This window comes from Pseudomonadota bacterium (genome assembly GCA_022361155.1).
Taxonomy (GTDB): Bacteria; Myxococcota_A; Polyangia; order Polyangiales; family JAKSBK01; genus JAKSBK01.
Genome location: JAKSBK010000297.1, coordinates 1 through 57,671, shown reverse-complemented (window position 1 = coordinate 57,671; position 57,671 = coordinate 1). Strand labels below are relative to the sequence as shown.

Sequence of the window (57,671 nt, the reverse complement as noted above, 5' to 3'; positions counted from 1 at the left end):
CGCCGGCGACGCGTCCTACTGGCAGGGTCGGATTCGCTTCGCTCAGCAGCGCTACGAAGAGGCCATTGTTCATCTCAGCGAGCTGGAGCGCCGTTTCAATCGGCACAGAAGGCTGGCCGACGCGCTCTACACGATGGCGCTCTGCCACGAGCGCCTCGGCCACACGCTTCGCTACAGGCGGCTCATCCATGATCTTCGCAGGAGGTTTCCTGGCAGCGACGCCGCCCGCCGTGCAGCCGCCAAGGAGCTCTCGTGAGAAGCGCAGCCCTACTTGGCGCGCTTTTTTCGGCTTTTGTGGTCCCCACGACCGTGCGAGCCCAGGATGCTCCGCATGCCTCAACCCGCGGGGCCTCGCCCGCAGCCCATGACACTCGTGCTTACATGGTGCGCGAGGGGGACACACTTTCCGATGTTTCCGAGCGGGTCCTGGGTGATTCACGCAAATGGCCGGAGCTCTGGGCCAACAACCCCGAAATCACCAACCCACACTGGATTTTCCCCGGCTCTGCCGTTCGCATGTCGCACGACGAGCCACCGCAAGCGAGCAAGTCGCCCGCGCACACCGGTAGGCGCATCGTCGTTCCGCGAGCTTCCCTTCGTCCCAACACCTTGCTGCTGCGCGAACAGGGCTACCTCGATCAGGCGGCCCTGCAAGCCGCCGGACGCATCGTGGGATCCGTCGAGGAGAGGATGCTCCTCGCGGAAGGCGATGAGGTGTACCTGGGTTTCCCCGGCGGTCGCAAGGTCAGGCCTGGCCAAAGCTACACGTTGTTCCGAAAGCTACCTCGCGACGAAACGCACATTCATCCGGACGCGTCGGGTGTGCTGGTGCGCATCCTGGGAGCCGCCACGGTGCAGACGTTCGATCCCAAGCGTGGAATCGCGCGCGCGTTGATCTTCGAGTCGCTGGATCCCATCGAGCGAGGTGTGGGCGCGGCAGTGATGAAACGACGCTTCGCACTGGTGGACCCCCAGCCAAACCAAGGCAGCGTTGACGCCAAGATCGTGGCTACGCTACGAGACCGCCAGCTGATTGCCCACGACAATCTGGTGTTCGTGGACGTGGGCTCGCGCCAGGGTGTGCAAGAAGGCAATCGCTTCTTCGTTGTGAAGCGAGGCGACGCCTGGCGTGCCAGCCTCTACACGAGCGCCCGGCATATGGGGGCCACGGTGAGGCCTCCAAACATCGACGCAGCAAGTCTGCCCTACGAAACCGTGGCCGAGCTTCGCGTGGTACATGCACGTCCCAACACCCTGGCGGCGGTCGTGATCCGTTCGGCCGGGGATGTAAGGGTGGGGGACCGAGCCGTGATGCGAAAAGGCTTCTAAGGGGCCGTCCAAGAATAACCGGTCGAGACCGGCCGCGCAGGGTGGATGCGATCGCCAGCGCGCCCGGAGGAAAAACCGCAGGAATAGCAGCGCTATTTCGAGGATTTTTTGGAGGACGAAAGCCGCGAGCGCGCCGCCCTGCACGGCCGCAGCCGATCGAGTTGTTCTTGGACGGGCCCCGAGGAGGCTCACCGGCCCCTGGTCGCCTTTTCCAGGGTCTCGTGACCGCCGTATTCCAGGACGCCTTGACTGCTGTGAAAGCCCGCACCCGACATGTAGGCGAAACGCGCCTTGACTCTGATCTTGTTGCCGACGCCGAAGTCCGTGGGGATCGGCAGCAGCCCGGAGCCCTTGGGGATCCGCTGTTTCCTGCCCCGCCTCTCGAGTCTGATGGCATCCGCGATGGCTTCGTGGTTTTCGGCGTAGCCTCCAAGCAATACGAGCTTGGTGCGGTCCTGTTCGTCGCGCACGTCGCCCAGCCACAGGTGCGGTGCGTTCGCCGGTGGGCACTGCTTCTTTCGCCTCTTGGCTCTCGGGCACGGAGGCGGCTCGTAGATCTTCACGACGTATCCGGTCAGGGAAACGTCCGAATCAAGGACACTTCGCATCTTCTTGCGCAGGCCGTACACGCTGTACGACTCATCCTCGTAGCGGACCGGGTGCGGTGGAGGAGGCAGCGTGGGCACGCTTGGCAGATCCGGCTTGACCGGCGGCAGCTCCTGCACCTCGACTCGCGCTTCCGCCGTCATCGCCTTGATTTGCTGGCAACCACACACGAGCGCGCCCGCCAGCACGACCGTGACGATCCGCATGCTGCGCTTCAGCGTGGCGTGCCCTGCGCTCCCCTCGATTGCGGGATTCAGAACATCTGTGCGGTGAGCGTCGTGGCGCGCTTTGTTTATCATCCGAATCACCTGAGTCCCGCTCACGCTCCAACTACGCCAATCGATCACAATCTCCTGCAGGCGGTAGTAGAACGCCAGCCCTCGACGCCAATCGATCACAATCCCTGGCAAGCGGTACTAGCACGCCCGGGACGGCGTACTCAATACACTCAGGGGGCTAGATCCTCGCACGGTCGAGCATGCTTGTGGGCTTGGATGCGGGCCGCGTGCAGCTCCGGCGCGGCTACGTTCGTGTCGGTTGAGAGCAGGATCCGCTCGCTTTCCGGACCTCCCAGCGTTGCGATCGCATGCAGGGCAGCAGCAGCCAACTCCACGTCTCGCCCCCATGCTCGCGGCACCGCACCCCGACGCACGACCTGCGCCAGCGGCACTACGGCTTCAGGTACGCACAGTTCCCTCGCGAAGGCGATCGCCTCGGCAACCACCGTCGGCCACTCGTTCACGTCCAGCAGGCGGGCACGCACGCTCGGCCATGCCTCGCGATCGCGGCGTTGCCGGAGCGAACGAACCGCAGCCTCGCGCACTGAAGCTACCCGATCGCCGATTCCTCTGCGAAGGACCGGGGCAGCCTGGGGATGCAGAGCAAGCTCGTTCAACACGGCGGCACGCACGAGCGGCCAGGGGTCACTCGCAGCAAGCGTCCCAAGATCGGGGTTCAGCGAGGCCTGTTCTGCCAGCAGGCCAACCGCGGCAACCCGCACCCTGGGATAGTCGTCCCGCAGTGCCGCCCCGGCAAGCGCCCGTGCCTGGGTGGCGCCCCGGCTTGCGAGCGCTCGCAGGGAGGCCGCACGCAGCATCCAGTGCTGGTCCTCGCTGGCTGTGCGAACAAGCCAGTCGTCCAGCACGGGCTCGGAAGTCAACGCCGAGGCCGCTTGGATCAGGCGCCAGCGCTCCTCGAAGCTTGTCGTTCGAGTAAACGCCCGTTCGATCGCCTCGTGAGCCAGGCCCGTGACGTCGCCGGGGGCAAGCGCCTGTGCGACCACAGCCAGCCCACGGACCGGCGGGTTGTCGTCTAGCCAGTGCGCGAGCGCATTGCGAGCCTGCGCATGGCCGCGTCGCACAGCCGTTCTCAAGGCCTCGCGCAGTGTCGGCCGCTGTGAACCACGATCGGACTCGATCGCTGTTAGCAGGGCGGGTAAGGCGCTTGCTGCTGACCGGCGAGCCAGCGCCAGCGCCGCCCGATCACCCGTGGCATCGGGTCGCATGGCGAGTACCGAAAGCTCTGCCTGGCACACGGAGCCGTGTCTCTCCAGGACGTCCAGGGCAGAAGCGGACAGAGCTCCCGGCTGTTTTTGGACGAGTTCGAGAAGCAACCGTCGCGCTTTTTCGTGCTCGCGGTTGCTCTCGAGCACGCGTACAGCGCGGCGTCGTGCTTCCGGTCCTAGCTGCGGCCAGGCCTCGTCGATCGCGTGGATCGCGGGCGGCCCCAGCGGCGCCAGCCAGTGGACCGCCTCGTTGGCCCTGCCGGGAGCGCCGCCAAGATCAGCGACGAGACGTCCTATGCCCCCTTCGTCGTCTGCGGCCGTGTAGGCCTCGACTTCCGCCAGCACGTTGATGCGACCTCGCCCCACCGAGCCCCGGCCTACGACGATCGAAAGGCAGTCGGTGTGCAGGGGGTGGGGCAGAGCCATCCAGTAGCGCTGTCCAGGCGCGGCAGCCGCCGGCAGCTCGAACGCGTAAGTCACGCTGTCGGCTACAAGCCAGCCCGACCTTACCGGTGCCACGCGGGCATTCTCATTGCGCAAGAGCGGCGCAGGTACGAAGCCGACGCCTCGAATAGCCCAGTGGCCGGATGCCCAGGTAGCTGTCGCGAACTCACCCAGCGGGTCCCCTTGAGGTAGCGCCCAGTAGGTCGAAGGATCGGAGTCCCCAAGCTCCAACGGTGGAGTCGAAACGATACCCTCCGGATCGCCCTGGCGGCCAGAGACGGCAACGTAACGGAGCGCCTGTACGATAGGCTTCGCACGCGGATTCGAGGATGCTACCCCCACGAGGGGATCCGTGGTTGATACTGGGGTCCAGGGCGAGATCGGTCGCAAGCGTTGGGTCTTGGGATCCAGGGCGCGCGGATTCAGCAGGCTCGCACGCTGGCCACATACCCGCACGCCCTCGTGGATCGTGGCCGTGACGACCTGCACAAAACCCCCGTCCGCCTCGATTTGGAGTCGAGCGGCCTGGCGCTCTCCAGGATCGCCGTGCAGGTCCAAACGTCCCGACCAGATCAGCTTCGGGCTACGGGCCCTACGTCCAAGCAGCGCGGCGTAGCGGCCATGGAGCCCTCGTGCCCGGACCAATGCAACCGCGCTCCCGCGATCCAGCCGCAGCAGCTCGATTGACGCTTGTGTGATTCCTGCGCCCGCAAAAACCAGCTTCGAGCCGCCATCCCGCACTACGCCCGCCTGGGCATCCATGTCGATGACTATCCTCACCGGGGCTGGCGGCCGCCCAATTGACACCGTCTTCGTGAGGGGCAGGGGGTCTGCCATCGCCCGGGGTGAGGCCAGGAGCAGCAGGAACAGCAGCATGGACGAACTGCATGCACCACTCCCGCCCAGGCCAACCGCGAACGCTCGCACCTTGTTGACTCCCTTCAGCGAGGACGACAAACGAGACCCGAGGTGTCTTCCATCCTCGGGGCGCTCAGCTCGATTCTGGAGACGCTCCCCGGAGCCTGCAAGTGCCTGGCGGGGTTGGATCAGGACCCGCTAAGTCCCCGAACATAGCTGCCGTTAGAGCAAGGAATAGCCCGAGCGCCAGGACCGCAGCGCCCGACCTCCCGATGCGGCAAAGCCACATCATGTACGACACACCGCCAAGACGCCAGCGCACCTTCTCGGTCATGTCGCAGATTGTCGCACCGATTGGGACGGCAGCTAGGCTCATCGGCCGGTTGCTTTTCCGGGCTGATCGAGCACCGGAGGTATGGCTGTGATGCCTCGCATCAAGGCAAAGCCGTCGGGGAGTTCACGGCGCGGCACAGATTCCGTTGGTACAGATCCTGCTTCGCCCCAACAAGGACCTCGCGGAGAATCTAGCGCGGACTCTTCGCCATTGTCGGTCGAACCAGGAGGTAGGCAGTCAGCGCAAGAGCGGGGGCACTCGGGCGACGAAGCAACGGATCGCATGAAGGGCACGGCTGATGCTGGGCCAAAGCGGAGAAAGGACGCCATGACCAAGCGAGGCAGCAAGACTGGACGAAGAGCACGAGGCAGCCAGGCGCTGGCCACCGAGGAATTGGTCGCTCCGTTCGAGTTGACACAGGACGATGAGCACGAGCCGAGCCGGGCCGAGCTGGCCGATGCCCAGGAGGAAACCGACAAGGCGCTGAAAGCCATGGAGCGAGAGACTGGCGGCGACAGCACGCTATCCAAGTACTTTCGTGAGATGGCCTCGCATCGCGTGCTATCTCCGAAGGAAGAGGTCGATGCGGCCAAGGAGGTCGTGCGGTTCGAGCAAGCATACTGGGAGACGCTCTTTTCGTATTTGCCGGCATTCGAGACCGTCGCCTCCGTCTTGGAGCGTTGTGTGGAGCGCTTTCCACAGGAGCTGACTGCCCTGCGCAAGGTTGCGCGCAGCATCGACCACGTGCGTCCGGGCAAGAGCGAGCAGACGAAGTGGGACGGTCTCAGCAGGGCAGCCGCCAAGAGTCTGCGCGAGCTCGACGCAGACCGCTTGTTCGTCAACGAAGCGGACCGGGCAGTCCATCGCCTGGCGGGCATGTATCGTACGGAGCGCGACATCGAAGGCGGTGGCATTCGGATCACACCTGCCTTCCAGCGCTATCTGGCCGCCGTGGAACGCGCGAATCGGGATCAACAACGATCCAAGAATCGCTTTGTGTCGGCGAATTTGCGCCTCGTGGTCTCCATAGCCCGGCGCTACAACCGCGGGCGACTACCGCTGATCGACCTGATTCAGGAAGGCAACATCGGGCTGATGAAGGCCGTAGAGCGCTTCGATCACCGGCGCGGCTATCGCTTCAGTACCTACGCGTCTTGGTGGATCCGGCATGCCATCAGTCGAGCGCTCGCCGACAAGGGTAGGGCTGTGCGCATTCCGGTCCACATGCTGGACACCTACAATCGCGTGGCGCGAGCAACCCAAGCCATCACCACGCGTACCGGCGAGGAGCCTTCCACCCAGGAATTGGAGAAAGAGACCGGAATCGCCGCCGAAAAACTCGAAAAAATCCGCGGTCACTGGGCCGAGACCCCGTTTTCCCTGGACCGGCCGGTAAACGATGAGGACGGCCGGAGATTCGTTGACTTCCTTGAAGAGGACGATGTCCCCACGCCCTACGAAACCCTGCTCAGCCAGAACTGGGCTGATGAAGTACGGCGTTTGCTGTGCGCGCTCACGCCCATGGAGGCGCGCATCTTGCGGTGGCGTTTCGGTCTCGACGACGAGGACGAGCTCACGCTCAAAGAGATTGGGGACAAGTACAACCTGTCGCGCGAGCGGATTCGGCAGCTGCAGGAGCAGGCACTGTCGAAGATCCGGCGCCAGATCCGAGAGTAGTCCTCGCTACCTCGCCACAGGAGAGTCACGGCCGCTGGATACCGGGCGGCCCTCTTCCTGCGTTCGCGCTGCTGCATTTGCGCTGGGGTCGAGCTCGGAGGCCATGGCAGCGACCAGGCGGTCGGCAAGATCGCGAGCCTGCTGGCGGCGCCCGTTGACCCCGTTGGCGAGGAAGCTGAAAGCGATGGTGCGACTCGGGCTGGATCCCAAGACGTAGCCTGACAGGGCGATCACGTCGTTTAGGGTACCGGTCTTGGCGCGCACGATCGCGTCGGCCGGCAGCCCTTGGAGGCGCCGCGCCAGGGTGCCGTCCTTTCCCCCCACTGCCAGGTGAGCGAGGTACTCTGCTCGCAGAGCAGGCGAGCCATAAACGTACAGAAGCAGCCTGACGAGATCGCGGGCAGCAAGCTTGTTTCCCCGAAAAAGCCCGGACCCGTTCACGATCGTGGCCCTACCTTTCGGAACGCCGATCTGCTCGAGAAAGGCCACCAGCACCGAGGCTCCGTCCTGCGAGCGGCCGGGAAGGCGCTTGCGCTCTGCTCCCAGCAGCTTCAGGAGCATCTCGGCGGTGAAGTTGTCGCTTTGCTTGCCCATCGCCCACAGAATCTGTCCCAAGGGCGGTGACAGCCGCGTGGCCAGCAGCGGCAGATCGGTTGGAAGGGGCCGCAAAACGATGCGCTGCGGCACCCGGACGCGCTGCGCACGCAGCGACTGGATCAAGGCATGGCCGGCGTACCGCAGCGGGTGCGCGACGCGCCGCCTGAAGGAGGCATTCGACAAACGAAGGGGAACGCGCCCCCGCACCAGCAGAGATAGCTTGTCTGCCTTGGGCTGTTGGATCGCGATGACCGAAAGGCTGCCCGTGCTCCCCGTGGTAAGCTCGTTGCGCAGCTCGAAATAGTCTGCGATTTTTAGCTTCACCTGCGCAGGATCTCCCGCACTGCGACCCGGGCTGACGCGCAGCGCATACGAGTTGCGCTCCACCGATACTGCAGCTATGGGAGCCCGGAAGGCGGCCGCCTCGTCCGGTTGCTGCTCGAATGCAGGCGGAAGCGTGATGGAATCAAAATAGCTACCGTCTACCCGAACCTCATCCACCGTACGGACACCGCTCCCCACTATCTGGCCTGCCAAGTGCGCGATGTCGGCTACACGGAGGGTAGGGTCCCCGTAGCTTTTGAGGTACAGGCCTCCCACAACGGCATCATTCTTGTTACGTCCGTACAGGCCGGTACGAATTCGGAAGCTCGGGCCGAGCTCCTCCAGGACAGCTGCTGCGGTTACGAGCTTCATGTTGGAGGCGGGGTTGAGGGGGAGCTCAGCCCGGTGCTCGAAAAGCATGCGTCCATTGGAAACGGAAGCGACCGCTACACCCACCTGCCCCCCGAGCTTCGCCTCGCGCAACAAGACGGCGAGCCGTGTCGCCAGCGACTCCCCCCGCGGACCGGTGCGAGCTTGCGCGAGCGCCTGGCACGGCCACGACCCCACGTTCCCGCACACCGCCAGCGCGCAGCCGAACACGCTCGCTCGGATCGCGCAAGACCTCGCTCGCGTGCCAGTGAGCCCGCCTCGCCTTCTTTGGTTCACCGCGCGAAGATGCTACCAGCATTGCGAAAGAATAACTCATGCGTTTCGCCGGTTCCGACCACCGCTGGCTGTGTTGCTTCTCCCCGATATACCCCCAGTATTCCTCGTCGTTGCGGCTTGCCGGCGGCGTCCGGTCCTCGCCCAAACGCGTTAGTTGTTGTTTCGCGGGCCCTTACGGCGCGGCTGGTTCCCTGGGGATGGCGCTCGCCATGCTCTGGGTGTCGTTGGCCTGCGGCTGCAGCCGTTCCGCCCGGCGCCCCGATGACGCGCTGGTGGTCGTCCTGCCCCGAGACGCCCAGCAGCTTGACCCGCGCCTAACCGGCGATACCTACGGCGTGAGACTGTCCCGGCTCATCTTCGCGTCTCTCGTTACGATCGATCCTCGCACGCTCGACGTCGTGCCGGACCTGGCGCAAGAGGTCCAGGTCGTCAGCCCGACCTGCTACCGCGTGGAGCTCAAGGGGGACGCGCGTTTCTCGGACGGCTCTCGACTGACCAGCGAGGACGTCCTGGCCACCTATCGCAGTCTGGTGGCGGAAGACATCGGGAGCCGCTACGCGCGCACGTTCCAGCGCATCGCACGCATGCAGGCTCCCGACGAACACACGGTGGTATTCCACCTCAGCGAACCCCACGCCACGTTTCTTACCGATCTGGAGATGCCAATCCTGCGAGCCGAGGACGAACATCGTCTGGTGGGCGTCGGCGATCGACCCGCGCCGGTAGGCGCTGGTCCATACCGACTGCGCCCGCGCGTCGGCGGCAGCTTGGTGCTCGAGGCGAACCCGAACTGGCATCACGGTACGCCGCGCTACCCCCTTGTGCGCATGGTGGTGGTTCGAGACGACAACACGCGGGCTCTGCGCCTGCTAGCGGGAGCCGCGGATCTGGTGGTAGATGCGATGCCGCCGCTGCTGCTGCCCCTATTCGAGCAAACACGGGAGTACCAGGTGCGTAGCGTTCCGGGGGTGGGCACGACGTATCTGGGGCTCAACCTGGACGCCCCGGCGCTCGCCGATCCTCGGGTTCGCCGCGCCATTGCGCACGCTGTGGACCGTGCCAAGCTCGTTGCCACCAAGCTCGGCGGTCGGGCGAGACTGGCGCACAGCTGGATCGCGCCAGGTCTATGGGCCCACTCGGAGAACGTGGCGTTTCATGAGTTCGATCCCGAGCGCTCTCGCAAGCTGCTGGACGCGGCGGGCTTCCTGAGGCGCCGGGGGCAACCCCGCATGCGGCTCACCCTCCGGGTTGGTGCCGACCGTTTTCGAGTCTCGTTGGCCCGGGCGATTTCCGCGATGCTGGCAGAGGTTGGCCTCGACGTGGACGTAAGGCCAACCGAAACCGCGACGCTGCTCGCAGACCTGAACCGTGGCCGGTTTCAGATGACGCTGTTGCAGGTACCCGAAGTGATCGAGCCGCACGTGCTCAGTTGGTTCTTCACTTCACAACGCGTGCCCGACCCCGGGCGGAGGGAAGGCGCCAACCGCTGGCGCTTTCGCAACGCCGAGTTCGACGCCGCCATCGAGCGCGGGCGCAGCACTCCTGTTCGGGAGGCGCGCTACGCGGCTTACCAGGAAGCTCAACGAATTCTGGCCGAGAAGCTGCCGGTGATCCCTTTATGGCATGACTCGGTGGTCGCGGTCGCCGGCCCTCGGGCAAGCGACTTTGAGGTTGCGCGCAACGCTCGCTTTGACACGCTGGCGCGCTAGCAGGTGCCGTTGATGACAGCGATCACAGACAACCCTCGCGGGTGCTTCGGCTTGGTGGCTTCGCGGTTCAACGAGTTCATCGTCTCACGGCTGCTGCTAGGGGCTCGGGCTGCGTTCGATTCGGCCGGCGTACCGGACTCACTTCTGATCGTGAGCCGCGTGCCGGGCGCCTTCGAGATTCCGCTGGCCTGCAGGTTGCTGATCCAGCGGAACTCCGTCGATGCCGTCGTTGCCCTCGGCTGCGTGATTCGCGGCGAGACGCCTCACTTCGATTACGTGGCGAGCGCGGCAGCGTCCGGATGCGCCCGCGTGGCGTTGGATACCGGCAAGCCCGTCATCTTCGGGTTACTTGCGACCGATACCGTCGAGCAGGCCATGCAGCGTGCTGGCCCCGGACCCGCAAACAAGGGTCACCAAGCGGCTATCGCAGCCATGGAGATGGTACAGGAGATCCGGCGAATCCTCGCTGGCCCTCGACCAGGGCGTACCGGCGCTTGAGCCCGCTGCGGCCTCGAGTGGCGGACAACAGCGGTATCGGCCACACTGCGGGGCGGAGTAAGGACGGACCCTAAGGCCGCCCGCTGGTCATTGAAAGATGGGACTTCGGCGCAAGGCCCGTGAGGCCGCCCTTCAGATGCTGTACGAGATGGAGCTCTCGGGCATGTCCTGTGAGCGGGCCATCGCGGCCTACTGGTCCAACCTGGAGACGTCGCGCACGCCCGTGGCCTTTGCGAACGAGCTCGTGCGCGGGTGGGCGCGGAATGCAGGGCGGGTCGACCGTGCGATAGCCGCGGTGAGCGAGCACTGGCGGCTTGAACGAATGGACTGCGTTGACCGCAATATCTTGCGACTGGCGACCTATGAGCTGATGATGTTGGCAGACGTGCCGGCCAGGGTGACCCTCAACGAGGCGATAGAGCTGGCGAAACGTTTCGGTCATGAGGGCAGCGCCGCGTTCGTTAACGGAGTCCTGGACCGCGTCGCCGCAGAACAGGGAAAGGGCTAGCCTAGCTTCTAGCCGGCGATGGAGATACGCTTCGCAGCACCGAACCTGAGGCAGCTCGACACCCTCCGGTGCGAGGCGCTGGCTGGCGCGTTCTTCGAGGACGAGCGCCCCTTGCGGGGAGCGTTGGGCTACATCGACTGGCGCATGTGCGGCATGCTTTCACGCCTGCTGGTCCAGGAGAAAATCACTGGCCGCAAGCACGAGACGGTATTGATCCCGGTGCGCCCCCGCCTGAAGCTCGACAAGCTGTTCTTGTTTGGCGCCGGAAAGCAGGAAGACTTCGACGAACATGCGCTCGAATCGGTGGTCCGTCTCATGTTCGAGACGCTTGCTCGCACACGCGTACGGTCATCGGCGTACGTGCTGCCCGGACGCAGCTTGGAGCTGCTCGAGCCGGTGGCGGCAGTCGAGGTGTTCCTGCGTCTCAGCGCCGCGTACAGCGATCACGACGAGGTGACTCTGGTCGAGACCTTGGAGGGCCAGAAAGCCATGGCAGCTGTCGTGGAACGAGAACGACGGCGGGCTCGCGCGCGATCACTAGGCTGACCGGAGACCCCGCAGCGACGGCCTTGCAGGACGCACGCGCCGCTCGCCAGCCCTTGGTTGGCATGCTACCTGCGTATTGGTGGTGAGATTGGCAGTCACTTCGGGCAGTCACGTTGGGGTGCGAGCGGGCAGGGTGCGAGCGGGCAGGGTGCGAGCGGGCAGGGTGCGAGCGGGGAGACAGCTGAGGCATGACTGAAAGTCGACGTATCAAGCGTTCGACCCGCGCAATCGGTTCGTGCCTTGTCCTGTTCGCGTTCGGGGTCGTTGCTGACCTGGGGACCAAGCAGTGGGCTCTCGAGACGCTTTCGGCTGAGCGTCACGGGCCCACACCACCGGTGTGTGAACCGGACGCCCAGGGGCTCGTGTACATGCAGCACGTACGCTCGCGGGTCGTCGTCCTGATCGATGACTATCTCGAGCTACGCTACGCCGAGAACTGCGGAGCGGCCTTCGGCTTCTTGGACAACGCGCCGGGACCCCTGCGGGGTGTGCTTTTTGTCAGCACGGCGCTGCTGGCGATCGGCGCACTTTCGTGGATGTTCCTGACGGGCAGCGGCGGTCCCCTTTTCGCCGTAAGTGCTCCACTGGTGATATCCGGCGCGGTGGGCAACTTGGTCGACCGGCTCAGATTTGGGTACGTGATCGATTTCATTCGCTTTCACGTTTACGACAGCTTCGAGTGGCCCACCTTCAACGTGGCCGACGCCGCCATCACCGTCGGTGTCGCCCTGCTTTTTCTGGATGGCCTCCGCCAGGGGCAGGCCAAGGAGCAGCCTAGCCCGCTTCCGACAGGACCCTGAGCCGGAAGGCGAATGCCTGTTCATTGATGTGGGCCTCGTGGCGCTCGCCTTGGGCAGCGTCCGACCAGCCGATGCGGAGGTCGTCGCACAACGTTTCGCCGCAAATGTACTCGCGGTGCTCCTCGATCGCGTGCGCGAGCTCTTCGCTTGCTTCGCAGGCAAGTGCGATGCGCGCCTCATAGGCTAGTTTGCGCGTCTTGCGAGCGCGTTGTACGCGGTTCACCACCTCGCGCGCCAGGCCCTCCCGCCGCAGCTCATCGGTTAGCTTGGTGTCGAGCACTACAACAAGCGGGCCGCTGGCCGCCGCGGCAAAGCCCGCCTTCGCCGCCAGGCGCACCTCGATCTCGTCGGCGCACAACCGCAGTGGACCGTTCGACAGTTCGATTTCGACCTCCCCAGCGACTTGAAGCTTGGAATAGAGCGAAGCCGCATCCGCGGCTGCCAGCACCGTCTTGCATTCGGGCATGCGGTTTCCCAACCGGGGCCCGAGCTTGCGGAAGTCCGGCAGGATCTGAAACTCGACATAGCGGGTGGGCTCCCGGGTGAAGGCGAGCTCGTGAACGTTCAGCTCCTCCCGGATCGCATCCGAAAACTGGGAGATCGCGCTGCGGGAACGCGGCGTCGCACCGATCACGAAAGCGTGCCCAAGAGGCTGGCGGACTCTGAGCCGGTACTGGGCTCGTACCCGCTGCCCCAGGGTCACGACGAGACGGGCCTGCCGCACGTCCTCGCGCAAGGTTTCGTTCCTGCGCTCAGCGAGCGGCTCGGGGAAATCGGTCAGATGGACCGATTCGGGCACGTTCGCGAATCGCCTGCGCACGAGGTTCTGGTACAGGTCTTCGCCCAAGAACGGCGTGAACGGAGCCAGCACCTTGGCCAGCGTGACCAGTACTTCGTACAGCGTTGCGAACGCGGCGTGCTTATCGTCGCCATCGCCCGCCGCCCAAAAACGCGAGCGGCTACGCCGCACGTACCAGTTTGACAGCGCGTCGACGAAACCCACGAGACGGCGGGCGGCGATATGCGTCCGGTAGGCGTCGAGCTCGGCGCGCACCGAGCCGATCGCGGCATCGAGCTCCGCCATGATCCAGCGGTCGAGCACGGGTCGATCGCCAAGGCCCGGCCCAACCTTGCTCGGGTCCCAGCCATCGATGTTCGCGTAGGTGACGAAGAAACTGTACACGTTCCACAGCTTGAGGAGAAACTCCCGCAGCGCCTCCGATGCTGCTCCCTCGTAGAAACGCATGTTCTGGCCCGGAACGCAGTTGATGCAGAGAGCCCAGCGGACCGCGTCCGCGCCCTGGCGCTCGATCATGGCGAGCGGGTCGGCATAGTTGCGCCTCGACTTCGAGAGCTTGTGACCTTTCTCGTCGCTTATCAGGCCCAGCACCACGCAGTTGCGGTAGGGGTGAGGGTAGGGCCGCTCGGGAAACAGCAGGGTGCTGATGGCCAGCAGCGAATAGAACCAGCCGCGCGTTTGGTCGATCGCTTCGGTGATGAAGTCCGCTGGGAGCTGCGCGGCAAAAACCTCACGGTTGTGGGCCGGGTATCCCCACTGCGCGAAGGGCATGCAGCCCGAATCGAACCAGCAGTCGACTACCTCTGGGACTCGCCGGTAGACGCCGGGCTCGCCAGCCTTGGTCCAGGTAATGGCGTCGATCCATGGTTTGTGCACGAGCAGGTGCTCGCTGAGGTTGGGGTCGTCAGCGAGGGCGCGCTCGAACACGTCCAGGCCGTCCGGGTTCTTGCTCAAGACATCATCCCACGAGGCGACCGCCTCCATGGCCCCGGTTTCGTCATTGACCCAGATGGGCAAGGGAGTTCCCCAAAAGCGCTCGCGGGAGAGCGCCCAGTCCACGTTGCTGCTCAAAAAGGATCCGAAGCGACCGTCGCGAATGTGATCGGGCTCCCAATGGATGCCCTGGTTGTTTTCGATGATCCGATCGATCTCGCGGGTGGTACGGATGAACCAAGAGCTGCGGGCGTATTGGATCAGGGGGTCATCCATGGAACGCCAGCAAAAGGGATAGTCGTGCCGGTAACGCTCCTCCGAGAAGAGCAGACCGCGGCCGCGCAGGTTGCGGACGATTTCCCGATCGGCCTCCTTGCAGAAACGGCCGGCAAAGTCGCCTGCCTCGGGCAAGAAATTGCCGTCCGGACCGATGAGCTGCAGGAAACCCAAGCCCTCGGAGCGGCAAACCCTGAAGTCATCCTCGCCAAAGGCAGGAGCGATGTGCACCATGCCGCTTCCCGTGTCCATGCTGACGAAGTCGTCCGCCACGACCACGTGAGCCGGGCCGCCCTGTGGCTCCTTGAACGAGAAGACCGGCTCGTACTTGCAGCCTGCAAGATCACGTCCGGGACGCTCCGCCAAGACCCGGTACTGCAGGTTGGCGAGCAGCTTGCCGAGCAGCGCCCGAGCCAGGATGACCTTCTCGCCCGATTCGAGCTGCGCGGTGACGTAGGGCTCGCTCGGATGCACCGCCAGCGCGACGTTGGACGGCAACGTCCACGGAGTCGTTGTCCAGGCAAGAAGGGAAGTGTTGTCCTGCCCCCGCAAACGAAAACGCACCACGATGGATGGATCCTCTACGCTCTTGTAGCCCAACCCGACCTCGTGCGAGGACAACGCGGTGCCGCCCTGCGGCCACCACCACAACACCTTGCGGTCCTGGTACAGCAGTCCCTTATCGAAGAGCGTCTTCAGCGCCCACCACACGCTCTCGACGTACTTGCGGTGAAAGGTGACATAGGCGTTATCGAGGTCGATCCAGAAGCCGATCTGGCGAGTCATCTGCCGCCATTCCTCGATGTACTTGAAGACAGACTCGATGCAGCGGCGGGTAAAGGCTTCGACTCCATAGTTTTCGATCGCAAAACGTCCATGGATACCGAGGTCCTTCTCGACCTCTACCTCCACGGGCAGCCCGTGGGTGTCCCAACCCGCGCGCCGGCTCACGTAGTGGCCACACATCGCTCGGTAGCGCAGAGTCACGTCCTTCATCACCCGCGTCAGCACGTGACCTGGATGCGGCTTGCCGTTGGCTGTGGGAGGGCCCTCGTAGAACACGAAGGTCTTGCCGCCGCTGCGCGCCTCGACGCTCTTCCGAAAGATCTGCTCTTGCTCCCAGAACGCGAGCCATTGCTTGTCCCGCGAAGGGAACGAGACTTCGGGTGTGACGGGGTCAAACATGGCGTGGGTCTAGCACGGAATTTTTGGAGCGCTCAAACCACGCGATCGTTTGATGGAAGATGCCTGGAGGACCCCGCTGGCCGAGGCTGAGCCGGCTCGGGAAGGAAACATGGCCACCGCTTTGCACCCAGCACACCCGAAGCGCCTCGGAGGCGCGTACGAGACTCGGCGCGACGCTGTCCCGGCTCACCATGGGATCGCGCCGGACGCTGACAAGCAGGGCTGGCACCCGCAGCCGGGATAGCCGGCCGCCCACACTGACCTGCCGGTAGTAGCGCTCCGCGCTGCCAAAGCCGTAGCGACGCGCCACGGTGAGGTCGTCCCAGGCTCTGATTCCCGTCACGCGGCGAACTCGCTCGGGCTCCACCGGAAGCGAGCGCTGCTGGGCGACCCGGCTGTACATGGCCTTCAGCTCGGCCAGGATCACTCGTCTGTAGAGCACGCAACCGAGCGCATCAAACGCGTCGGCAGCTGCGGAAAGGTCGAGCGGCGCGCAGACAGCAGCCGCGGCCTTGAGCCTCGGCGGACGGTCAAGGGCCAGCTGCAGCACGACATGGCCCCCAAGGGAAAAGCCAAGCACGAACAGCTCCGAGAACTCGGCGAGCTCGGGGCTGCGCAAGGTCGCGGCGAGGTCCGAGCTGAGTCCCGCGTGGTAGAAGTCCTGCCCCAAGCCATCCGCGCCACGCAGATTGAGTCGCAGCGAAGACATGCCGGCGGCCGTGGCGGCCTGGGCCGCCCGCAAGCAGTAGGGGCTTTGGGCGCTGCCCGCAAGGCCATGTACAATGACGACCAGCGAGGTGCTCGCCGGAACGCGCTGCAACCAGCCGCTGAGGCGAACGCTTCCGAAGCGCTCGTCGGCTAGGGTTAGAGTCCACGGCCGGCTACCGGATGATGCGAACGGAGGCCGTATCCGGTCACGTACGAAGCCCCCAATTGTCCAAGCGTGTCCCCGCATGGACCAACTTAGCTAGTACACAGGCAAGGACGGGTCGATCTCCTTTGCCCACGCGACTATTCCACCCTCCAGGTTGTAGACTCGGGTCAAGCCGGCGCCAAACAGCACTTCGCAAGCCGATGCGGATCGGCCACCGAGCTTGCAGTGGACCAGTATGTCGCGGTCAACAGGCAGCTCATCGACGATATCGCCGACTGTTTCGTGCTGATGCAGCCGATCGACGAAATCCAGGCTGGAGATTTGGGCTTCGTGCGGTTTGCGCACGTCCAAGACGAACGGCTTCCACCCTGCGTCAAGCTTTTGCTTGGCTGCGGCTGCGCTGATGCTCTGGAAGGCGGCACGCTTCTGGGGTGCGTTTTCCTCGCCCAACGGCGAGCCGCAGAACTGCTCGTAGTCGATCAACTCGGTGATCGGCTTCGCCGCAGGATCCTTGCGCAGTCTCAGCTCGCGGAAGCGCATGTTGAGCGCGTCGTAGATAAGCAAGCGGCCTGCTAGCGAGGTCCCCTTGTCGAGCAAGATCTTGATGGTTTCGGTCGCCTGAATGCAGCCGATTACACCAGGAAGAATGCCCAAGACGCCACCTTCGGCGCACGAGGGGACCATACCCGGAGGGGGGGGTTCGGGGTACAGGTCGCGGTATTGCGGCCCACCCCGGTAGTTGAACACCGAGGCTTGACCCTCGAACTTGAAGATCGACCCGTATACGTTCGGCTTGCCCAGAAGCACGCACGCGTCGTTGACCAGGTAGCGTGTGGCGAAGTTGTCGGTGCCATCCACGACCACGTCGTACGGCTCGAGGATGCGCAGGGCGTTGTCGCTGCTCAGCATCTCCTCGTAGAGATCCACCTGCACGTGTGGATTGACATCGTTGATAGTGGTCTTGGCAGAGTCGACCTTGCGTTGCCCCACCCTCGACGTTGCGTGGATGATCTGCCGCTGCAAGTTGGAGGCGTCGACCACATCGAAGTCCACGATTCCGATGCGACCTATCCCGGCTGCGGCCAGGTACAGAAGCAGCGGTGAACCAAGCCCGCCCGTGCCGACGCAAAGAACACGCGCTGCCTTCAGCTTGCGCTGGCCCCCCAAACCTACGTCCTCTAGGATAAGGTGCCGCGAGTAACGAGCGATTTCCTCCTTGCTAAGCTCCGGCAATGTCATGTGTCACCCGGTCCGTGAGGTGTCCCGCGCCGCCCCAAGAGCGCTCAGGCGGTTGCTGGACTCCAATCCTTCACGAGCCTACTTAGGTTCGGGTCTCCCGGCGGTCAAGCTGCCGCGCTTGTAGGTGCGGATCGTGTTTTCAGAACCCCGGATCGTCCAATACGACACCATCGGCGGCGCCGGGCGGTGCCTGGCGATGGCGCTCCTGGCCGGGGTCGCGCTGCTTGCGGGGGCCTGCGGGGACAGCCGCACGGCAAACGCTCAGCGCAAGATCCGCGAAGAGCACGGGCCGGCGCTGGTGAAGACGGTGCTCGAGGACTTGGCTCGACATCGCAAGGGATTGCGCAAGGCAGCCGGCCGCCTTGCCCCTGGTTTCGTCAAGGTCTCGGGCGCCCAACAAGAAAAGGACATGCGCTGGGCGGTGCGCAAGATCCACGAGCCCCCCAAGGGCATTCCCGAGCTGGTCGTGTCTCCCATGAGCTTCATGGCCGCTGTGAACGGCGACGGTGTCGTGGTGGCGCGCGATACCAAGCGCGCCGAGGACGACCACATGATGGGCATGAAGCTGGCCGATCGTTTCCCCAGCGTACGCCGGGCGCTCGAGGGCGAAGCCGGCTACGAGGTGGGTAGCTTCGAGAGCCTATTCAAGGGCGGCAAGCCTTCGGTGAGTATCGTCATGGCGGCTCCCTGCCGCTACGAGGGCCGCGTGGTGGGCGCATTGGTGCTGGGCATACCCCTGTGGCGCCTCCAACAGAGGCTCAGCAGGCAGCTGCAGCTGGATCATGCCAGCGTGGACGGGCTCATCTTGTGGGTCTACGTCTACAAGGGTCCTGAGCTGTTTCACCATGGGACGCCCCCCAACCTCGATACGGTGGTTCCTGATGCGCAGACGCGCGAAGCCGGCTACAAGCGCAGCCATGGTGGATTCACCGGGGAGCTGCAGCAGTTTGGCCGCTGGTACGGATGGGGCGTGAGCCCGCTGCGCGTGCTGGGCCCGGACGTGGGCATGATCATCGTTCGCTCCGATCCGCTATGACATCGGGCTAGTCTGGGCGGTGCGTCCACCAACCGCCTGCCCGGCTCAGTAGATCGATACCCCCAGCGAGTATTCGCTCGCCCGCGTCTGGCCTCGCGTGCCGGATATGCTGGCCAAGCCGACCCGTCCCGTGAGCGCCAAGCGCGTCGTCAGCTCGAGCTGGGCCAGGACTCCGCCGCCGAAGATCGGGTCCTGACCAGAACGCGAGCGGCCGAGTGCCTGGTCCTCTACGCGCCGCAACAGGCCCGCTTGTAGGTAGCCACCCAGGTGCGCTCGCCCCAACGCAGGCGCGTAGCCATGCAGCTCCAAGTTCACCCGCTGGTTGACCAATGTTTGCCGTTGGCCGTTGTCGCCCCAGCCGTAGCCCAGATTGACGATCAGGCCTATGTGTTGGCTCGGGAAGCCACCGAACTGGATTCGGGTCGAGAAGCCTGGGTAGGCCTTGCCGTCCATGCTGGCGAGGCCGGCCCCGCCCAGCTCCACGCCATACGTGAACCCCTTCCGGTCCAACGGAGCGCGCCCGAGAGGCCTCCACGGCCCCTCCCCCTGCACGACCACGGCCTCCTGTACGTTCGCGATGGTTGCTGGGTCCAGCTTGGACAGCGGAACCCAGAACCACGCGCCGTTGCGCTGCAGCAAGTGCACGGGATGGTCTTGGTGCAGCTCGACCCAGCCGTCGTAACGCGGTCCCTCCGCCGCGGCGAGTCCCACCGCACCCAGGACTGCGAGCACCGTCAGTGCCTTGGCCGATTCCTCGGCGGCCTCGGCCTTGGAGGCCACGCTCTGCACTGCTGCGCCGGCGCCGCGGGCCGGGGGTGAACCCGCGTCGACCACGACAACCGTGGAAGGGTAGACACCCACGGCGGGGGCCGGTCGAGGGCGGCCCTCGACGCCGAAGCGCTGCAAGACCCGCACGCGCTGGCCGCGCTGTTGAGGCAGCGCGCTTGCAAGCCGATGCAGCTCGTCGTGCTTGATTCGAAAGGTCGTCCCCAGGCAGCCGGCGAGGCACAAAGCGCCACCGAGCCCGCCCAGCCAGATCAACCTTGAGGTGAGTCCATGCGGCATGTCCGCGTCTTTCCTCGGGCGAAGCGCCGTGTTCGTATGTCATACGCAAAGCGTCGGGTCAAAACGGCTGGCCCTGGGCTCCGCCCTGCTGGCCCTGGGCTCCGCCCTGCTGCTGACCCTGGCTCGCCCCCAGTCGCTCCCACTCGGACTTGACAGCCTTGAAGGTCTCGATCGCCTGGTTGCTCAGGTCGAGTGCCCCGGCTTCGACCAGCCTTGAGCGCACTCGCTTGGGATCCCTGTCCCAGCCTTGGGGTAGGTCGAGCTTCAGCGAGAATGGAACGCCTTGAAGCAGACCTTGCTCGGCCAGTGTCCACAGCACTTCGGCCGCCAGGAATTGGCCTGCCACCTTGCGCACGAGGGTGTCCAGGCGACTCGAAACCGGAAAAAGATCGTAAACCGTCACGGTGTCGTCGGGCACGTTGAGGTGTTTGCGCAGCGCCGCGAACGCTTGCGGTGCCAGGGGCAGCTCCACGATGTCGACGCCTTGCGTAGGCCGGGAGCCGATGGCTCGCACGGCGCGTCCCAGGGCATCCCCGTGGCTGCGGGTGATCGCTGCCGGTCTCGCGGACGCGTCGCAGATGGCGGTCAGTACAAGAAAGGGGAGGGCACCGTCGTTGGACATTGCAGCGTATCCTGTACTGGCCCGCGGGAGAATCACTCGTGTGTTTAGGTGAGGACTGGGCGCCGCTGGCGAGGCGCGACGACGAGGAGTATTGGGGATACTTCGAGCAGGAGCAACATAGCCAGCGGTGGTCAGAAGCGGCAAAGTGGATGAGTTGTTCTTCCGCGTGCCCCAAGCTTGCGCGTGGGCTCCGTGCAAGCCTACCGCAATCCAAGGTCGCCGATACTACAGCCAGCGCTGCCAGGCGACTAGATGCCCTCGGCGGGAGTCAGTAAGCCATTTTGCCCGTTCTGAACGCCGCACGTCGCCGTCCACACTCCTCGAATATGCTCTGCATGTCCTTCGTCCCGCAAACGCGCCGGGCAACACGCAGCCCTCGCAGCTGTACCGGTTTCGGCCCGATCGGTCGGCTGGCTCGGCTCCATTGCGGACATTCTGCCTGGCGTTCCGCCTTGACGCCCCCGGCCTCACCCGCTAGGTCTCGCGCCGCCTCGTTCTGGCGCGGACGGCTAAAGGCAGAACACCAACCATGCGCGTCGTAATCAACCCCAGCCATCCGGAACCGCGCAAGCTTCGCTTCGCAGCCGAGAAACTGTGCGCCGGGAGTGTCATCGCCTACCCCACCGACACGGTCTACGGTTTGGGTTGCGCCATCGGACACAAGAGGGCGCTCGACAAGGTGTATCGGCTCAAGGCTCTGCCCCGCGACAAGGCACTGTCGCTCGTGTGTGCCGACCTGAGCGTGGCCGCTCGCTATGTCCAGATCGACAATCGAGCCTACCGACTCATGAAGCAGCTGCTGCCGGGACCCTACACGCTTATCCTGAATGCGACCCGCGACGTGCCTCGGACCCTGATGATGAGGCGCCGTACCGTGGGAATCCGTGTACCGGACTCGCCTGTCGTGGCTGGGCTGGTAGCTGCGCTGGGCGGTCCCATCATTTCGACGAGCGCCACCTACGGTGGCGACGTGCTGACCGATCCCAGCGAGATTGCCGCCCGTTTTTCAGGCCTCGACTTGGTGCTGGATGCGGACCTGGGCGGCGGCACGCCCTCCACCATCGTCGACCTTTGCGGCGACGATCCAGTCGTGCTGCGCCAAGGCGCGGGTCCGGCGGATCGGCTTGCGTTCGATGCCGGCGCCAGCGCCTGCGAGCCTGGCATGAGCGAGCCGGAAGCCGCTCCGGTGTCTTCCCCGTAGCCCGCTATTCCCCATTCCGCCCGGCCGGGAGCGCAGGCTTTCGGATAGCTTGTGTGCGGCAACTCCGGTCTTTCGAAGACCGCGAGCGCGCAGGGTCGTCTTCCAACAGCGTCCGCAGCCGATCGAGGATCTGCTCGGAAAGCTCGGCTTTGCTGAGTCTTGTGGTTTCGGTCTCCTTTTCGTGATCCAAGATCGCGGCTTGGGTCGCATCGTTGCCAAACGCGACGTTGGCTAGGTTGGCCACGATGAGGTCCGCTCTCTTGTCGCGCAGCTTGCGTCGCGCTTCGGCCAGCATGTCCGCGGTCTCCATGGCGAAACCCACGAGCAGCGGCCGACAACCCTGCCTGCGATGGCCGAGCTCTGCGAGGATGTCGGGGTTGCGGACCAGTTTGAGTGCAAGCCCTGAGTCGGCCTTCTTCAACTTGTGGTGCGAGCGTTGTTCGGGCCGGAAATCCGCGACTGCGGCGGCCATGATCACGGCGTCGGCACCGGCGGCGCGTTCGAGCACAGCCTGGTGCATTTCCAGAGCGGAACGCACCTCGACCCGCTGCACGTTCAACGGTGGCGCCAGCGCCGTGGGGCCGCTCACCAAGACAACCTCGGCGCCGCGCGCCGCAGCACGCGCAGCCAGCGTGTAGCCCATGCGGCCGCTCGAGCGGTTGCTCAAGAAACGCACGGGATCCAGGTCCTCGATCGTCGGGCCGGCCGTCACCAGGAACCTGCGTCCCGCGAGATCGGAAGCGGTCAGCGCGAAAGCGAGATGATCTGCGATGACCTCCGGTTCGGCCATCCTGCCCAAGCCCTCGGAACCGCTCGCCAGCTGTCCCCGAGTCGGGCCCACGAACAAGGCTCCGTCCTGTTCCAGTCGCTTCACGTTGGCTCGGGTGCTGGGTGCGAGCCACATCCTTTCGTGCATCGCCGGCGCGTACAACACCGGGCAGCGTTCGCGGTCCGCGCAGCACAACGTGGCCAGCAGCACGTCGTCGGCCATGCCGTGAGCTGCGCGCGCCAGCACGTTCGCCGTCGCCGGAGCGACCACCATGGCCTGGGCCCAGTCGGCCAGCTCCACGTGGACTTCGCCTCGGTACTCGGGATCCCACAGGTTCGAAACCACCGGGCGGGAGCTAAGCCCGGAGAACGTGATCGGCCCGACGAAGCGCGCGGCGTTGGGCGTCAGCACAACCTGTACCTGCGCGCCTCTGCTGCCGAGCTCGCGGGTTAGCGCGACGGCTTTGAAGGCGGCGATGCCGCCCCCCACCCCGACCACGACGCGCTTGCCGGACAGTGGCACCTGCAAAACGCTCAACCCAGCACGATACCCGGCGCGGGAAAAGAAGCGCACAGATCCTTGACCTGCCCGCGGATTCGCTCCTGCAGGCTCAGGTCGCCGGGCGCTTGCACGACATCGGCGATCCAGTCTGCGAGTCGTCGTGCTTCGTCGCTTCCCATGCCCCGGCTCGTGATGGCAGGCGTTCCGAGCCGCAACCCACTGGGATCGAAGGGCTTGCGCCTGTCGAAGGGCACGGAGTTCGAGTTGCAGACGATGCCCGCTTTGTCGAGCGCCTTGGCGGCCACTTTGCCGGGTACCCCCTGGGGGCTCAGGTCCGCGAGGATGAGGTGGTTGTCCGTGCCGCCGGTGACCAGCGTGAAACCACGCCGCTGCAATCCCTCCGCCAGCGCCCTGCAGTTGTCGACCACAGCCGCGGCGTAGCGCTTGAAGCGGCCGGACTGCGCTTCATGGGCTGCCACGGCAATCCCCGCCGTGGTGTGGTCGTGAGGACCGCCCTGCAATCCCGGGAACACGGCCTTGTTGATCCGCTTCGCGTGCGCTGCGTCGCACAGGATCATGCCGCCGCGTGGGCCTCGCAGGGTCTTGTGTGTCGTGCTCGTGATCACCTCGGCCTTGCCTACGGGGGAAGGGTGGACACCGGCTGCGATCAAGCCCGAGATGTGGGCAATGTCGGCGACCAGGACCGCGCCCACTTCGCTTGCGATAGCGGCGAATTGCGCATAGTCGATGATCCTGGGGTAGGCGGTGGCGCCGCACCAAATCAACTTGGGACGGTGCTCTCGCGCCAGGCTTGCCACACGGTCGAAGTCGATGCGCTGGTCGTCTTCGCGCACACCGTATTGCACGGACTGGTAGTAGCTGCCCGTGATCGAGACTCCCCAGCCGTGGGTGAGATGTCCGCCGCTCGGCAGTCCCATGCCCATCACCACGTCGCCCGGCTCGCAAAACGCAAAGTAGACTGCCAGGTTGGCGGGCGAGCCGGAGTACGGCTGCACATTGGCGTGCTCGGCGCCGAACAGGGCCTTGAGGCGTTCGATGGCAAGCCGCTCCACGGGATCGATGTTGTCCTGCCCCTCGTAGTAGCGACGGCCCGGGTAGCCCTCGCTGTACTTGTTTGTGAGCACGCTCCCGCTCGCTTCGAGCACGGCTCGCGAGGCGTAGTTCTCGCTCGGAATCAGGCGGGCCTTTTCGTGCTGGCGCCGTTCTTCCTGCCTTATCAGCGAGGCAATCTCGGGGTCGACCTCCGATAGCGTGGGTTGTGGCATGCGGTGCTCTACTCGACGCCTTAGGCTCCGCAACAGAATAACCTGTACAGATCGCAGAGGACCGGGCGTCGCTGGCAAGGCGCGACGACGAGGAATATTGGGGATATTTCGAGGAGGAGCAACACAGCCAGCGACGTTTGGGACCCGCGAAGTGGGCAGGTTATTCTGTGGCAGAGCCTTATCACAGCTGGGCCGCTAAAACCAAAGCAGCAAGCCGAGGGCTGGGACGACGTTGACGCCGTTCTCTTGGAAGCGCGCCACCTTGCGTACTTCGTCGACCTCGACATCGAGCTCGGCACGCGCGTACAGGCGCGCCACCGTCAGCTCCGCCATGATCCACCAGCGCCGGTAGCCCAGGGCCGCCCCCAACTGACCCCCGAGGTAGCTCGTCGTGCCGCGCATTTTCATCGCTCCCCGGCGTTTGCAGCCGGTGTTGACCTGGTTCAGGCATGCTGCCACGTGGATACCGTAGTCCGCGTGGACCCACTTCGGCCCGAACCACAGATGACCACTGCGGCCGCTAAGACCAAACTGCAGCGGTACCTCCACCTGGCGCCGGAAGTGACCACGCACGCTTGCGATGTCCGTGACGCGCCCCAGCGGGAAGCCGAAGAAGTACGAGGAAAGCCCGAGCCCGAAGGCTCCATAGAACCCCGGCCTCACGCGAAGAAACTGCCAGCGGCCCCAGCCGCGTACCGAGTTGATCGTAGTGCCCGCGCCCACTTCCACGTTTCGGTCCACACCATAGGCGACGGAAACCTGTCCACCCAGTCCGGGCGGCTGCACGAGGAGCGCGGCGACTCCCTGGGCCAACGAAGCAGCCTCGTCGAGCGTGAGCTCGTAGGTTTCGGCGGGCAGCTGGCGCAGCGACTTGGCCATGTTGAAGAGCCGGCCGCTTGGCAGCGTGAGGTCGGTCGAGGTGCTGACCTGCACGTGTCCCTCGGGCACCAGCCTTGCGGGCATCATAGTCGTGAGCCCCGGGGTGCAGGCGGCCATCCCGACCCCTGCGAGCCAGGCCATCCACCGCAGCCGCAGCCTGCGACCTTGTACTGGCCAGCGACCGGAACAGGCCCGTTCGAGCGGACGCTCCAGACCGCATTGGTCGCCAACTCCGAGGTCACCCGGTCGAGGCGCCTGCGATAGCGGCCGATCCGCAGTCGAAGCACCGGAGGCATAGTCAACACTATCGGAGTTCTCGTCGCTGCGCTCCTGCGATCCCGGAGGATGCTCGGGAGACGACGACGCGGCCGCTTGCGCGGGCGGATCGGGCACGAGGTTCCGAATCGATACAGCGGCCGGAGGCTGGTGACCGATGCGGGCTAGTGTCCGCGCTGCCCGGCTGCGCGCGGAGCGCAGATCGAGCCAGGGCGGCTTGCTGCCGCTCGCGGTCGACCCTCTTCGAACCACGTACAATTATATAAGCGGACATGATACCGTGCATGCTGTAGCCAAGAAGATGGGGGGACATATGAGCACGATGTCCGGGCACCCCATACGGCGCCCTACATCGCTCGGGCCGCTTCGCCCTTCCAGTCGCCGGAGGGCACGCCTACCGTTGCTTTGACACCGCACAGGCGCCGGGCTACAAGCTCGGCTCCAACCGCTTTTGGGGCGGTAGTTAAGTTGGTTATAACGCCGGCCTGTCACGCCGGAGGCCGCGGGTTCGAGTCCCGTCCGCCCCGCCAGTAAGCGCTCGATATCCCCGGTGGGCATGCACCAGGGAGCAACTCAGTCCTACGAGGTTCCGCTACCGGAGCGTGGCCTCCTTCTGCATCTCGCGGATCCCGGTGATCGGTTTTTCTTGAAGGTACTCGTGGGCACGGAACGTCGATGCTGCGGCACGACCAAGGCATTCGATCTTCCGACGGTCGGCATCGAAGAGGGCGAGGATAAAACGGAGCGAAACATGGAAAATCTCGAAACCACGTTAGAAGGCCAAGGAGACAACCCATGAGTCAGCCGGTCTGTGCCGTTGTCGGAATCGGACCTGGAAACGGGGCTTCGTTCGCCCGCCGCTTCGCCAAGGAGGGCTACGCTGTCGCGCTCCTGTCTCGGAAGACCGAATACGCCGCTGGTTTGGCCACCGAGATCGGAAACGCCAGGGCCTATGCTTGCGATGTCAGCAACGCCTCGGCCGTCGGGAGCGCGTTCGCGCAGGTACAAAAGGACCTCGGTCCCGTCGACGTGCTCATCTACAACGCCGGCTCCGGAGTCTGGGGAAACATCGAAGAACTCAACGCCGGCGATTTCGAGCGATCCTGGCGCATCAACACGATGGGCGCTTTTCTGGCGGCCAGGCAGGTCATCCCGGCCATGAAGGACAAGGGCGCCGGATCGATCATCTTGGTGGGCGCGACGGCGTCGCTTCGCGGCAAGCCCTTCACGACAGCGTTCGCGCCCGCCAAGGCATCCCAACGCAGCCTGGCGCAGGCAATGGCGCGCCACCTGTGGCCGAGCGGCATCCACGTGTCGCTGATCATCGTCGACGGCGGCATCAAACCTCCGGTGTCGCCGGAGGCACCCGAATCGCTGCATCCCGACGACATCGCCGAAACGGCGTTTTTCCTGTCCAGGCAACCACGATCAGCCTGGTCGTTCGAGCTGGACGTGCGACCCTCCCAGGAGTCCTGGTAGCGTGACCGTTCAGGCCCCTGGAAGTCGGGGTTTCAGGCGCTCGGCGGCGGCGGCCCGCTACGGATAGTAGCAGCAGCGAAAGCCCGTGTTGGGGAAACGGAAACTGCGGTCGGCCACGGTGAAATCGAAGTCGCAGCGCCTGCCGGGCTCGGGGTTGTTGTAGCTGCCACCGCGAATCTCGTGCGCGCTCGGCGCAGCTTCGGTCTGCGTCCACTCCTTCACGTTGCCCGATAGATCGAAGACGCTCCCGAGGGCGCCCCAGTCGCTGCGGCAGTCGGGGAAGGAGCCTGTCGCGGCCACGCAATTCTCGTTTGCCGGCGTTGCCGCGTTGCAATCGTGCTCCAAGCCATTGCACGCTTGGGGCACTCCGGCTCCTAGGGGGAGGTTGCAGTTGGTACCGTAGGCCCAGCGGCAGGTTCCAGCCTGACCCGTGCACGCGCGCACCCAGTCCGCCGCGTCGCACAAGCGCCAGCCAGCCGCAGCACACTGGCCGCCGAAGTTGAGCGCGCAGCAGGCCGCGCTGGCCTGATCCCAGTTGACGTTGGTCCAGGGAACGACCGCGGGTTGCGAGCACGCGAGGTCGGTCGAGCTGCCGGAGAACGTGGCCGTCGCATCCGGCCTGGAGCCCTCGTGGCGCATGATCAAGACACCGTTGCCAAGCAGGACCGCATCGATGTCGTCCACGCCGATGCCCTCGTCCTGGGGCGTGGCAGGATTGTCCAGCTCGTCGCTGCGCCCATCGCAGTCGTCGTCTTGGCCGTTGCACAGCTCCGGCACGGGGTTGCCGGCTGCTGCAGCGTCGCACAGCACGCTGTTGCCGCCGGCAGCGCAGACGTAGTGGCCCGTGCGCTCGCAGGCACCGATGCCATTGGCACAAGGCTGTCCGACAGGGTAGCCCTCGTCGGTGTTGCCGTCGCAGTCGTTGTCCTGCCCATCGCACAGGCTTTCGCCCATGGGCTGGTAGACGAGACCGGGCGTCAATCCCGCACACTGGAGTTGACCGGCCGTGCATGCGGGCGCGCCGCTCGCGCACACGCCGAGGTTGTTGCAGAAGCCGGGCGGCACCAGGAACTGCTCGTCGATGCGGGCGTCGCAGTCGTTGTCGACCCCGTCGCAGCGCTCGGGTCCGGTGATCGAGCATTGCAGCTCGCAGCCGTCAGCCGGATTCGAGTTGGCGTCCGTGAAACCGCTCTTGCACGCGATGAACTTGCATTGGCCCAGGTCGCACACTGCGTGAGCATTGGCAAAGGCGCAGACGCTGTTGCAGCTGCCGCAGTTTCTGAGATCGACCTGCAGAAAAAAACCGTTATCGACGACGCCATCGCAGTCGTTGTCGATGCCGTCGCAGATCTCGACGATGGGATCGATCCGGCCAATACATGTGACAAACCCATCCAGGCACTGCATGACGCCGGCTACGCAGGCACCTTGGGTGATGCCGCACATCTGCCCCACCTGGGGGTCGGTCAGCTCGGCACCCTCATCGATCTTGCCGTCGCAATCGTCGTCGAGGCCGTTGCACACCTCTTCCGGCGGCGTGCGCAGGTCGCAGCGGTACTCGCAGCCGTTGTTCGGGTCCATGTCGAGGTTGACGAACCCGATGTCGCAGGTGCCGATGGTGCATGCGCCCGCCATGCATTCGCCAAACGCGTGATCGGGTGCACAGACGTTGCCGCACACGCCGCAGTTGGCTGGATCCCGCAACAGATCGAAGCCTTCGTCGATCTTGCCGTCGCAGTCCTCGTCGAGGCCGTTGCAGACCTCCTTGCGCAGGCATTCGGGCGGCAAGGGCGGCGGTGCGGCGTCGGCGTCGAGCTTGGGCCCTGCGTCGAAGCTGGCGTCGAAGCTGGCGTCGAAGCCGGCGTCGTGCAGCCCGGCATCGCCGGGATCTCCGCAGTCGAGACAGAACGTGTCCACCTTGCAGCCGCTGGTCCCGGCGGCGGTCACGGCGCCGGCAAGCAGCACCAACGCCGAGCCGGCGCGATAACGAGCTCCCCTGCGCCGGCGCATGACAGCCCAGCCCAACCCCCCCAGGCCGAGGAGCCAGGTCCACGGTCCGCTGTCCGAGCTCTTGCCGAGCGCAACAGCACAGGTACAGCCGCCGCCGCCGGTGGCAACGACCCGATCGCTACCGCCGGAACCCACCCTGCCCCCGCCCGGGCCCGCGACCGGCGGAACGATGCAGCGGCCGTCCTTGCATTCTTCGCCATCGGGGCAGTGCACCTGCAGGCAGGGGTCGGGCCTGCATTCTCCTGTAAACGGGTCGCACACGAAACCTGAACCGCAGGCCATGTTGCACAGGTTAGGCACGCAGGACCCGTCCAGCGGATTGCAGACTTGGCTGGCTTCGCAGCGGATGCCGGCGCACGGGTCCGCCATGCACACGCCATCCGCGCAGGATTGTCCGGGCGGGCACATCACACGGGCGCAGCTGGGCCTGCATCGGCCCCGCTGGCAGACCTGTTCGGCCGGGCAGGGCACCCCCGCGCAAGGGTCGGGCACGCACGCGCCCGTGCGCGCGTCGCAGCTTTCGCCGGGTGGGCAGCCGAACACGTTGCAGGTCGGCAGGGTGCAGCTACCGGCCGTGGGGTCGCAGAGCTCGCCTGGCGGGCAGCGCACGCCGTCGCAGTTATGCGTGCACATGTTGTTCTTGCACACGCAGGTCCCCTGGTCGCCCGCGGGCGCACACTTGATTTCGGGGCCGACCTGCACTGTTTCCAGGCGGCACTCGTCAGGTTTGCAGACCTCTCCTACGCAAAAGCACAGGTTCATGTCCTCGATGGGCGCCTTGCCGGTGGGGCAGGTAAAGCCGAACTCGCTGGGGCGGCAGGGCAGGGCACACTGGCACATGAAGCAGCTGCTGTCGCCGGGGCAGAGCGCGCCCATGACGTTCTCGTCGATCTTGCCGTCGCAGTCGTTGTCCCTGCAGTCGCAGATCTCGGGCATGGCCGGGACCACGCCCATGCACGTGATTTGCCCGCCGACGCAGTGCTTGACGCCTCGCCTGCAAACCATCACGCTGGGATCGGGACAGGCTTCGCCGACCCCGAGCCCCTCGTCGATCCTGGTATCGCAGTCGTCGTCTTTGCCGTTGCAGACCTCGGGCATGGGCCCGATCTGTCCGACACAATCTCCCCACACGCCGTTCAAGCAGCGCTCCGTGCCGGGTTTGCATTGTCCGACGTCGATGCCGCAGGGCCGCGTCATGTCGTCGGGCACACCATCGCAGTTGTTGTCGACGCCATCGCACAGCTCGATCGTGGGCGTGCGGCCGCTGCACGGTCCCCACACGCCCGCGGCACACACCTCGATTCCAGCGGTGCAGTAGCCCAGGTTGAAGCCGCAGTCGCGCATGAGACCTTCGTCGATCTTCATGTCGCAGTCGTCGTCTTTGCCGTTGCAGACCTCGGGGAAACAGCTGCACACCCCCTCGTCGATCTTCATGTCGCAGTCGTTGTCGAGCCCGTCGCAGACTTCGACCCCGCCGGGGCAGCGACCGCAGGCGTTGAGCAAGCCTTCGTCGATCTTGCCGTCGCAGTCGTCGTCCATGCCATCGCACAGCGTTTCGCTGGGCTCGGTGCACAGGGTCGGCGCGGGCATGCCCGCGGGACGGTTGCAGTAGAGCGTGAAACCCTCGTCGATCTTGGCGTCGCAGTCGTCGTCCATGCCGTTGCAGACTTCGGTCAGGAGCGAGTCAGCCACGATTTGCGCCAGCGCGGCAGACAGCTGCGCCTGGTCTCCAGCAAAGTAGGCCGTGCCGGTGCCACCGCTCGCGGCGATCTGATTCAGGTTCGACGACGCGATCGCAAGACCCACCACGTAAGTCTTGATGCCGGCGCCGAGCAGGGCAGCGGCTTCGGTCGCCGGTGAGCCGCTGCAGGTTTCCTCGCCATCGGTGAGCAGTATCACGTTGTAGCCGCGGCAGCTCGCCACGGGGTCGCTCATGCGGATCGGCAGAAGGTAATTGCGGGAGCTCGCCAGGATGCCCTCGAGGGGGGTGGGACCGTCGGGACGCAGCTCGCAGTCACCGGCTCCCAGATGGTTGCAGTAGTGCGCTGCCGTGGTGTCGTTGACGAAGTTCGTCTCGACATTGTCCATCCACTTGAGCAGGGAATACGTGTTGTCGAGGCCCAGAAACGGGGCAATTGCGGGGAAGCCCACCAGGATGTCGCCGCCCGAGCAGTCGCCGTTGTAGTTCGTGTTGCGGCTGGTCGAAGGGCAGCCGATGTTTCCTTGCGGACAGGACTCGATGCCGTTTACGTCCACTCCGTTGATGCCGGGTCCCTGGTTCTGATGGAAGCGGCCCAGCGCCCACTCGACGTCCCCGTAGGCCAGGATTGCGCTGCGGATGGCTTCCTTGGCGATCCAGATGCGGCTGTCGTTGGGCAGACCGTCGCAGTTCAGGTCCCGGCCCGCGGTAGTGGTGGCGCAATCGAAGTACAAAACGCCCCCCATGCCGTCGGGCCGGCCCACCCCGTCGCCGCTGGTGTTGCTCCCGTCGAGCGCCCAGGCCATCGATCCTGACGTATCGAACGCGATGAAGAAGCGAGGCTTGACCTGCGCGTGGGCGGCGCTAGCGGCTAGCGCCCACAGGCTCGCACCGATGAGGGCCCTGGATAGGACAGGCAAGCCGGTCAGCGCGCACAGCGCGAGGGACGCACGTTTCGAGCCTCCACGCACGCACACAGCATACCATAGACAGATCGACTGCCAGGGGTCTGAACGGCCATGCTGGGGCCGGCCTCGTGTCGAACGGGTGGGCGAATACGCGAGCTTCTGCACGCACGACGCACGTCGGCTTACCCGCGGTTGGCTGTGCGCGCCTGGACCGCAGCATGCGACATCGGAACCGTGCTGGTTGCGATCCCAAGGGTGGGCCCATGGTCCTGCGCCGCGTGTGTCGCCGAACGCTTGTCGCGAGCCGAACGCTTGTCGCAATTCGCCGGCGCTGCATAATGCTCCGACATCCGGTCCTGCAGGCGACGGCCATGCGCTTTTCACTCTTCTACGAGCTGCAGATCAGCGATCCCACGCCCGAGCGGGAGGTGAGCGCGTTTCACGACGTGCTCGAGCAGGCCGTGCTGGCCGACGCGCTGGGCTACGATTGCTTGTGGGCCGTGGAGCACCACGGGCTTCACGAGTATTCGCACTGCTCGGCGCCGGAGATCTTGCTGTCGTTCGTGGCGGCCAAGACGCGCCGGCTTCGCGTGGGGCACGGCGTGACCTTGCTGCCTTACCGCTATAACCATCCCATCCGGGTCGCCGAGCGTGTGGCTACGCTCGACATCCTGTCTGGGGGACGGGTCAACCTCGGCACCGGCAAGAGCGCCTCGAGTGTGGAGCAGCAGGCCTTTGGCTGCGATGTCGGCGAGCTTCACGCACAATGGCGCGAGGCTCTGGGCATGCTGCCGGCGATCTGGCAAAGCGATGTCTTCGAGTTCGAGGGGCGCTTCTTCAAGGTAGCCCCTACGCGCATCGTGCCCAAGCCAGTCCAGCAGCCTCATCCGCCGCTGTACGCGGCCTGCACCCGAACGCAATCCGTTGAGCTGGCCGCGGCCCTGGGCTTGGGAGCACTTTGCTTTGCCCTTGGCAAGAGGAATGAGCTGGCCGGCATGGTCGAGACGTACCGGGCGCATGCCGCCAGGGCGCAGCCGGTGGGCGCCTTTGCGACCAGTCATTTCGCCTGCACGCCGGCGACCCTGGTGCTCGACGACGACCTGGTGGCTTGCCGCTACGGGATGCGTGGCGCGCGCTTTTTCGCGGACGCGCTCAACCACTACTACTACTCCGGTGAGCGCGCGGCGGGTGCGCTTCGGGCGCGCCGCGGTTTCCTTGACGAGAGCGCTTTGCGTGCTGCCCGCAAGAGGCGCAACGGGCCCGAGGACACCTACAACGTGCTGGTCGGAGACCCGGTCTTCGCACGGGAGTACGTCTCGAGCTTTCGGGACCTCGGCGTCGATGAGTTGATCCTGGTGATGCAGATGGGCACGGTTCCCAGCCATCTGGTGCGGCAATCCATCACGGTATTCGGGGAGAAGGTGCTGCCCTACTTTGGCTAGCTTAGCTATTGGCTACCAGCGTTTCGCGATCGATTTGCGCTGCGGCTAGGCTCGGGCGCGCAGAACTTGCGTCGACAGTGCGTCGACATGGTCGTGCTCTCGGCTATTCTCCCGCGCGGGTGCGGCTTGGAACGGAACCTGCTGGCTGGTTTCGTTGGCTGGGGCTCCCGTACCGCGAATGAGGATCCGGGACCCCCCATCACACTGAGAGCTCGTTGCGTTCACCGTCCCGGCCGGCGGGGCGGTGTGCGGGCCGGAAACGCGTATGGCAGATCCCAAAGGCCGAGTCCTGATCGTAGACGACGAAACGAACGCCAGGGAAGCGCTCGCAGAGCTGCTGGGGGCCGACGGCTACGTCACACGAACCGCGACCGACGGCCAGCGCGCGCTCGCAGTGCTGGAGGGCTTCGACCCCGACGTTGTTCTGACCGATCTGAAAATGCCGAGGCTCGATGGGCTGGGGCTGCTCGAAAGGGCCAAGCCGAATGTGCCGCACACAGCCTTCATCGTGATGACAGCCTTCGGCAGCATCGACACGGCCGTGCGGGCCATCCAGCAGGGGGCGGAGAGCTACGTCACCAAGCCGGTTGACATGAGCGCCCTGTCGGCCGCGCTCCTGCGCGCGGTCGAGAAGGCTCAGCTATCGCGGGAGGCGGCGCGGCTGCGGGAGCAGGTCACCGAGCGCTATTCCTTTGGCAGCATCATCGGTAATCACCCTTCGATGCAGCGCCTGCTCAAGCAGGTCGCGCAGGTCGCACGCAGCCGGGCAACCGTCCTGATACACGGAGAGAGTGGGACCGGGAAAGAGCTGATCGCAGCAGCGATCCACCACAACTCCAAGCGCCGGGGCGGCCCGTTTGTTCGCCTGAATTGCGCCGCCCTGGCACAGAGCCTGCTCGAGTCCGAGCTGCTCGGACACGAGCGCGGTGCGTTCACCGGGGCGACTGGGCGCCGGGAAGGCCGGTTCAGGCAAGCTCACGGTGGCACGCTGTTTCTTGACGAGGTGAGCGAAATCCCGCCTGCCGTTCAGGTCAAGCTGCTCAGGTTCCTGCAAGAGCGTGAGTTCGAGCGCGTCGGCGGCAACGAGACCTTGAGGGTGGACGTGCGCGTGGTGGCAGCCACCAACTGCTCGCTGGAAGAGGGCGTCAAGGACGGGACCTTTCGCGAAGACCTGTACTACCGCCTCCATGTCGTCAAGCTCGAGGTCCCGCCGCTGCGGGTACGCAAGAGCGATATCCCCGTGCTGGCGCACCATTTCTTCCGCAAGTACGCGGAGCAGAACGAGGTGCGGCTGCAGGGCTTCAGCAATGAGGCCATACGCCACCTCATGACCTATCCCTGGCCCGGCAACGTGCGCGAGCTCGAGAACGCGATCGAACGCGCCGTGGTGATGAACGAAACCGGCACCATCGAGGTTGGCGACTTTCCGGCTGCAGCGACCTCCGGCCCCGCGGGTGACATGAGCATGCTCGTACCCGGGCTCACCTTGGGTGAGCTCGAGCGCATGGCGATCCTGCAGACCCTGGAGGCGGTGGGAGGATCGACGGCAAAGGCCGCCGAGCTGCTTGGTATAAGCCGCCGCAAGATACAGTATCGGCTCAAGGAGTGGGGTGAGACAGCCCGCGCAGAGCGAGAGGGCTAGCAGAGCCGTCGCCGCGCCTTGGCAGCGGCGCCCGGTCTGCTGCGATCCGCACAGGCCATGGGTGGCAGGTCCTCGAGCGCGCGGTTCGCCGGGCGGATCTTCCGATCGAGCCGGAGGTTGGTGACCCATGCAGGCTAGGGCACTTGGGATCGCACGCGGGATCCTCTACCCGCTGATCGGCGTGCTGCTGGGGCTTGGTGCACCGCTCGGTCTGCTGCTGTTGCGCGCCGCGGCCGCACGCAGCTGGCCCGGGGTGGGGTGGGCGCGGCAGCAGCTCGACCAGGACCCCTTGACCTACGCTTACCTGGCAAGCGCCACACCGATCGTCTTCGCCGTGGTGGGTGCCATGCTGGGCCGCCTCGAGGATCGTCTCACGCTACAGGCCCGCACCGACCGGCTTACGGGCCTGGCCAATCGAGCGCTTTTCGAGGAGCGGCTTGCCTATGAGCTCTCGCGCCGGCAGCGTTACCCCTTTCCACTCGCCTTGCTGATCGTCGACGTCGACGGCCTCAAGCGGATCAACGACACCGGGGGGCACAAAGCCGGAGACGTGGCGCTGAGGTCCGTGGGGCAAAGCCTCAAGACCTGCTCGCGCAGCGCAGACCTTCCCGCACGCCTGGCCGGCGACGAGTTCGCTGTTCTCGCACCGAGCACCCGAGCGGCCGACGCCATGAAGCTTGCCCAGCGAATCCGTTCGAGCCTGGCCGAGCAGTCGGACGTCACCGTGTCGATCGGGATCGCGGATACCGAGGACTTGCCGCAGCCCGGAAGCAAGGCGCTCATGGAAGCGGCCGACAAGGCCCTATACGAGGCCAAGACTCGCGGCCGCGACCGTGCGGTCAGCAGCCTGCCTCCCCGGCCCGACCGGGCGGACTCTAACCACCAAAACTGAAGTTGTCGTAGGGGCACACGAAGGGCAACTGACACCCGCTGCTGGTGCAGACATGGGTGTGCCTTGCTTGCGCGCGCTTCAGGATCTCATCGTTGCCGAGGCTGCAGTCGTACGGTGACGAGAACAACCCGGGGCCGGCATAGCAACGGGCTCCAATCGCTCCCACCCACCTGCAAGCGCCGCGCTCGCAGCGGGCGACACGCAACGAGGCTTCAAGCGATCTCGCTGCGGCTTGTTGCTTGAGCGCTTCGAGGTCGGAGCAGGTCGTCGCGCAGCTGTCAGGAGCGTTGAGATCGCAGCCAGGAAACTCACTCACCCGGTACAGGCACTCTCCCAGCGGCGTCCACACGGCGCAGTCGCAGGAGGACGATGGCGAGATCGTGTCTGCACGTCCGCTGGACGCCTGCGAGTCGAGCGCGCACACGCAACTCGGCACGCCCACGGCACAGTCCCAGCACCCAGCCCTGAAGCCCTCGGGGATCAGGACCCGCGTGCAGCGCGTGGACACGTACGGTTGGGCGACCGAGCTCCTCCTCAGCAGCGTCTCTAGATTGCCTCGCGCGACCGCGGCGCACTCGGCATCGTCGGCGCATTCGACGGCGCCTCCAGCGCGGGGCGGTGGTGCAGGCCCACTTGCCGCAGTGTCCGCGGGTACCTTGGCTGAGCAGCCACAGCTCAGGACGACAAGCCCACCCAGAAAGGCGTCCGTAGCCTTGCGCAAGAGTATCGCAGCGTTGCTCGAGCGAGGCCGAGGGAGAGCCGGATTCCCCGACCGACTGCTCCGACTTTGTCGTCTTGGGTTTATCCAAACGCGTTCCTGCTTTGTTGGCAACGGTCGACTCATATGCAGGGGCCTTGCTGCAGCACGCCGGTTCCCGAGGCGGCGGCCACGCATGCGCTGCTGTGGGTCTTGCCGTCGCAGCCGCACACCGGTGCGTAGATGGCCGGGCAGATCTCGGGCCGCGGCTGGCAGGTGGCTGTGGCGTCGGCTGCGCCGCAATGCTGCCCCGGCTGGTAGGCGCAGTATTCGCGCGCGTCGCACGCCTGTCCCAGCAGCCCGCCGCAGACCTTGCCGGTCGTCGGGCCGCAGGGGCCCTCGCGCAGGGCGCTCACGCCGGCCGCTTGAGCGAGGCAGCGGTTGTTGTACGTGGTGCCGTCGCAGCCGCATACGGGTGCGAGCTCGCGCGTGCAGGCAGCAGGCCGTGGCACACAAGAGCCCATGGCCTCAATTCCGCAACTGCCGTCGGGCACGCTGCAATACGTGCCCCTCGGGCACGCGATTCCGGTCAAGCCTCCACAACTGGGCGCGCAAGCTCGCGCCGTGCAAGCGATGCTTCCGCCGGAGCAGCTGCATTGATTGCAGCCATCCACGTCCAGGAAGCTCGAGCCCTCGGGGTAGCGCTTGCCGTGGTACAGGCAGCCACCGGAACCGCCGCCGCACGGGCCCTCGGCGAGCAATCCGGTTCCAGCCGCGGCCGCCAGGCATCGGTTGGTGTAGGTCCTTCCATCGCAGCCGCAGACGGGTGCCCCAAGCATCGGGCACATTCTGGGCCGCGGCAGGCAGGTCGCCGCCGCATCGGCGGCACCGCAGTGCTGGCCGGGCTGGTAGGCGCAGTACTCGCCGGCGCCACAGGTTTGGCCCAGCCAGCCTCCGCAGGCCTTGGGAAGTCCTCCGCCGCATGCGCCCGTGCCGGCGATGCTCGCCCCCGCCGCGGCGGCCTCGCAGGGATTGCCGTAGGTCGTGCCATCGCAGCCGCAAACGGGCTCGACGTGGTCGGTGCAGACGGTGGGTAGGGGCTCGCACAGACCACCGACATCCGCAATCACGAGGCACACACCCGGCTGGATCTTGCAGTACTGACCGGCGGGGCACGGGACCCCGGCGAGTCCGCCGCACTCCTGCAGGCACGCTTTTTCCGTGCAGGCTACGGTACCTGCCCCGCACGTACACTCGTTGCAGCCATCGCCGGCTGGAAACCGTTCTCCTTCCGCATAGGTCACCCCCAGGTAGATGCAGCTTCGCGCACTTGGACACGGCCCATCGCTGAGCACTCCCTGGCCGGCGGCCGCGGCGTGGCAACGGTTGCCGTAGGTGCGACCGTCGCAGGCGCAAACCGGGCGGTGCCCGTGGTTGCAGCCGTCGGGTCTAGGTAGGCACACGGCCGTGGCGTCCGCGGCGCCGCAGTGTTCGCCGGGCTCGTAGGCGCAATACTCGTCTTGCTGGCAACTGTAGCCGAGCGAAGCACCGCACGCGGTTGGCAGTTCGGTCGGGTCGCAGCCTGCGACGAGCATGGCCCACAGCCCGGCATGCAGGGCGAGCATCCAGCGGGACGCTTGCGCGCCAGGCAAGGGGGCAGCACGCTCCCGTGCCGGAGCCAGCAATCTTGGAAGAGAGCCCGGGTAGCCGCTGCTGTTTCTCCGTCGCATCGGTGCCTCCTTTGGCGCGTTTGCCACGCCCCGCGCTGTGAGCTCGAGCTGGGGCTGCGTACGGTACGACGGCGTCTACAACACCGTGGCGTACGATACGATTGACAGTAGCGACAGAAGCAAGGGCCGTACCAGTGCCGCGCTCGTTATCGCTCGACCGAGATTCCATGCCGATCCTACGGCACCCGCGGGCGCTTTCGAATGCTTGCCGGGTCAGGTTGCTACTGTAGCCTTTGCAGTGCTGGCACACTGCGGCACACGGCCCCTGCTCAAGTCCGCTGCTGGGGCAGGCCCATGCTAGTCTCCGGCGCGCCGATGAATCAGAGCCGAGCATCCGGGACAGCGGGGTCAAGGTCGTGGAGGATCTGGATCGATCGGGGCGGCACGTTCACCGATTGCATCGGCCTCGGCCCCGAAGGCACGCTGCGCGCCGTCAAGGTGCTGTCGTCGGACCGCGCGCCGCTTGAAGGAATTCGCGCACTGTTGGGGTTGGCCCCGGATGCGGCGATTCCCGCCTGCGAGGTGCGCATGGGCACGACCTTGGCCACCAACGCATTGCTCGAGCGGCAGGGTGTGGCGTGCGGTCTGGTCATCACCCGCGGTTTCGGCGATCTGCTCGAAATCGGCGACCAGAGCCGTCCCGAGCTGTTCGAGCTGAACGTGCGCAAGCCCACCGCGTTGCAGCGCCATGTGATCGAAGTGGACGCGCGGCTGGATCGCGACGGCCGAGTCCTGGACGCGCCCGAAGAGGCCACCACGCGTGCGGCCCTACGCACGCTGCGCGCGCGTGGCGTGGACAGTCTCGCGGTGGTGGTGCTGCATGCTTACCGCAACGGCGAGCTCGAGCGCCGAATCGAGGGCTGGGCTCACAAGGAGGGCTTCGATCACGTGTCGGTTTCCCACGAGGTGGCTGCGGAGATCGGCTTTTTGGCACGGGGCGAGACCACGCTCGTGGACGCCTACCTCACGCCGCTGATTCGCGACTACCTTCGGGTGCTTCAGGCCGAGCTACCCGAGAGCTCGCTCAGGGTCATGCAGTCGAGCGGAGGGCTCACGGACGGCGCTCGCTTTCGTGGCAGAAACGCCATCCTGTCGGGTCCCGCCGCGGGAGCGGTGGCCACTGCGGCGCTGGCGCGTTGCACCGGGTTGTCCCAGGTGATCGGCTTCGACATGGGGGGTACCTCCACGGACGTGTGCCGCAGCACGGGCGAGCTAGAGCGCGTCCACGAAACATCGATCGCGGGCGTGCGCCTGCGTGCCCCGATGATGGACATCCATACCGTGGCCGCAGGCGGTGGCTCGGTCTGCCGCTTCGACGGGCACCGCTTCACCGTGGGACCCCAGAGCGCCGGCGCCGCGCCGGGGCCCCTGTGCTACGGCCGGCCCGAGGCCCGCGAGCTCACCCTGACCGATGTGAATCTCGCGTTGGGGCGACTGCCGTCCGACCGTTTTCCGTTTGCTCTGGACAAGGCTCGAGTGCTCGAGGCGCTGGAAAGGCTGCGCGAGCGGCTGGAGGCCTCGGGTCAGAAACGCAGCCCGCTAGCTATCGCCGAGGGGTTCTTCGAAATTGCTGTCGACAACATGGCTCAGGCCATCCGCAAGGTGACCGTCGCCCGCGGCCACGACGTGCGCGAGCACGCGCTGATCGTGTTCGGGGGTGCTGGCGGGCAGCATGCCTGCGCGGTGGCACGCAGCCTCGGCGTAGCCACCATCGTGTGCCATCCGCTCGCCGGGGTACTCTCGGCCTTCGGCATGGGCGTGGCGGATGTGGCTTGGCACGGCGAGCGCGATGTCGGCCGCTTCCTGCTCGGCGAGGATCTGGCGAGCCGCGTGCAACCGGTGCTGGATGAGCTGCTGCGACAGGGCACGACCGCCATGCACCAGGACGGCTTTGCGCAGCAGCAGCTGCGCAGCGCCGAGCGAGTCGACCTGCGCTACCGGGGCACCGAAACCGCCTTGACCTTGCCGTTTCAGGCGCCCGAAGCCATCCGGGAGGCTTTCGAAGGGCTGCACGAGCACCAGTTCGGCTACCGGCGCAAAGGGCACCCGGTGGAGGTCGTGACGCTACGGGTGGAGGTGGTGGCGGGCTCGCCGCCGCTGGACCTTAGCCGGCTCACGAAAAAAACTGTGCGAATCCCCCCTCGGGCGCTCTCGCTCTGGCACCAAGGGCGCTGGCTGGACGATGTGCCCGTGATCGTCCGGGAGTCCCTGCTTGAGGAGCAGGTGTTGCAAGGACCCGCGATCGTGCTCGAGGACACCGGGACGCTGGTCGTGGAGCCGGGTTTCTCGCTCGAGGTCGCGGCGGGCGGGTTGCTGCTCTTGCGAAACGCAAGCGTCCAGGCCCCGGGAAGCAGCCCTCGTCGAAACGAAGAGCCCCGCGCACGTTTGCAGCGGGACCCAGGGCAGGCAGAGCGAGTCTCGACTGCAACATGCGCGGACCCAGTGAAGCTCGAGGTGTTCAACAACCGCTTCATGTCCATTGCCGAGCAGATGGGTCATGTGCTCCGGCGGACGGCTCTTTCGACCAACATCCGTGAACGGCTCGATTTCTCATGCGCTGTGTTCGATGTGAACGGCGGCTTGGTTGCGAACGCACCGCACATCCCAGTGCATCTGGGCGCGATGAGCGAATCGATCCGTGCTCTGCTTGCGTCGGCTGCAAGACCTCGACCCGGGGAGGTCTACGCAAGCAACAACCCGGCAGCGGGCGGCTCACACCTACCCGACGTAACCGTGATCACTCCAGTCTTCGACGGGCGCGCTGAGCTCGTGTTTTTCACCGCGAGCCGCGGTCATCACGCCGATATCGGTGGCAGCAGCCCAGGCTCGATGCCGCCGAGCTCGAAGAGCCTCGAGCAGGAGGGGATCGTGCTGCGCGGGCTGCGGCTGGTTCGCGATGGTGTCTTCGACGACTGCGCGCTGCGGGCAGCGCTTTCGGCCGGCCCCTATCCAGCTCGTGACGTCGAGCAGAACCTGGCCGATCTTCAGGCCCAGATCGCCGCCAACCAAGCCGGCGCCCACCTGCTGCATGAGCTCATGCGGCAGTACGGCCTCGAGGTGGTCCAAGCCTACATGAGCCACGTGCAGGATAACGCTCGCGCGATGGTCGAGGAGGCGCTCCGGGCATTTCCGGATGGACGCTACGTATTTGTGGACGCACTTGACGAAGGGGCCCGCATTCGGGTCCAGCTACGCGTGGACGGCGCGCGGCTGTCGGTGGATTTCTCCGATACCGATCCGGAGGTTGCTGGCAATCTCAACGCACCCCGGGCCGTCACGCTGGCGGCTGTGCTCTATGTGCTGCGGTGTTTGGTCAACAAGCCGATCCCGCTGAACAGCGGCTGTTTGCTGCCGGTGGCGATCGAGATCCCGCAAGGCAGCCTGCTCTCGCCGTCGCCGCACGCAGCCGTGGCAGGTGGCAACGTCGAGACCTCGCAGCGGGTCGTGGACGTGCTGCTCGGGGCCCTGGGCCTGGCTTCGGCCAGCCAGGGAACCATGAACAACCTCACCTTCGGTGACTGCGGGTTCGGCTACTACGAGACCATCGCGGGTGGGGCGGGCGCCGGTCCGAGCTTCCACGGCGCTTCGGCCGTGCACACGCACATGACCAACACGCGCATCACCGACGCGGAAGTGCTCGAATCTCGCTTTCCAGTCCGCTTGATCCGCTTTGGCGTGCGCAGGGGCTCGGGGGGTCGCGGCAAGTTGCACGGAGGCGACGGCGTAGTGCGTGAGCTCGAAGCCCTGGCTCGGCTTCACTTCTCGATCCTGTCGGAGCGCCGGGCCTGCGCGCCGTTTGGACTTGCCGGTGGCCAGCCCGGCAAGCCTGGCCGCAACCTGCTCAATGGCCAGCCGCTACCCGGTAAGGTCGAATTCGACGCTCAACCGGGAGACCGCATCACGATCGAGACGCCCGGCGGCGGCGGCTACGGGCGACCTTACTGAGGCGCAAGCGCTCGGGCCCTGATGAGGCGCAATGCTGATACGCACGCGCTCAGCGCGCCCGTGGCGCGCACACGAAGAGAGCAGGGGCCCCCCGCGAGCAACAGGGGCCTGAACGGCTCGGGAGTGCCTTCAGAATCGGGACCGAGAGCCACAGGATGAAGACACTCCCTGGCCCCCCCGGCGCGGGCTGCTACATGCCCATGCCGCCCATGCCGCCCATACCGCCCATACCGCCCATACCGCCCATGCCGTCCATGCCCCCGCCTCCGGGTGGCGGCGGCTCCTCGGTTTTGGGCTTCTCAGCGACCATGGCCTCGGTGGTTAGCATCAGACCAGCCACCGAAGCAGCGTTTTGCAGCGCGCTCCGGACCACCTTGGTGGGGTCGACCACGCCGATTTCCACGAGATCCTGGTACTGCTCGGCCGCTGCATCGAATCCGTAGGCACCCGTTTGCGACTTGACCTTGTCGACCACGATCGCGCCTTCGATCCCAGCATTCTGTGCGATTTGTCGGATCGGTTCCTCCAGAGCTCGCGCCACCACCGTGACGCCTGCACGCTCGTCGTCGGCGACCTCCACAGAAGCCAGGCTGCTCTGGCAGCGCAGCAGGGCGACTCCGCCGCCAGGCACGATGCCTTCCTCGACCGCTGCGCGCGTCGCGTTCAGCGCGTCTTCCACGCGTGCCTTCTTCTCCTTCATCTCGACTTCGGTCGACGCGCCCACGCTGATGACGGCCACGCCACCCACGAGCTTTGCAAGCCGCTCCTGCAGCTTCTCGCGGTCGTAATCGCTCGTGGTCTCGTCAATCTGGCGCCGGATGGTTTCGATGCGGCCCTGGATTTCTTCCTTCTTCCCCTCGCCATCCACGATGGTCGTGTTGTCCTTGTCGATCGTGATTCGTTTCGCCTGGCCGAGATCGCTCAGCGCTACGTTCTCGAGCTTCAGGCCGAGGTCCTCGCTGATCACTTGCGCGCCCGTCAGCACCGCGATGTCCTTGAGCATTTCCTTGCGGCGGTCGCCGAAGCCCGGGGCCTTTACAGCGGCCACTTTGAGCGTGCCTCGTAGCTTGTTGACCACGAGCGTCGCCAGGGCCTCTCCCTCAACGTCTTCCGAGATGATCAGCAGCGGCTTTTGCGATTGCGCCGTGGCTTCCAGCGTCGGGATCAAGTCCTTCATGTTGGAGACCTTCTTCTCGTGCACGAGAATGTACGCGTCTTCCAACACCGCTTCCATGCGATCCTGGTCCGTGACGAAGTAAGCGGACACGTAGCCGCGGTCGAACTGCATGCCCTCCACCACGTCGAGCGTAGTGTCGAGGCTCTTGGCTTCCTCGACCGTGATGACGCCTTCCTTGCCCACCTTCTCCATGGCGCTGGAGATGATGGAGCCGATTTCGTGGTCCCCGTTGGCCGAGACCGTACCGACCTGCGTGATCTCCTTGGGGTCGCGGGTGGCGACCGACATGTTCTCGAGGTCCGCCACGACCGCCTTTACCGCCCGCTCGATCCCGCGCTTGATCGACATCGGGTTGTGGCCTGCAGCCACGAGCTTGGTGCCCTCACGGAAGATCGCTTGGGCCAATACCGTAGCCGTGGTGGTGCCGTCTCCGGCTACGTCGGAGGTCTTGGAGGCGACCTCTCGAACCATCTGGGCGCCCATATTCTCGAACTTGTCTTTAAGCTCGATCTCCTTGGCTACCGTGACGCCGTCCTTGGTTACGGTGGGGGCGCCGAAGCTCTTGTCGAGTATGACGTTGCGGCCCTTGGGACCCAGGGTGACCCTGACCGCGTTGGCGAGCTGATTGACACCCGCGCGCACGCGCTCACGCGCGGCAGCTGAGTAGGTGATTTCCTTGACACTCATAGCCTGACCTCGTTTTCTGCGCGCTCAGCGCTCAATGACTGCAAGCACATCGTCCTCTTTGAGAACGAGCTGTTCTTCGCCACCCACCGTGATCTCGGTACCGCTGTATTTGCCGAACAGCACGTGATCGCCGGGCTTGACCTCCAGCGGCTGGCGGCTTCCGTCCTTCTTTGCCGAACCTGGGCCCACGGCAATGACTTTGCCCTCGATGGGCTTTTCTTTGGCCGTATCAGGAATGATTATTCCAGCACTTGTCTTCTCTTCCTCGCTGACCCTCTGAATCAGGATTCGGTCATGAAGGGGTCGAATCGGCATCGGTCGCTCCTCTCGGTTCGGTTCTGAAAAAACGGTGCCCACCATAAGGCTGCGGGCGGGTGAGTCAACCCACCGCCGAGCTGTAGCCCGCTTCGGCCAGCAACTTCGAGCGCAGGTCTTCGACGACCCCGAGGCGCTCGAGCACCTGCCCATCCTTGAGCGTCAGTTCACACTTCTCGCTTCTCTTCGTAATGGCCAAGAGGGTGAATCGAGGATGCGCGCAAAGGACGTACAGGATCGAGCCTCGGATCCATGGTAGTAGTGGTCGCCGCCGAGGGGAGGGGTCGCAGGAGGTGCAAACAAGATGGCTCAGGGAGTGCAGGCAACAGCCAGCGCGCAGGGGGCGGACAGGGTCGGCGCAGCCGGCGAAGGCACGGCGGCTGAGCAGCCGGCGCGGGACGACCGGTTTCCCGCGGGAATCCCCTTCATCGTCGGCAACGAGGGCGCGGAGCGCTTCAGCTACTACGGGATGCGAGCCATCCTGTATGTCTACCTAGCGTCGCTGTACGTGCACATCCTGCCGGCGACCGAGGGCGCGGACGACGCGGCCAAGGCCAAAGCCACGGCGGTCGCGCATCTGTTCATGGCCGGTGTGTACGCGTTTCCCATGATCGGCGCCATCATGGCGGATCGCTTCCTCGGCAAGTACCCGGTCATCTTGTGGGTCTCGCTCATCTACTGTGCCGGGCACGCCACGCTCGCGGTTGCCGGGCGTTTCGACGCCTGGGGCGAGTACGACACGACGGCCTACCTCATGTACGTAGGGCTTTGCCTCATTGCCGTGGGCTCGGGCGGCATCAAGCCCTGCGTTTCAGCGAACGTGGGGGACCAGTTCAGCGCTCGCAACAGCCATCTGGTGACGCGGGTCTTTCAGGTCTTCTACTTCATCATCAACTTCGGCTCGTTCTTTTCGACCATTCTCACGCCGCTGCTCTACGGTTGGTTCGGTCCGGAAGTGGCCTTTGGCGTCCCCGGCGTATTCATGGGAATCGCCACGCTGGTCTTTTGGATGGGCCGCAAGCGCTTCGTGCACGTGAAGCCGAATCCCGGGGGCAAGCTCGGTGCCATGGATTTCACGGCGTCGGTGCTGCTCTTTTCCCCGGTGCTGGCGCTGATCGTGACCGTGTTCATCGAGGGCGGGCACTTCAAGCCCGAGCCGATCGGCAACATGGGCAAGCTCGAGTTCTATGCGGGCTACCTGGCCGACTACTCTGGCCACCTCGCCTCGGCGTCCGGCCCGTACGTGCTGACGGCGCTGGTCTTGTTTGGGCTCGGCTTCTTGTTGTTCAACATGCGCCAAAACAAGCAGCCCGACAACGGCTTTCTGGCGGTGACGCTGTACGCGTTCAAGAACCGTCGCAGGCGGGAAAAGGGACAGGGCTTTTACGACGTGGCCCGCGAGACGTTCGGCGCGGACGCGGCCGCAGGTCCACCCGCGGTGCTGCGGATCATGCTGGTGTTCTCGGGAGTGAGCGTGTTCTGGGCGCTGTTCGACCAGCATGCCTCGACCTGGATCGAACAGGCGCGCCAGATGGACCGCTTGCTGTCGGTTCCGCGTTACCTGTCGGTCTACCTGGTGGTCGGCACCATCGGGCTCGCGCTATTCGGCGGCACATGGCTCCTGCTCTGGGTCTCGAACGCCTCGATCCCCCGCAGGGTCACGAAGCTCGTGCTGGGTCTGATTGCGGGTGCCGGTGTCGCGACGGGATTGGCCGACCTCATCAACGGCGAGTGGGTGGAGATCGAGCTCGAGGCCGCCCAGATCTCCGCCCTCAACCCGCTGATGGTCATGATGATCATCCCCGGCCTCAATGTGCTGGTCTACCACCCGCTCAAGGAACGCGGTATCGAGGTGCGCCCGCTGCAAAAGATGACCGTGGGCATGTTCATGGCGGCGGTGGCCTTTGGGACGGGGGCGCTGCTGCAGGCACGCATCGAGGATCTGGCCGCGACGGGCGGCGCCGAGGTGCATGTGCTGTGGCAGGTCGTGCAGTACTTGATCATGACCACTGCCGAGGTCCTGGTTTCGGTGACAGGGCTCGAGTTTGCATATACCCAGGCGCCGCGCGCCATGAAGTCCACGATCATGGGGTTTTGGCTGCTGTGTGTAACCTTCGGCAACGTGCTGGTTGCCTTCGTGGCGCCCATGCAGACGATTCTCAGCCTGTCGCAGTTCTTCTGGGTCTTTACCGGTTTGATGACCGTGGCCGCTGCGGTGTTCGCTGTGATGGCCAAGCTGTACAAAGGGCAAACCTATTTGCAGCAAGCGAACGCCTAGACCCTCGGGGCGGATCAGGAGTGTTGTCATGTTTTGGCGTCAGGAAAGAGCAGCTTCGCCGCTTCACCTCCGATCCTTCCCGTCCGGCGCTGTTGCGCGGCTGGCCCATGGTCCACCGCAGGGCTGCGGCGCTCCCGGATCGAGCTTCCAGCAAGGGGCCCTCGTGTTGCTGTCGTTATTGTTGTCAGCGTGTGGTGGCGCATCCCCGCCCCCGCCCGCAGCAAGCGCGGTCGACCCCTACTCGGCTGACTCCCACTCGACAGACTCCCACCCGACCAGGGCAGCGGCTGCAGGCACGGCGGCAGCCGAGCACGGCGGCGCTGCAGCCAAGACGCAGGATGCGGCTGGCCAGCCTCTAGGGATACCGAACGAGCGGCGGCTCCCAAACGGCCTCATCACCGGGGGTCAACCCGATGCACAGGCCCTGGCACGCGCCCATGCGGCTGGCAGAAACACCGTTATCTCGCTTCGCCAGCCGAGCGAGCCGGGCTTCGAGCAGGAGCGAGCTCAGGCGCAGGCGCTCGGGATGCTCTTCGTCTCGATACCGGTCAAGGGCGCGGACGGCCTGACCGAAGCAAACGCGCAAGCGTTCGACCGGTCCTTGTCCGATGCGGGCCCCGAGCATGCGCTCGTCCACTGCGGCAGCGGCAACCGAGCTGGGGCGCTGCTGGCGCTGCGGGCGTTCCACCTGCAGCAGAGCAAGCGCGGCCAGGCTCTCGCGTTTGGCAAGGAGGCGGGTCTGACAGCGCTCGCACCGGCCGTGGAGGCGTACTTCGACAAGGCGTGCGCAAACGAGCCCGGTTCCGCGCGCTGTGAGCCGCAGCAGCAGGCGGCAGGACAAGCCGCCCACCACGATGCCACAGCCAAAGTTCCTGCCGGCATCAACAAGCGCTTCTTGGATCCGAAGCTGGATGTTCAGAAGTACCGTGAACGTTGGGAGAGCGAGGAGCGTGAGGTCGCGCTGCACCGCGGCGAGGTGGTCGCGGCGCTCAACCTGAAGAAGGGGGCGCGGATCGCGGACGTGGGGGCCGGTACGGGGCTGTATATGGCGGCGCTGTCGAAGGCCGTCGGGCGCAGGGGCAAGGTCTACGCGCTCGACATCTCTCCCAGGCTGATTCGCGGGCTCAGAAAGCGAGCCAAGAAAGAGCGGCTGCGCAACGTGTGGGTCATCCAATCGAAGCAAGACTCCACCAAGCTTCCCAAGGCATCGGTCGACCATGTCTTCTTGTGCGACGTCTACCATCACCTCGAGCACCACCAGGACATGCTGAGGTCGATCCGCAAGGCGCTGCGACCGAAGGGCGAGCTCGTCATCGTCGATTTCGACCGCATCCCCGGCAAGTCGTCCGAGTGGGTGCTCGAGCACATACGAGCCGGCAAGGCGCAGTTCCGAAAGGAGATCGAGCAGGCCGGGTTTCGCTTCAAAGAAGAAGTGACGATCCCCGGGTTGGAGCAGAATTACTTTCTGCGCTTCGAGCGCCCGTGAGCTCTGAGCGGGGTGGGGCTTGAGCGCCCGTGAATCCTGAGCGCTCACCAAGCGCCGCCGGAGGTGGTGGCCGCTTTGGCTTGTGGACGCTGGCCTCTTTGGTTGTTGCCAACATGGTCGGCGCCGGGGTGTTCACGACCTCCGGCTTCACCCTGAAGAGTCTGGGATCCCAGCACGCCGTGGTTCTGGCCTGGATCGTGGGCGGCGGCGTCGCGCTCTGTGGCGCCTACAGCTACGGCCGACTGATTCGCGCCATGCCCGAGTCCGGTGGGGAATACACCTTTCTCTCGCGTGCAGCGCACCCGCTTTTGGGGTTTATCGCCGGCTGGGTTTCCCTGATCGCCGGCTTCACGGGCGCCATCGCGTTCGCAGCAACCGCATTCGAGAGCTACGTGATGCCACAACAGGCGCGGCCAGACTGGCTTCCATCCGACTTGATCGCCGTCTCCGCCGTGCTGCTCGCTGCGCTCGTACACGGTCTTCGACCCGGTCTGGGAGCGAGACTGCAGAATCTGGCCGTATTGCTGAAGGTCGGCTTGCTCGCGGGCTTCCTTGTGGTTGCGCTGGCTCAACCCGCCGGTCAGGGGTGGCACGGGCTAGCTGCCGAGCCTCTGTCGGGTGATACCGGCTCGGACGTGACTTTTCGTTTCGCGAGCGCACTCGTATGGATCTCGCTCAGCTACTCGGGCTTCAACGCTGCAGTCTACATCGCCGGAGAAGCTACGAGCGCACGCAGCGATGTTCCCAGAGCGCTTATGATGGGTAGCTTCTTGGTGTTCGTGCTCTACGTGCTGCTCAACGCGGTTCTTGTCTACGCCCCCCCCGCACGGGCCATCGCAGGCAAGCCTGACGTTGCCGCGATAGCAGCCGAGTGGATCGGCGGCGGCACGCTGGCCGGCATCGTGCGCGCGATCATCGCGCTGGCCCTGCTGACCTCGGTCTCGAGCATGATGATGGCGGCGCCGAGGGTCTACGCCAAGATGGCGGAGGACGAGCTGCTGCCGGGCTTTCTGCGCCTGCGCGACGGTTCACCGCGCGAAGCGGTCGCAGCGCAGTGCGTGCTGGCCACGCTATTCATCGTTGTGAGCACGCTTCAAGGGCTGCTGTCCTACCTGGGCGTGACGCTGTCGCTGTGCGCTGCGATGTCCGTCGCGTGTCTTTTCCTGACGACCATGCGCAAGGGTCCATTGATCAAGGTGTCCAATCTGGCTCCCTTCGTGTTCGTCGCAGCGACGTGTTCCTCCGCCACCATCATGGCCATCGGCGACCCCTCGCAAGTAGCCGGAGCCGCGCTCACCTTCGCCCTCGGCGCCCTGGCGTACCTGGCAGTCGGCCGAGAACGCGCGAGACCCGCAAGGTAGCTGCGTCTCGCGCTGCTTCGTTCATCGGTGCATGCCAGCATGTGCCCGCTTCCAAGACTCTCTCCCACCCGGCGAGGCTCCGTGCGCCCCCGGCAGAGGCTGGCCGACGCTGGCGGCGGCGAGGGCGCAGGCGGGCGCCGGGTTGCTCTTGGGGTGCTGGGGCTGTATGGGTGGAATCGGATGCGTCGTAGGCAAGGTCCTGTGCGGGAGGCGCAGCGGGGTGTCGGTGTCGGGTGTGCGGGTTTTCGATACAGGTTGCTGTAGCTCCGTTGGGACGGCCCTTCTGGGCACGGCGGTGCTTGTTGCCGGGCTGGGGTGCAGCCACGACCTGAGCGTCGTCGGGCAGCCGCGAAACGGGGGCGCGGGCGACCCGGGAGCCGCCGGAATCGATGCCGCAGCCGGAATCGATGCCACAGCCGGAATCGGTGGCGAGCCCGGGACCAGCCTGCCAGGACCCGCCGGACTCGGAGCCACAGGTGGGCTCGTATGCAATCCTGGCTTCGCAGACTGCGACAAGGACCCCTCGAACGGCTGCGAGCGGCTCAACACCCTGGAAAACTGCGGCGCATGTGGCGTGGCCTGCGATATCCCACAGGCCGTGTCGAGCTGCCTGAGCTTTTTCTGCGAGATGATCGGCTGCAGGCCGGGACACGGCGACTGCGACGGCGACCCCACCAACGGCTGCGAGGAGCTGCTCCAGAAGCCCGAGCACTGCGGTCAGTGCTGGTTGCCTTGCGCGCCACCCCTATCATGCTCGACGGGTGTGTGTGAGGTGGACCCTTGCCCATGGGGCATGGCGACCTGCGACGTGCTGCCACGCATGTGTGTCCCGCTGAACACGCCCCAACACTGCGGCAGCTGCCTGCCCTGCGAGCTGGATCACGCAACGGCGAACTGTTTGCCGGGACCGGGAGGCCTGTTCGGTTGCCTGATCGCTCAGTGCAATCCTGGGTTCCTCGACTGCGACCGAAATCATCAGAACGGCTGCGAGACCCGGGAGTCGCCCGACAACTGCGGCCAGTGCGGCGAAGACTGCGATCCCGAGCATGCGGTCCCGATGTGCATGACAGGCCAATGCCTTATCAAGAGCTGTGAGGCCGGCTACTGGGACTGCGACATGCATCCAGGCAACGGTTGTGAAGCTAGCCTGCTCCACGATCGCAACAATTGCGGGATGTGCGGCCTTGTCTGCCCGCCTCCGGCCACCCTGAACACGGTTGCCAACTGCAATGGCGGCCGCTGCGGCCAGCGCTGCGTCAGCGGGTTCGACGACTGCGACCGTAACCCCGCGACCGGCTGCGAGACCTTCGTCGCCACCGATCCCTTGAACTGCGGCCGCTGTGGTAACGTATGTGTGAGCTCCGAGCCCGTCGTCGACTGCAAGGACGGCAGGTGCGTCAACAAGTGCGCGCCGGGCTGGGGTGACTGCGATAGCGTTTTGGCGAACGGCTGCGAGACGGAGCTCCAGCAGAATCCCCAGCACTGTGGCGAGTGCGGAAACCAATGCAGCCAGGGACAGCCCAATTGTGTAAACGGGCACTGCACCTGAGCTAGCCGTCTCGAGACTCCGGACCGAGCATGGGCGCAGCGCCGCATGGGCGCTTTCCGTATCGGCGCTTGTGCGCATATGGCAGTATGCCCACGCAGTGACGTGAACCGCCTGCGCTACTACCTGCCGCTGCTGGACCTTCGCGACTACCGTGCTGGGCGGCTCGGCAAGGACTTGTACGCGGCCACGGTCCTGACGTTCCTGGCCGTGCCGCAGGGCATCGCGTACGCGCTGATCGCCGGACTGCCGCCGGTGATGGGTTTGTACGCGGCGGCATTACCCGTCGTGATGGGCAGTCTGTTTCGAGGCTCGCAACAGGTCGTGTCCGGCCCGACCAATGCGGTCAGCTTGTTGGTTGGCAGCGCCGTCGCAGCGGGTATAGGGGGTTCGCCGGCTCAGATCGCGATCACGCTGGCGTTTGTGGTGGGCCTGTTCCAGATCGTGGCCGGGCTGCTGCGCCTCGGCGTGATCGTGGACTACATCTCGGGCCCCGTGGTGCTGGGCTACATCAGCGGCGCGGCTGTCTTGATCGGCGCCGGTCAGCTGCCGAACGTCACCGGAACCGAGGCTCATCGAGGCTCGCTTCCGGAGCGCGTGATGGCCTGGATCGGAGACCAGCACCAGGCGCAGCTCGGGCCCATCGTCATAGCGGCTGCTTCGGTGCTGCTGCTGCTGCTCTTGAGGAGAATCAACCGCCGCCTGCCTGGCGCCCTGATCCTGATGCTGGCGAGCATCGTCGCGAGCTACGTGCTCGATCTGCGCCGGCACGGTGTGACCGTGGTCGCCGATCTTTCGCCGGTCCCGGCTGGCCTACCTTCCGTGTCGCTGCCCAACATCGCGGCCGTTGCCGGACTGCTGCCCGCGGGGATCGCATGCACGGTGCTGTCGCTGGTGGAGTCGACATCGGTAGCACGCTCGATCGCTTCGCGACGTGGCGAGCGGCTGGACATCTCCTCCGAGTTTCTCGGTCAAGGTCTGGCCAATGTGACAGCAGCCTTTTTTTCCGGCTACCCGGTCGGTGGCAGTCTGTCCCGCTCCGCGCTCAACGACAGTATCGGCGGCACGAGTCGTCTTGCCGGGGCCTTGTCCGGGTTGCTCATGCTGGTGGTGCTGTTGGTTCTCGGCCCGCTGGTGGATCTGACCCCGGTGGCCACGCTTTCGGGTCTCTTGTTCGTCGTGATCGCCGACTTGATCGACGTGAAGCGCATCACCTCCACCGTCCGCAGCTCGCCGGCGGACATGCTGGCGTTCCTCACCACGTTGATCGGCACCTGGACCCTGCCCTTGGATCTCGCCATCTACCTGGGAGCGGGCATCAGCATCGTGTTGTTCCTGCGCCGGGCCCGACTGCTGATCGTGCGCCGGATGGCGATCGATCAGGGCGGTCACCTGCGCGAAGTCGAAGAGAGCGAATCCCTGCAGCCGTCTCAAGAGCATGCGGGCATCTGTCGTGCCATCCGCATCCTGCACCTCGAGGGCGCGCTCTTCTTCGGAGCGGCCGGCGAGCTGCAAGCCGCCTTGGACGAGCACGTGCGAGATCAGCAAACGCGTGTGCTCATCGTGAGGCTCAAGCGAACCCACGCCATGGACGCGACCACCGCGGCCGTCTTCAGGGCGCTGGCGCGCCGTCTCGAGGCATCGGGCCGGCACCTGATCCTGGCCGGCATGCGCGAGAGCACCATGCGCGTTCTGGAGCGCACGGGTGTTGCCGAGCAGGTGGGCCAGGACAACCTTTTCCCCACGGCGAGCGAGTGGTTTGCTGCCATGGAGCGCGCCATGAGCCACGCCCTCGAGCTGGCGGGCGAGCACGCCTGCGCCGACCCCTGTCCGATCGCGGCCCACGTGGCTGCTTTGGGCAAGACAGCTCCGTGACCCTGCAGGGCCGCGTGCTGGCCCGCATCGGTCACCAGCCTCCGGCCCAATCACCCGATCCGCCCGCACAAGCGGCCGCGTCCTCGTCTCCCGAGCATCCTCCGGGATCGCAGGAGCGCAGCGACGAGAACTCCGATAGTGTCAACTATGCCTCCGGTGCCTCGACTGCGGATCGACCGCTATCGCAGACGCCTCCGGCGATTCGGTTCGAAGTTGGTGACCGATGCGTGCTAAAGTGTCGTTGTGCGGCACTGGCAGCCCGAGCTCTGGCCTGGTTCCGACCCGGGTCGTGGGGCATCCGTGAGCCTGACGGAGTGGGGTGAGCTCCACGAGGAGGCGGGCGGGGAGCTTGTCCGCGGTCGGCTGCAGGAGGAGGAAGTGGCAGACCCGGTCCATGAGCTGGCCGTGACCTGGCTCGTGTTCGCGATCAGGGGTTGGCTTGGGGGGCGTGGCTACGTGTTCGGATCCGAGCTGAAGCTCGCGATCGACGAGCAGCACGGCCGCAAGCCCGATCTGAGCGTCTTTCTGCGAGCCCGCGCGTTGCCTCGGCGTGGCCCCGTGCGCGTTGCTCCCGACATCGCCGTCGAAGTGGTAACGCCGACGCCCGCCGATGAGCGCCGGGACCGTGTCGACAAGATGAGCGAGTACGCGCGCTTCGGAATTCTCTACTACTGGCTCCTGGATCCCGCCCTTGGCTCGCTCGAGATCTTCGAGCTCGACGAGCGCCAGCGCTACGCGCGCGTGTTCGTCGCCACTCGAGGAAGCCACGACGCAATCCCCGGTTGCCAGGGTCTCACCCTAGACCTCGATGCGCTCTGGGACGAGCTCGCAAGGCTAGAGCCGGACGAGCGCGACCAGCGAGACCCTGCGTAACGCGCCCGAGGGGCCAGGCGACGAGCGATGAAGGAGCCTTCGTACTGCCGTGCCGCGTCGGCAGGGCAGTACCGCACCGCACGTTCGACCGTGCCCGTGCGCCCGATATGTTGACACCGAGGCCTATCCCCGTGGCGTCCGAGTGAAAACGTAATTCGTCAGGGCTCGACTGAAGGCTCGGAAAGCCGGTGAAGAAGTACCACCCTGGGGGACCTCCTCCGCTCAGCTGCACCCAGGCAAAACTGAGCGTATCCTCGGACTTGGTGTTGAAGAAGTTGATGTTGAACCAGAGCTCCCGGACATACCCGTTGGCAACGATCAGCCGCCTGTCGTCTTCGTTGTTCTGATAGCGCCAGTAGGTGAACATATTGTGGTGCTCGAGCTCGCTAACCGGGGTACCGGCGCCATACATTCTAACGTCCCAGGGGACAACGTCCTGCCACTGTGGACAGGGGGGACACACGAAGGGGACAAAACCCTGAGCTTGACCGCTGGCAGGGGCGAGCAGGCTGACGGCAGCGAGCACGGAGGCGATCGCGGGTGCCGCGAGACTCTTCGGTCCACCGCTGTGGCTCGAAGCACGCGGGTCGATTCGTTTGGTTGCACGCATGGGACACCTTCGGGCCGGTCTCGATCAGGTCGTCGTTTGGAGACAGCCAAGAGACGGCCGGCAGTAAGCAAGGTGAGACTAGAGGCGGCTCTTCGGCCTGCATATGTACCCCCGGGTACAGGTTCCGTCGTTTTTCGGATCGCTCGGGAGGTTTAAGGTCAGCCCGGGTCAACCGATGGGCCTCCAGTTCGGCCTCGCTTGATCCGTGAGCTTCGGCGAAGACCGGGCGCCGCTCTGGTGTCGATCCGTTTGCGGGCAGGTCTACAGCCCCTGCCAGCACGATACCGGACCGGGTGCGGCGCCCGATGGGTACAAGCCACACACAGCGCGTCCACCCACGCTGACAGTGGCAAAAGGCTCACAAGCAAACACCGGATGAATGGCGACGTGGGGCCAGCATTGGAGCCGCCGGTCCGAGAGCCGGACGCCGCACGTGTGCTTGTCTCCCGCGCTGATGCTGCTGAACGCGATGCTATCGGGCGGAGTGGACTGACCGAGCGCGTTGTCGCCCCAGCACTGCACGCGACCATCGGATGCCTGGATGGCGCAGGTGTGGTTGCCTCCCGCGCTGACGCTGCAGAACGCGATGCTATCGGGGGGAGTGGACTGACCGAGCGCGTTGTCGCCCCAGCACTGTACGTGACCATCGGTTGCCTGGACGGCGCAGGTGTGGTTGCCTCCGGCGCTCACGCTGCCGAAAGCGATGCCGGGAGGCGAGCTGAACTGACTGTTGTTGCCCGTGCACGTTACCTGCCCATCTGCCCACAGGACGCACTCGTGCGATCCACCCGCGCTCACGCTCGAGGCCATGCGCACAGGGCGTGCGCCCCCGAGACCGCCTGTACCCCCGAGACCGCCTGTACCCCCGAGACCGCCTGTACCTCCGCCCCCGCCCATAGCACCGCCCCCGCCTATACCGCCTCTACCGGCATCGCAGGTGGCTCCGCCGGCAACGCCTCCCCAACCGCCGCTGCCGCCCCGGACGCCCGCGTCATACGGGGGGCAGCCGAACACCCAACACGGGTTGGTGTCGACGGCGGTACGCGGCTTCCTCTCCTTGCTGCCACAGCCGGAAGCGCCCGCGACCAGGGCGATCGCGAGCGTGAACAACGCCGAGGCTCGGTAGTAACTCCGGGGTTGGCCCCCGGGCTCAGGCTGCACGCCGCTGTGCTTCGCTCTGTTTCTCTTCGTCATCTGCGCTTCCCCTTGCCTCTGGGACCCGCCCAGCAAGTCATTCCGGTCTGCTCCCATCCGAACGCGCCGGGCAGACGGGGAGTGTCAAGCCGCTTACGGAGATAGCACTGGTCTTCAAGGGGACGTAGTCGAAGGGGTTGCCGTCCCCCAGTTGGCCACGGGTGTTGCCACCCCAGCATTTGACCTCGCCCGCGCGCAGGCGCACGCACGTGTGCTCGACCCCGGCAGCGACCTCGACACTGTTGCTGAGTACACTGGCGCTGACTGCCGTCACTGCTACAGGCGTGCTCCTCGATGCCGTGGTGCCGTCGCCCAGGCGCGACCTCCCGTTCACGCCCCAGCACCGCATGCCGGTCGCGCGCAAGCGCGCACACGTGTGGAAGCCTCCTGCGGCGATTTCGACGCTATCGCTAAGCCCCTGGACCGCAACCGGTGCAGCAGTGCTGGCCGTCGTTGTCCCGTTGCCCAGTTGACCCTCGGAGTTGAGGCCCCAGCACGTGACCTGGCCCGTGCTCAGGCGCGCGCACGTGTGCCAGGTCCCAGCGGCGATTTCAACGGCATCGCCGAGGCCCGCGATAAGGGTGGCCAGCCCGCTCGCCGTCGGGATCCCGGGCCGGATCTCGCCGTCGTTGCCCCAACACGCGACCTGGCCCGTGCTCACGCGCGCGCACGTGTGCCACCGTCCGGCAGCAACTTCAACCGTGTCGCTCAGGCCCAGGACCGCGACCGGTGTACTGCGACTCGTGACCGTCCCGTCGCCCAGCTGGCCGTCGTGGTTCCTGCCCCAACACGTGACCTGGCCCGTGCTCAGGCGCGCGCAGGTGTGGTCGCCACCCGCGCTCACCTCGATGGCCTTGCCGAGCCCGATGACAGCGACGGGCGTGTGCCTGAGCCTCTTCGTCCCGTCGCCCAGCTGACCGTAGAAGTTCTCGCCCCAGCACCTGACCTCGCCGGCACGCAGCAGCACGCATGTGTGATTCCAGGATGACATCCTCTTGCGGCACCACGCGCAGACACTTCCCTCATCCACCCGTCCATCGCAGTCATCGTCGATGTTGTTGCAGCTCTCTGTCCGCGGCACGCATGAGGGATCGGAAGCATCGGTCGCCGCATCGGAACCCTGCGCCGGGGCCGGGCCACCGCCAGCGGCTGCACCCGACACGCTCGCATCCGCGCCCTCTGGATTGGCATGGCTGCTGGCGCATCCGGAGCTCGCAGCGAGCGTGGCCAAGACGACCGCTGTGCCTAGTCCCACCTGCACCCTCCCGTTTGCGTCGAAGGTCGAGACACGGGCACCATACCACATCAGTCTGCACCGGTCCGATCAGCCGGCGCCGATGCCGCCTCGGGCGCTTGTTGCCCAGGGGCATCCAGCGTGCCCGAGGCGAGGGCATCGCGTAGCAGGCGCCAGACCAGGCGAGGAAGATTCGGCGCGCCGGTCTTTCGTAGGATGGACGAGACGTGGAACTTGACGGTCCTTTCGGAAATACGGAGCTTTGCCGCGATCTGACCTCGGCTCCAGTTACCGGCAACGGCCAGCGAGACGACATCGCGCTCGCGAGCGCTGAGCCCCGCGCGCGAAGAGAAGGGACCTAGAATCACCTTGACGCGATGGCCGCAAGCGAGCCGCCCGCTCTCCGTCCCCCCCCCCGCGGCGGGTGCTCTCGTCAAAGGCAGTCGAGCGCTGCCGTTGATCTTGATACCCCTCGCTCAACACCGCATTCTCGCAAGCCCTCCGATCATGCTCGGCGATACCAAGCCGGCACGAAGCCCTTGCCCACCGACTACCCACGACCCTTCCCACAGCACCCTCCTTGCCCCCGAGTTTTCCTCGAAACGCCTGACCCTCGCAGCAAGACCGATTCCCTATCGGTCTGCACGCTTGGCAATCTGCACGGCTAACGCAGTCCGTCCGACACTGCAATGACCCTGAAGTACTAGCGCGTTGCGGCTCCGTGAATACTGCGGCGTCCCGGCCAGCAGACCAACCGGGTCGACGCGGCGAGCTCCGAAAGAGCCTCGCCGTTTACCGGTGCTCCATAACCGTCCACTATCTATCACCCGGAGCTTGCTTTCGGCGTAATTCGTCTGAAGAACATTGGCCCGGCGCCTCACGGAATTGGGGCGGCCCATGCGCGTTCTAGAGCGCACGGGTGTTGCCGAGCAAGTGGGCCAGGACAACCTGTTTCCCACGGCGAGCGAGTGGTTTGCTGCCATGGAGCGCGCCATGAGCCACGCCCTCGAGCTGGCGGGCGAGCACGCCTGCGCCGACCCCTGTCCGATCGCGGCCCACGTGGCCGCTTCGGAAGAGGCGGTTCCGTGACCCCGCAGGGCCGCGAAAGAGCACTTTACGCGCTTGGGCGAGGACCGGCCGCCGCTTGAGAGGCGCAACGACGAAGAATACTGGGGACATACCCTCGAGTCTTCTTGGCGGAAGACGCGCCCAACCCGTTGACGGTCTGGGGATGCAGCCGGACCGGGTTT

42 protein-coding genes and 1 tRNA gene (1 of these 43 running past the window's edge) are annotated in these 57,671 nt (G+C 65.6%); 23 read left to right on the top strand and 20 right to left on the bottom strand.

All coding sequences use genetic code 11. The features are described 5' to 3' along the window. A protein-coding gene (locus tag MJD61_11420; GenBank protein ID MCG8555878.1) for a tetratricopeptide repeat protein crosses the window boundary here: on the top strand, positions 1 to 256 show its 3' portion. 626 nt of this gene lie to the left of the window's left edge; 256 of the gene's 882 nt are visible here — the last part of the coding sequence; its start codon lies beyond the left edge, outside the window; the stop codon is at positions 254 to 256. Beyond that, positions 253 to 1,329 carry a LysM peptidoglycan-binding domain-containing protein gene (locus MJD61_11415; GenBank protein MCG8555877.1) on the top strand — a complete coding sequence of 359 codons (1,077 nt, stop codon included), beginning with the start codon at positions 253 to 255 and terminating at the stop codon, positions 1,327 to 1,329. The genes MJD61_11420 and MJD61_11415 overlap by 4 nt, the downstream gene beginning before the upstream one ends. Before the next feature lie 188 nt (positions 1,330 to 1,517). Here MJD61_11415 and MJD61_11410 read toward each other — a convergent pair whose 3' ends face one another. Then, positions 1,518 to 2,234 carry a hypothetical protein gene (locus tag MJD61_11410; GenBank protein MCG8555876.1) on the bottom strand — a complete coding sequence of 239 codons (717 nt, stop codon included), beginning with the start codon at positions 2,232 to 2,234 and terminating at the stop codon, positions 1,518 to 1,520. A gap of 149 nt (positions 2,235 to 2,383) precedes the next feature. Next, positions 2,384 to 4,759, bottom strand: a complete 2,376-nt coding sequence (locus MJD61_11405; GenBank protein ID MCG8555875.1) for a hypothetical protein — start codon at positions 4,757 to 4,759, stop codon at positions 2,384 to 2,386. A 643-nt stretch (positions 4,760 to 5,402) separates the two neighbouring features. Here MJD61_11405 and MJD61_11400 point away from each other — a divergent pair. Continuing rightward, positions 5,403 to 6,752 (top strand): sigma-70 family RNA polymerase sigma factor, encoded by a 1,350-nt coding sequence (locus MJD61_11400; GenBank protein ID MCG8555874.1) that lies wholly within the window; start codon positions 5,403 to 5,405, stop codon positions 6,750 to 6,752. A gap of 6 nt (positions 6,753 to 6,758) precedes the next feature. On the opposite strand, the gene dacB is transcribed toward MJD61_11400, so the two are convergent. Beyond that, on the bottom strand, positions 6,759 to 8,339 hold the full coding sequence (gene dacB, locus MJD61_11395) for a D-alanyl-D-alanine carboxypeptidase/D-alanyl-D-alanine-endopeptidase (GenBank protein ID MCG8555873.1): 1,581 nt from the start codon (positions 8,337 to 8,339) through the stop codon (positions 6,759 to 6,761). Between the two features lie 197 nt (positions 8,340 to 8,536). Between dacB and MJD61_11390 the strand changes: the two genes are divergently transcribed. The 5 genes from MJD61_11390 to lspA all read left to right on the top strand — a co-directional run bounded on the left by MJD61_11390 (position 8,537) and on the right by lspA (position 12,400). After that, positions 8,537 to 10,048 (top strand): ABC transporter substrate-binding protein, encoded by a 1,512-nt coding sequence (locus tag MJD61_11390; protein ID MCG8555872.1) that lies wholly within the window; start codon positions 8,537 to 8,539, stop codon positions 10,046 to 10,048. A gap of 12 nt (positions 10,049 to 10,060) precedes the next feature. Next, positions 10,061 to 10,546, top strand: coding sequence for a 6,7-dimethyl-8-ribityllumazine synthase (gene ribH / locus MJD61_11385; protein ID MCG8555871.1), 486 nt, complete (start codon positions 10,061 to 10,063; stop codon positions 10,544 to 10,546). A gap of 97 nt (positions 10,547 to 10,643) precedes the next feature. Further along, a complete protein-coding gene (gene nusB / locus MJD61_11380; protein MCG8555870.1) occupies positions 10,644 to 11,054 on the top strand; it encodes a transcription antitermination factor NusB in 411 nt (136 codons plus the stop codon). An 18-nt stretch (positions 11,055 to 11,072) separates the two neighbouring features. Beyond that, the gene (locus MJD61_11375) at positions 11,073 to 11,600 is read left to right on the top strand and encodes a hypothetical protein (protein MCG8555869.1); all 528 of its coding nucleotides are present in this window, start codon (positions 11,073 to 11,075) and stop codon (positions 11,598 to 11,600) included. 188 nt (positions 11,601 to 11,788) lie between these two features. Then, a complete protein-coding gene (gene lspA / locus MJD61_11370; protein MCG8555868.1) occupies positions 11,789 to 12,400 on the top strand; it encodes a signal peptidase II in 612 nt (203 codons plus the stop codon). On the opposite strand, the gene ileS is transcribed toward lspA, so the two are convergent. From ileS to moeB, 3 genes are all read right to left on the bottom strand, one after another. Further along, positions 12,375 to 15,593 carry an isoleucine--tRNA ligase gene (ileS, locus tag MJD61_11365; GenBank protein MCG8555867.1) on the bottom strand — a complete coding sequence of 1,073 codons (3,219 nt, stop codon included), beginning with the start codon at positions 15,591 to 15,593 and terminating at the stop codon, positions 12,375 to 12,377. The genes lspA and ileS overlap by 26 nt on opposite strands. Continuing rightward, positions 15,586 to 16,413 (bottom strand): alpha/beta fold hydrolase, encoded by an 828-nt coding sequence (locus MJD61_11360; GenBank protein MCG8555866.1) that lies wholly within the window; start codon positions 16,411 to 16,413, stop codon positions 15,586 to 15,588. The genes ileS and MJD61_11360 overlap by 8 nt, the downstream gene beginning before the upstream one ends. A 147-nt stretch (positions 16,414 to 16,560) precedes the next feature. Then, a complete protein-coding gene (moeB, locus tag MJD61_11355) occupies positions 16,561 to 17,706 on the bottom strand; it encodes a molybdopterin-synthase adenylyltransferase MoeB (GenBank protein ID MCG8555865.1) in 1,146 nt (381 codons plus the stop codon). 133 nt (positions 17,707 to 17,839) lie between these two features. Between moeB and MJD61_11350 the strand changes: the two genes are divergently transcribed. After that, the gene (locus tag MJD61_11350) at positions 17,840 to 18,742 is read left to right on the top strand and encodes a cache domain-containing protein (protein MCG8555864.1); all 903 of its coding nucleotides are present in this window, start codon (positions 17,840 to 17,842) and stop codon (positions 18,740 to 18,742) included. Between the two features lie 45 nt (positions 18,743 to 18,787). Here MJD61_11350 and MJD61_11345 read toward each other — a convergent pair whose 3' ends face one another. Next, the gene (locus MJD61_11345) at positions 18,788 to 19,807 is read right to left on the bottom strand and encodes a hypothetical protein (GenBank protein MCG8555863.1); all 1,020 of its coding nucleotides are present in this window, start codon (positions 19,805 to 19,807) and stop codon (positions 18,788 to 18,790) included. Between the two features lie 58 nt (positions 19,808 to 19,865). After that, positions 19,866 to 20,429 (bottom strand): hypothetical protein, encoded by a 564-nt coding sequence (locus tag MJD61_11340; GenBank protein MCG8555862.1) that lies wholly within the window; start codon positions 20,427 to 20,429, stop codon positions 19,866 to 19,868. A gap of 529 nt (positions 20,430 to 20,958) precedes the next feature. On the opposite strand from MJD61_11340, the gene MJD61_11335 reads away from it, so the two are divergent. Beyond that, complete coding sequence (locus MJD61_11335; GenBank protein MCG8555861.1) at positions 20,959 to 21,630, top strand: threonylcarbamoyl-AMP synthase; 672 nt, start codon at positions 20,959 to 20,961, stop codon at positions 21,628 to 21,630. Between the two features lie 4 nt (positions 21,631 to 21,634). Here the strand turns inward: MJD61_11335 and coaBC are convergent, their stop codons facing one another. The 3 genes from coaBC to MJD61_11320 all read right to left on the bottom strand — a co-directional run bounded on the left by coaBC (position 21,635) and on the right by MJD61_11320 (position 25,593). Further along, complete coding sequence (coaBC, locus tag MJD61_11330) at positions 21,635 to 22,936, bottom strand: bifunctional phosphopantothenoylcysteine decarboxylase/phosphopantothenate--cysteine ligase CoaBC (protein ID MCG8555860.1); 1,302 nt, start codon at positions 22,934 to 22,936, stop codon at positions 21,635 to 21,637. Continuing rightward, a complete protein-coding gene (locus MJD61_11325) occupies positions 22,933 to 24,186 on the bottom strand; it encodes a serine hydroxymethyltransferase (protein ID MCG8555859.1) in 1,254 nt (417 codons plus the stop codon). Before MJD61_11325 ends, coaBC begins: the two co-directional genes overlap by 4 nt. A 195-nt stretch (positions 24,187 to 24,381) precedes the next feature. Continuing rightward, positions 24,382 to 25,593, bottom strand: a complete 1,212-nt coding sequence (locus tag MJD61_11320; protein MCG8555858.1) for a hypothetical protein — start codon at positions 25,591 to 25,593, stop codon at positions 24,382 to 24,384. Between the two features lie 201 nt (positions 25,594 to 25,794). Here MJD61_11320 and MJD61_11315 point away from each other — a divergent pair. Together MJD61_11315 and MJD61_11310 are read left to right on the top strand one after the other, a co-directional pair. Then, positions 25,795 to 25,871: transfer RNA gene (locus MJD61_11315), tRNA-Asp, on the top strand. Between the two features lie 265 nt (positions 25,872 to 26,136). Then, complete coding sequence (locus tag MJD61_11310; GenBank protein MCG8555857.1) at positions 26,137 to 26,820, top strand: SDR family NAD(P)-dependent oxidoreductase; 684 nt, start codon at positions 26,137 to 26,139, stop codon at positions 26,818 to 26,820. Between the two features lie 57 nt (positions 26,821 to 26,877). Here the strand turns inward: MJD61_11310 and MJD61_11305 are convergent, their stop codons facing one another. Next, positions 26,878 to 31,500: an SUMF1/EgtB/PvdO family nonheme iron enzyme gene (locus MJD61_11305; protein ID MCG8555856.1), complete on the bottom strand. Its 4,623-nt coding sequence runs from the start codon at positions 31,498 to 31,500 to the stop codon at positions 26,878 to 26,880. A 308-nt stretch (positions 31,501 to 31,808) separates the two neighbouring features. On the opposite strand from MJD61_11305, the gene MJD61_11300 reads away from it, so the two are divergent. The 3 genes from MJD61_11300 (at position 31,809) to MJD61_11290 (ending at position 35,413) form a co-directional block, all read left to right on the top strand. After that, positions 31,809 to 32,879 (top strand): LLM class flavin-dependent oxidoreductase, encoded by a 1,071-nt coding sequence (locus MJD61_11300; GenBank protein ID MCG8555855.1) that lies wholly within the window; start codon positions 31,809 to 31,811, stop codon positions 32,877 to 32,879. 265 nt (positions 32,880 to 33,144) lie between these two features. Beyond that, positions 33,145 to 34,521, top strand: a complete 1,377-nt coding sequence (locus tag MJD61_11295) for a sigma-54 dependent transcriptional regulator (protein MCG8555854.1) — start codon at positions 33,145 to 33,147, stop codon at positions 34,519 to 34,521. Positions 34,522 to 34,648: 127 nt separating this feature from the next. Continuing rightward, positions 34,649 to 35,413 (top strand): GGDEF domain-containing protein, encoded by a 765-nt coding sequence (locus MJD61_11290; GenBank protein MCG8555853.1) that lies wholly within the window; start codon positions 34,649 to 34,651, stop codon positions 35,411 to 35,413. On the opposite strand, the gene MJD61_11285 is transcribed toward MJD61_11290, so the two are convergent. Continuing rightward, positions 35,397 to 36,134 (bottom strand): hypothetical protein, encoded by a 738-nt coding sequence (locus MJD61_11285; protein MCG8555852.1) that lies wholly within the window; start codon positions 36,132 to 36,134, stop codon positions 35,397 to 35,399. The genes MJD61_11290 and MJD61_11285 overlap by 17 nt on opposite strands. A gap of 119 nt (positions 36,135 to 36,253) precedes the next feature. Next, a complete protein-coding gene (locus MJD61_11280) occupies positions 36,254 to 37,840 on the bottom strand; it encodes a hypothetical protein (GenBank protein ID MCG8555851.1) in 1,587 nt (528 codons plus the stop codon). Between the two features lie 315 nt (positions 37,841 to 38,155). On the opposite strand from MJD61_11280, the gene MJD61_11275 reads away from it, so the two are divergent. Continuing rightward, entirely contained in the window at positions 38,156 to 41,785 is a 3,630-nt protein-coding gene (locus tag MJD61_11275) for a hydantoinase B/oxoprolinase family protein (protein MCG8555850.1), read from the top strand. 190 nt (positions 41,786 to 41,975) lie between these two features. Here the strand turns inward: MJD61_11275 and groL are convergent, their stop codons facing one another. Further along, positions 41,976 to 43,649, bottom strand: coding sequence for a chaperonin GroEL (gene groL, locus MJD61_11270; protein MCG8555849.1), 1,674 nt, complete (start codon positions 43,647 to 43,649; stop codon positions 41,976 to 41,978). A gap of 24 nt (positions 43,650 to 43,673) precedes the next feature. Then, on the bottom strand, positions 43,674 to 43,964 hold the full coding sequence (groES, locus tag MJD61_11265) for a co-chaperone GroES (GenBank protein MCG8555848.1): 291 nt from the start codon (positions 43,962 to 43,964) through the stop codon (positions 43,674 to 43,676). Positions 43,965 to 44,268: 304 nt separating this feature from the next. Here groES and MJD61_11260 point away from each other — a divergent pair, with 304 nt between their 5' ends. From MJD61_11260 to MJD61_11235, 6 genes are all read left to right on the top strand, one after another. After that, positions 44,269 to 46,242: an MFS transporter gene (locus MJD61_11260; GenBank protein ID MCG8555847.1), complete on the top strand. Its 1,974-nt coding sequence runs from the start codon at positions 44,269 to 44,271 to the stop codon at positions 46,240 to 46,242. Positions 46,243 to 46,405: 163 nt separating this feature from the next. Beyond that, on the top strand, positions 46,406 to 47,728 hold the full coding sequence (locus tag MJD61_11255) for a methyltransferase domain-containing protein (protein MCG8555846.1): 1,323 nt from the start codon (positions 46,406 to 46,408) through the stop codon (positions 47,726 to 47,728). A 29-nt stretch (positions 47,729 to 47,757) separates the two neighbouring features. Next, the gene (locus MJD61_11250) at positions 47,758 to 49,089 is read left to right on the top strand and encodes an APC family permease (protein MCG8555845.1); all 1,332 of its coding nucleotides are present in this window, start codon (positions 47,758 to 47,760) and stop codon (positions 49,087 to 49,089) included. A 166-nt stretch (positions 49,090 to 49,255) separates the two neighbouring features. Then, complete coding sequence (locus MJD61_11245; GenBank protein ID MCG8555844.1) at positions 49,256 to 50,638, top strand: hypothetical protein; 1,383 nt, start codon at positions 49,256 to 49,258, stop codon at positions 50,636 to 50,638. Between the two features lie 102 nt (positions 50,639 to 50,740). Next, positions 50,741 to 52,510 (top strand): SulP family inorganic anion transporter, encoded by a 1,770-nt coding sequence (locus MJD61_11240; GenBank protein MCG8555843.1) that lies wholly within the window; start codon positions 50,741 to 50,743, stop codon positions 52,508 to 52,510. A 300-nt stretch (positions 52,511 to 52,810) separates the two neighbouring features. After that, positions 52,811 to 53,383 carry a Uma2 family endonuclease gene (locus MJD61_11235; GenBank protein ID MCG8555842.1) on the top strand — a complete coding sequence of 191 codons (573 nt, stop codon included), beginning with the start codon at positions 52,811 to 52,813 and terminating at the stop codon, positions 53,381 to 53,383. Here the strand turns inward: MJD61_11235 and MJD61_11230 are convergent. From MJD61_11230 to MJD61_11215, 4 genes are all read right to left on the bottom strand, one after another. Then, positions 53,304 to 53,993, bottom strand: coding sequence for a hypothetical protein (locus tag MJD61_11230; GenBank protein MCG8555841.1), 690 nt, complete (start codon positions 53,991 to 53,993; stop codon positions 53,304 to 53,306). The two genes, MJD61_11235 and MJD61_11230, sit on opposite strands and share 80 nt — an antisense overlap. 261 nt (positions 53,994 to 54,254) lie before the next feature. Next, the gene (locus MJD61_11225) at positions 54,255 to 55,187 is read right to left on the bottom strand and encodes a hypothetical protein (protein MCG8555840.1); all 933 of its coding nucleotides are present in this window, start codon (positions 55,185 to 55,187) and stop codon (positions 54,255 to 54,257) included. A gap of 37 nt (positions 55,188 to 55,224) precedes the next feature. After that, complete coding sequence (locus MJD61_11220; GenBank protein ID MCG8555839.1) at positions 55,225 to 56,442, bottom strand: hypothetical protein; 1,218 nt, start codon at positions 56,440 to 56,442, stop codon at positions 55,225 to 55,227. A 50-nt stretch (positions 56,443 to 56,492) separates the two neighbouring features. Further along, a complete protein-coding gene (locus tag MJD61_11215) occupies positions 56,493 to 56,858 on the bottom strand; it encodes a helix-turn-helix transcriptional regulator (GenBank protein ID MCG8555838.1) in 366 nt (121 codons plus the stop codon). Between the two features lie 460 nt (positions 56,859 to 57,318). Here MJD61_11215 and MJD61_11210 point away from each other — a divergent pair, with 460 nt between their 5' ends. Next, positions 57,319 to 57,510, top strand: a complete 192-nt coding sequence (locus MJD61_11210; protein MCG8555837.1) for a hypothetical protein — start codon at positions 57,319 to 57,321, stop codon at positions 57,508 to 57,510. Positions 57,511 to 57,671 lie beyond the last annotated feature (161 nt).

Excerpts from the sequence above, each read along its gene's own strand:
- MJD61_11410 (MCG8555876.1), bottom strand. The coding sequence starts at position 2,234 with ATGATAAACAAAGCGCGCCACGACGCTCACCGCACAGATGTTCTGAAT.
- MJD61_11405 (MCG8555875.1), bottom strand. The coding sequence starts at position 4,759 with ATGCTGCTGTTCCTGCTGCTCCTGGCCTCACCCCGGGCGATGGCAGAC.
- MJD61_11400 (MCG8555874.1), top strand. The coding sequence starts at position 5,403 with ATGACCAAGCGAGGCAGCAAGACTGGACGAAGAGCACGAGGCAGCCAG.
- MJD61_11390 (MCG8555872.1), top strand. The coding sequence starts at position 8,537 with ATGGCGCTCGCCATGCTCTGGGTGTCGTTGGCCTGCGGCTGCAGCCGT.
- ribH (MCG8555871.1), top strand. The coding sequence starts at position 10,061 with ATGACAGCGATCACAGACAACCCTCGCGGGTGCTTCGGCTTGGTGGCT.
- nusB (MCG8555870.1), top strand. The coding sequence starts at position 10,644 with ATGGGACTTCGGCGCAAGGCCCGTGAGGCCGCCCTTCAGATGCTGTAC.
- MJD61_11375 (MCG8555869.1), top strand. The coding sequence starts at position 11,073 with ATGGAGATACGCTTCGCAGCACCGAACCTGAGGCAGCTCGACACCCTC.
- lspA (MCG8555868.1), top strand. The coding sequence starts at position 11,789 with ATGACTGAAAGTCGACGTATCAAGCGTTCGACCCGCGCAATCGGTTCG.
- ileS (MCG8555867.1), bottom strand. The coding sequence starts at position 15,593 with ATGTTTGACCCCGTCACACCCGAAGTCTCGTTCCCTTCGCGGGACAAG.
- moeB (MCG8555865.1), bottom strand. The coding sequence starts at position 17,706 with ATGACATTGCCGGAGCTTAGCAAGGAGGAAATCGCTCGTTACTCGCGG.
- MJD61_11345 (MCG8555863.1), bottom strand. The coding sequence starts at position 19,807 with ATGCCGCATGGACTCACCTCAAGGTTGATCTGGCTGGGCGGGCTCGGT.
- MJD61_11340 (MCG8555862.1), bottom strand. The coding sequence starts at position 20,429 with ATGTCCAACGACGGTGCCCTCCCCTTTCTTGTACTGACCGCCATCTGC.
- MJD61_11335 (MCG8555861.1), top strand. The coding sequence starts at position 20,959 with ATGCGCGTCGTAATCAACCCCAGCCATCCGGAACCGCGCAAGCTTCGC.
- MJD61_11325 (MCG8555859.1), bottom strand. The coding sequence starts at position 24,186 with ATGCCACAACCCACGCTATCGGAGGTCGACCCCGAGATTGCCTCGCTG.
- MJD61_11310 (MCG8555857.1), top strand. The coding sequence starts at position 26,137 with ATGAGTCAGCCGGTCTGTGCCGTTGTCGGAATCGGACCTGGAAACGGG.
- MJD61_11300 (MCG8555855.1), top strand. The coding sequence starts at position 31,809 with ATGCGCTTTTCACTCTTCTACGAGCTGCAGATCAGCGATCCCACGCCC.
- MJD61_11295 (MCG8555854.1), top strand. The coding sequence starts at position 33,145 with ATGGCAGATCCCAAAGGCCGAGTCCTGATCGTAGACGACGAAACGAAC.
- MJD61_11290 (MCG8555853.1), top strand. The coding sequence starts at position 34,649 with ATGCAGGCTAGGGCACTTGGGATCGCACGCGGGATCCTCTACCCGCTG.
- MJD61_11280 (MCG8555851.1), bottom strand. The coding sequence starts at position 37,840 with ATGCGACGGAGAAACAGCAGCGGCTACCCGGGCTCTCTTCCAAGATTG.
- MJD61_11275 (MCG8555850.1), top strand. The coding sequence starts at position 38,156 with ATGAATCAGAGCCGAGCATCCGGGACAGCGGGGTCAAGGTCGTGGAGG.
- groL (MCG8555849.1), bottom strand. The coding sequence starts at position 43,649 with ATGAGTGTCAAGGAAATCACCTACTCAGCTGCCGCGCGTGAGCGCGTG.
- groES (MCG8555848.1), bottom strand. The coding sequence starts at position 43,964 with ATGCCGATTCGACCCCTTCATGACCGAATCCTGATTCAGAGGGTCAGC.
- MJD61_11260 (MCG8555847.1), top strand. The coding sequence starts at position 44,269 with ATGGCTCAGGGAGTGCAGGCAACAGCCAGCGCGCAGGGGGCGGACAGG.
- MJD61_11245 (MCG8555844.1), top strand. The coding sequence starts at position 49,256 with ATGGGTGGAATCGGATGCGTCGTAGGCAAGGTCCTGTGCGGGAGGCGC.
- MJD61_11230 (MCG8555841.1), bottom strand. The coding sequence starts at position 53,993 with ATGCGTGCAACCAAACGAATCGACCCGCGTGCTTCGAGCCACAGCGGT.
- MJD61_11225 (MCG8555840.1), bottom strand. The coding sequence starts at position 55,187 with ATGACGAAGAGAAACAGAGCGAAGCACAGCGGCGTGCAGCCTGAGCCC.
- MJD61_11210 (MCG8555837.1), top strand. The coding sequence starts at position 57,319 with ATGCGCGTTCTAGAGCGCACGGGTGTTGCCGAGCAAGTGGGCCAGGAC.